At 38.5% G+C, this 49087-nt stretch carries 44 protein-coding genes and 1 tRNA gene (1 of these 45 running past the window's edge); 30 read left to right on the plus strand and 15 right to left on the minus strand.

What is annotated here, in order from left to right; genetic code table 11:
- The 10 genes from H4J62_RS03760 to H4J62_RS03805 form a co-directional block, all read left to right on the plus strand.
- On the plus strand, window positions 1-324 hold the final stretch of the coding sequence (locus H4J62_RS03760) for an efflux RND transporter permease subunit (protein ID WP_182213635.1). It extends 2766 nt beyond the left edge of the window; the window shows 324 of its 3090 coding nt (coding positions 2767-3090); the start codon falls outside the window, past its left edge; the stop codon is at window positions 322-324.
- A gap of 107 nt (window positions 325-431) precedes the next feature.
- Entirely contained in the window at window positions 432-809 is a 378-nt protein-coding gene (locus H4J62_RS03765) for a YacL family protein (protein ID WP_070375813.1), read from the plus strand.
- A gap of 166 nt (window positions 810-975) precedes the next feature.
- Complete coding sequence (locus H4J62_RS03770; RefSeq protein WP_182213634.1) at window positions 976-2103, plus strand: efflux RND transporter periplasmic adaptor subunit; 1128 nt, start codon at window positions 976-978, stop codon at window positions 2101-2103.
- A gap of 33 nt (window positions 2104-2136) precedes the next feature.
- Entirely contained in the window at window positions 2137-2844 is a 708-nt protein-coding gene (locus H4J62_RS03775; protein ID WP_182213632.1) for an ABC transporter ATP-binding protein, read from the plus strand.
- Complete coding sequence (locus H4J62_RS03780) at window positions 2841-4001, plus strand: ABC transporter permease (RefSeq protein ID WP_182213630.1); 1161 nt, start codon at window positions 2841-2843, stop codon at window positions 3999-4001. Before H4J62_RS03775 ends, H4J62_RS03780 begins: the two co-directional genes overlap by 4 nt.
- Window positions 3998-5239: an FtsX-like permease family protein gene (locus H4J62_RS03785; protein WP_182213628.1), complete on the plus strand. Its 1242-nt coding sequence runs from the start codon at window positions 3998-4000 to the stop codon at window positions 5237-5239. Before H4J62_RS03780 ends, H4J62_RS03785 begins: the two co-directional genes overlap by 4 nt.
- 191 nt (window positions 5240-5430) lie before the next feature.
- Complete coding sequence (locus H4J62_RS03790; RefSeq protein ID WP_182213626.1) at window positions 5431-5991, plus strand: hypothetical protein; 561 nt, start codon at window positions 5431-5433, stop codon at window positions 5989-5991.
- Between the two features lie 147 nt (window positions 5992-6138).
- A complete protein-coding gene (locus H4J62_RS03795; protein WP_182213624.1) occupies window positions 6139-6591 on the plus strand; it encodes a DUF2141 domain-containing protein in 453 nt (150 codons plus the stop codon).
- Between the two features lie 73 nt (window positions 6592-6664).
- A complete protein-coding gene (locus H4J62_RS03800; protein WP_182213623.1) occupies window positions 6665-7795 on the plus strand; it encodes a sensor histidine kinase in 1131 nt (376 codons plus the stop codon).
- Window positions 7788-8411 (plus strand): response regulator transcription factor, encoded by a 624-nt coding sequence (locus H4J62_RS03805; RefSeq protein ID WP_182213621.1) that lies wholly within the window; start codon window positions 7788-7790, stop codon window positions 8409-8411. The genes H4J62_RS03800 and H4J62_RS03805 overlap by 8 nt, the downstream gene beginning before the upstream one ends.
- 27 nt (window positions 8412-8438) lie before the next feature.
- Here the strand turns inward: H4J62_RS03805 and H4J62_RS03810 are convergent, their stop codons facing one another.
- A complete protein-coding gene (locus tag H4J62_RS03810; protein ID WP_182213620.1) occupies window positions 8439-9290 on the minus strand; it encodes an HDOD domain-containing protein in 852 nt (283 codons plus the stop codon).
- 203 nt (window positions 9291-9493) lie between these two features.
- Here H4J62_RS03810 and H4J62_RS03815 point away from each other — a divergent pair, with 203 nt between their 5' ends.
- Entirely contained in the window at window positions 9494-10597 is a 1104-nt protein-coding gene (locus tag H4J62_RS03815) for a YCF48-related protein (protein ID WP_182213618.1), read from the plus strand.
- A gap of 232 nt (window positions 10598-10829) precedes the next feature.
- On the opposite strand, the gene H4J62_RS03820 is transcribed toward H4J62_RS03815, so the two are convergent.
- Window positions 10830-11846, minus strand: a complete 1017-nt coding sequence (locus tag H4J62_RS03820; RefSeq protein WP_182213617.1) for a LacI family DNA-binding transcriptional regulator — start codon at window positions 11844-11846, stop codon at window positions 10830-10832.
- A gap of 219 nt (window positions 11847-12065) precedes the next feature.
- Here H4J62_RS03820 and pgi point away from each other — a divergent pair, with 219 nt between their 5' ends.
- From pgi to H4J62_RS03870, 10 genes are all read left to right on the plus strand, one after another.
- A complete protein-coding gene (gene pgi / locus H4J62_RS03825; RefSeq protein ID WP_182213615.1) occupies window positions 12066-13715 on the plus strand; it encodes a glucose-6-phosphate isomerase in 1650 nt (549 codons plus the stop codon).
- A 416-nt stretch (window positions 13716-14131) separates the two neighbouring features.
- A complete protein-coding gene (locus tag H4J62_RS03830) occupies window positions 14132-16681 on the plus strand; it encodes a TonB-dependent receptor (protein WP_182213613.1) in 2550 nt (849 codons plus the stop codon).
- Window positions 16682-16827: 146 nt separating this feature from the next.
- Window positions 16828-18399 carry a tryptophan halogenase family protein gene (locus H4J62_RS03835; RefSeq protein WP_070375820.1) on the plus strand — a complete coding sequence of 524 codons (1572 nt, stop codon included), beginning with the start codon at window positions 16828-16830 and terminating at the stop codon, window positions 18397-18399.
- A gap of 12 nt (window positions 18400-18411) precedes the next feature.
- Complete coding sequence (locus H4J62_RS03840) at window positions 18412-19965, plus strand: tryptophan halogenase family protein (RefSeq protein ID WP_083278020.1); 1554 nt, start codon at window positions 18412-18414, stop codon at window positions 19963-19965.
- A 39-nt stretch (window positions 19966-20004) separates the two neighbouring features.
- Window positions 20005-20706, plus strand: coding sequence for a SapC family protein (locus H4J62_RS03845; RefSeq protein ID WP_182213612.1), 702 nt, complete (start codon window positions 20005-20007; stop codon window positions 20704-20706).
- 90 nt (window positions 20707-20796) lie between these two features.
- The gene (locus tag H4J62_RS03850) at window positions 20797-23454 is read left to right on the plus strand and encodes a family 20 glycosylhydrolase (RefSeq protein WP_182213610.1); all 2658 of its coding nucleotides are present in this window, start codon (window positions 20797-20799) and stop codon (window positions 23452-23454) included.
- A gap of 219 nt (window positions 23455-23673) precedes the next feature.
- Window positions 23674-24567, plus strand: coding sequence for an N-acetylglucosamine kinase (gene nagK / locus H4J62_RS03855; protein WP_182213608.1), 894 nt, complete (start codon window positions 23674-23676; stop codon window positions 24565-24567).
- A gap of 44 nt (window positions 24568-24611) precedes the next feature.
- Window positions 24612-25745 (plus strand): N-acetylglucosamine-6-phosphate deacetylase, encoded by a 1134-nt coding sequence (nagA, locus tag H4J62_RS03860; RefSeq protein ID WP_182213607.1) that lies wholly within the window; start codon window positions 24612-24614, stop codon window positions 25743-25745.
- 64 nt (window positions 25746-25809) lie between these two features.
- Window positions 25810-27102: an N-acetylglucosamine MFS transporter NagP gene (gene nagP / locus H4J62_RS03865; RefSeq protein ID WP_182213865.1), complete on the plus strand. Its 1293-nt coding sequence runs from the start codon at window positions 25810-25812 to the stop codon at window positions 27100-27102.
- Between the two features lie 362 nt (window positions 27103-27464).
- Window positions 27465-27686, plus strand: a complete 222-nt coding sequence (locus tag H4J62_RS03870) for a TIGR02922 family protein (protein WP_070375825.1) — start codon at window positions 27465-27467, stop codon at window positions 27684-27686.
- 90 nt (window positions 27687-27776) lie between these two features.
- Here the strand turns inward: H4J62_RS03870 and ccmE are convergent, their stop codons facing one another.
- From ccmE to ccmA, 5 genes are read right to left on the minus strand one after another with little or no spacing between them, the layout of a single operon-like run.
- A complete protein-coding gene (gene ccmE, locus H4J62_RS03875) occupies window positions 27777-28292 on the minus strand; it encodes a cytochrome c maturation protein CcmE (protein WP_182218289.1) in 516 nt (171 codons plus the stop codon).
- Window positions 28289-28564, minus strand: a complete 276-nt coding sequence (ccmD, locus tag H4J62_RS03880) for a heme exporter protein CcmD (protein WP_182218286.1) — start codon at window positions 28562-28564, stop codon at window positions 28289-28291. The genes ccmE and ccmD overlap by 4 nt, the downstream gene beginning before the upstream one ends.
- Window positions 28564-29310 (minus strand): heme ABC transporter permease, encoded by a 747-nt coding sequence (locus H4J62_RS03885; protein WP_070375828.1) that lies wholly within the window; start codon window positions 29308-29310, stop codon window positions 28564-28566. Before H4J62_RS03885 ends, ccmD begins: the two co-directional genes overlap by 1 nt.
- Window positions 29310-30002, minus strand: coding sequence for a heme exporter protein CcmB (gene ccmB / locus H4J62_RS03890; RefSeq protein ID WP_070375829.1), 693 nt, complete (start codon window positions 30000-30002; stop codon window positions 29310-29312). The genes H4J62_RS03885 and ccmB overlap by 1 nt, the downstream gene beginning before the upstream one ends.
- A 10-nt stretch (window positions 30003-30012) precedes the next feature.
- Entirely contained in the window at window positions 30013-30687 is a 675-nt protein-coding gene (gene ccmA / locus H4J62_RS03895) for a cytochrome c biogenesis heme-transporting ATPase CcmA (RefSeq protein ID WP_404842433.1), read from the minus strand.
- A gap of 366 nt (window positions 30688-31053) precedes the next feature.
- Between ccmA and H4J62_RS03900 the strand changes: the two genes are divergently transcribed.
- The 5 genes from H4J62_RS03900 to hemH all read left to right on the plus strand — a co-directional run bounded on the left by H4J62_RS03900 (window position 31054) and on the right by hemH (window position 36534).
- Entirely contained in the window at window positions 31054-33069 is a 2016-nt protein-coding gene (locus H4J62_RS03900; RefSeq protein WP_182218292.1) for a heme lyase CcmF/NrfE family subunit, read from the plus strand.
- Window positions 33069-33635 carry a DsbE family thiol:disulfide interchange protein gene (locus tag H4J62_RS03905; RefSeq protein WP_182218284.1) on the plus strand — a complete coding sequence of 189 codons (567 nt, stop codon included), beginning with the start codon at window positions 33069-33071 and terminating at the stop codon, window positions 33633-33635. Before H4J62_RS03900 ends, H4J62_RS03905 begins: the two co-directional genes overlap by 1 nt.
- On the plus strand, window positions 33635-34108 hold the full coding sequence (locus H4J62_RS03910; RefSeq protein WP_404842434.1) for a cytochrome c-type biogenesis protein CcmH: 474 nt from the start codon (window positions 33635-33637) through the stop codon (window positions 34106-34108). Before H4J62_RS03905 ends, H4J62_RS03910 begins: the two co-directional genes overlap by 1 nt.
- 9 nt (window positions 34109-34117) lie before the next feature.
- A complete protein-coding gene (gene ccmI, locus H4J62_RS03915; RefSeq protein ID WP_182218282.1) occupies window positions 34118-35383 on the plus strand; it encodes a c-type cytochrome biogenesis protein CcmI in 1266 nt (421 codons plus the stop codon).
- Between the two features lie 122 nt (window positions 35384-35505).
- Window positions 35506-36534: a ferrochelatase gene (gene hemH / locus H4J62_RS03920; protein WP_182218280.1), complete on the plus strand. Its 1029-nt coding sequence runs from the start codon at window positions 35506-35508 to the stop codon at window positions 36532-36534.
- 423 nt (window positions 36535-36957) lie between these two features.
- On the opposite strand, the gene H4J62_RS03925 is transcribed toward hemH, so the two are convergent.
- From H4J62_RS03925 to pepA, 4 genes are all read right to left on the minus strand, one after another.
- The gene (locus H4J62_RS03925) at window positions 36958-37167 is read right to left on the minus strand and encodes a cold-shock protein (RefSeq protein ID WP_070375833.1); all 210 of its coding nucleotides are present in this window, start codon (window positions 37165-37167) and stop codon (window positions 36958-36960) included.
- Between the two features lie 373 nt (window positions 37168-37540).
- Window positions 37541-40423 carry a valine--tRNA ligase gene (locus H4J62_RS03930; protein ID WP_182218278.1) on the minus strand — a complete coding sequence of 961 codons (2883 nt, stop codon included), beginning with the start codon at window positions 40421-40423 and terminating at the stop codon, window positions 37541-37543.
- Between the two features lie 21 nt (window positions 40424-40444).
- Window positions 40445-40915: a DNA polymerase III subunit chi gene (locus H4J62_RS03935; protein ID WP_182172566.1), complete on the minus strand. Its 471-nt coding sequence runs from the start codon at window positions 40913-40915 to the stop codon at window positions 40445-40447.
- A gap of 37 nt (window positions 40916-40952) precedes the next feature.
- Window positions 40953-42461: a leucyl aminopeptidase gene (gene pepA, locus H4J62_RS03940; protein ID WP_182218272.1), complete on the minus strand. Its 1509-nt coding sequence runs from the start codon at window positions 42459-42461 to the stop codon at window positions 40953-40955.
- Between the two features lie 241 nt (window positions 42462-42702).
- On the opposite strand from pepA, the gene lptF reads away from it, so the two are divergent.
- Together lptF and lptG are read left to right on the plus strand one after the other, a co-directional pair.
- Window positions 42703-43848, plus strand: a complete 1146-nt coding sequence (lptF, locus tag H4J62_RS03945) for an LPS export ABC transporter permease LptF (RefSeq protein WP_182218270.1) — start codon at window positions 42703-42705, stop codon at window positions 43846-43848.
- On the plus strand, window positions 43848-44915 hold the full coding sequence (lptG, locus tag H4J62_RS03950) for an LPS export ABC transporter permease LptG (protein WP_220467880.1): 1068 nt from the start codon (window positions 43848-43850) through the stop codon (window positions 44913-44915). The genes lptF and lptG overlap by 1 nt, the downstream gene beginning before the upstream one ends.
- A 100-nt stretch (window positions 44916-45015) precedes the next feature.
- Here lptG and H4J62_RS03955 read toward each other — a convergent pair whose 3' ends face one another.
- Together H4J62_RS03955 and H4J62_RS03960 are read right to left on the minus strand one after the other, a co-directional pair.
- Window positions 45016-45516 (minus strand): RDD family protein, encoded by a 501-nt coding sequence (locus H4J62_RS03955; protein ID WP_182218268.1) that lies wholly within the window; start codon window positions 45514-45516, stop codon window positions 45016-45018.
- Window positions 45517-45702: 186 nt separating this feature from the next.
- Window positions 45703-46464 carry an ice-binding family protein gene (locus H4J62_RS03960; RefSeq protein ID WP_182218267.1) on the minus strand — a complete coding sequence of 254 codons (762 nt, stop codon included), beginning with the start codon at window positions 46462-46464 and terminating at the stop codon, window positions 45703-45705.
- 443 nt (window positions 46465-46907) lie between these two features.
- Here H4J62_RS03960 and H4J62_RS03965 point away from each other — a divergent pair.
- Window positions 46908-46992 (plus strand) — tRNA-Leu (locus H4J62_RS03965).
- A 125-nt stretch (window positions 46993-47117) separates the two neighbouring features.
- Window positions 47118-47396 carry a peptidylprolyl isomerase PpiC gene (gene ppiC, locus H4J62_RS03970; protein WP_070375841.1) on the plus strand — a complete coding sequence of 93 codons (279 nt, stop codon included), beginning with the start codon at window positions 47118-47120 and terminating at the stop codon, window positions 47394-47396.
- Window positions 47397-47651: 255 nt separating this feature from the next.
- On the opposite strand, the gene H4J62_RS03975 is transcribed toward ppiC, so the two are convergent.
- A complete protein-coding gene (locus tag H4J62_RS03975) occupies window positions 47652-48266 on the minus strand; it encodes a hypothetical protein (protein ID WP_182218265.1) in 615 nt (204 codons plus the stop codon).
- Window positions 48267-48344: 78 nt separating this feature from the next.
- Window positions 48345-49034 (minus strand): hypothetical protein, encoded by a 690-nt coding sequence (locus H4J62_RS03980; RefSeq protein WP_182218264.1) that lies wholly within the window; start codon window positions 49032-49034, stop codon window positions 48345-48347.
- Window positions 49035-49087: the final 53 nt, after the last annotated feature.

Below are 49087 nucleotides of genomic sequence, written 5' to 3' on the forward strand. Positions count from 1 at the left end.
GTCCTCATCGATCAAATCAACAAGTTAAAAGTAGACGCTGAGAATATAATGACGCCGATTATCGACGCTTGTGTTAGCCGTATTCGGCCAATATTTATGACAGTTGCAACAACTATTATTGGTATGGTGCCGTTAGCATTAGCATCAAGTGATAGCCAAGCTTACCCGATGGCGGTTGCCATTATTGGAGGTTTGTTGTTTTCAACCTTTACCAGTTTGTTTTTGGTACCGTTTTGTTATTTGATGCTGGTTAAATTGGGCGAACGGTCAAGCAAGCGTTTTTCTATCGCCAAAGCCTTTGCCGATAAAAAAATTCCATTATAGTTTATCACTCGTATCGTTTCATCGAGGGGGATAAGAGTAAATGTTAACTCCCCCTTGTGCGATAAATATTCTATAATAAAGATATCAAAAAATTTCCGAGTTATCCCATGGAATACGAATTTATAAACGACCCTACTACTCGCTATGCAAAAGCAAAGTTCTCTTTTGAACATGAAGTTTTTGGCCCTTGGCTTGAAGTTGAAGTAGGTAACGATCCACAAAAATTAACCGCGTTGTTAACGCTCATCGATAAAGCCGAGCACGCAAGTGCACAAGAGCAGGAAATTGTTGGCAGTGAGTACACGGTTAGAATCATTGAAAAAGATGTTTCGATTGCCGCTAACGCGAGCTTAAATGGTATTGAAGCTTTACCTGAAGCACTCAGTGCTGATGATATAGACTTTGACGATCAAGAGTCAGCAAGTTGTGGGCTAGAAGACTTTCGCGAATTATTATTGTCTTGGGCAAGATTCACCACACGTTAACTCACTCGGTTAACCTCAAGTTATTCATTCATTATTGATAGATGAATAACGTTTTCATCCTATTTACGCTTTTATTATTTATAGCTTTTCTGATAACAATGACTTTTGGCACTGTTGTCTGACGCCACTTTTTTTTATTCTTTTACAAACTTTGTAGGAGAATAAAATGCCGATAACACGTAAAACCCCTTTCGAACTTTCTGAGCTGACTATTGATAGATCTCCGCAAACTAAAGCTGCGGGACTATCAGGTAACTATACTAGTATCTTGATTGTTACGTTACTCAGCACAAGTTTATATTTTGTCGGTCAGACACTGTTTTTTCCAACAAGTGCTGCTGAAATTATTAATCACCTTGAAACTGATAACAAACGAGTAAATGAGTCAGTTAACGTCGATATTAAACAACATTTCCCTACCACCCATGATGTAAATACAGCAGAACCCATAAATAACAGCGTACTTGATGCGAGCGGCCATGTGGTTGCGAGGCGCATAGCCACAGTATCTTCTCGTGTAACGGGTAAGCTAAACCGCTTAAATATTGAGGAAGGACAAACGGTAAGTAAATCAGAAATACTCGCCGAACTTGATGATAAGCAAGCATCGATTTCATACCAACTTGCTTTAACGGAATTATCGGCAAAGCAAGCGGGTTTTGACGAGTTCACTTTACTTTTCAAACAGCAAAATCAGCGATTTAAGCGTGATCAGACGCTGGCCAGCAAAAAGCTGATCAGTGAGCAATTACTTGAAGACAGTGCCTTTAAAAATGCACAACTCGCCATCCAAATACGTCATAAAAAAGCCATGGTTGACTCCGCAAAGCAACGAGTTGAATTGGCGCAGTATCAGTTAAATCAGCATAAAATTCGCGCGCCATTTGATGGTGTCGTGATCAGTAAAAATGCCCAAGTGGGTGAGCTTATTTCAGCGGGATCTTCTGGTGGTGGTTTTATTCGTACCGGTGTCGGCACTATTGTTGATATGAGCTCGTTAGAAATTGAAGTTGAAGTAGGTGAGAGCTATATCAATCGCGTTTATCCTGGACAAAAAGTATTCGCTAGATTAGATGCATATCCGCAGTGGAGTATTAGCAGTGAAGTCGTTGCTGTTATACCTACCGCAGATCGTCAAAAAGCGAGCATTAAAGTCAGGGTGAAATTGTTAACAGCAGATCCTCGGATTTTACCTGATATGGGGGTGAAGGTTAGCTTTATGAAAAACGATCAACGCTCGTTAGATGTTTTCCCTAGTAGCTCAAATAACCACGTAGATATAGCCGCACTTTAATGAAAGCCTCTCTGCAGATTTTAGGAAAAAATGATGAAAAATAGCTATAACATTACATTAAAAAATATTAACAAAAGTTACCAGAAAGGTAAAAACACGGTAGTCGTTCACCACGATTTTAACTTAACGATTAAATCAGGTGAGTTTGTCGCATTAATGGGACCATCAGGTTTAGGAAAAAGCACCTTATTGCATTTAATGGGCGGCCTTGATCAACCGACATCAGGTGAAGTGATTATTGGTACACAGCGTATTGATCATTTAAAGCAATCGGCATTAACCCAATGGCGCGCTGAAAACATTGGCTTTGTTTTTCAGTCACATCATTTATTACCGGTGTTAAGCGCGCAGGGTAATGTTGAACTGCCACTCGCGTTAACCTCGTTAAATAAAAAGCAACGACAAGAGCATGCTAGTTATGCGCTAGAGCTCGTTGGCATGAGTGAGCGTGCTAGTCATTTCCCCAAAGAGTTATCTGGTGGGCAAGAGCAGCGAGTTGCTATTGCACGCGCTATTGTCAGTGACCCACATATATTATTATGTGATGAGCCAACGGGAAATTTAGACCGAAAAACAGCCAATGAAATTCTGGCATTACTTGACCAACTTAATCGCGATTTTGGTAAAACCATTGTTATGGTTACACATGATAAAAAAGCAGCTGACTACGCAAGTAGAGTGATTAATTTAGAGTCTTATATTGGCGAAGAGCATAACTGTCATATGAGGGAAAGCAGATGAACCTACTGATATTAGTTTGGCGGAACAGCTTTCGTAAAAAAGTACGTTTTTGGTTAACCTGTACTTCTGTCATGGTGGCTTTTTTCTTATTGACGACCTTGTCTGGAGTGGATCAGGCGCTTACGGCTAATGTAAGCAGTAGTAATCAATACCGTTTAATGACCAGTCATAAAATATCAATGACACAATCTCTCCCCATTAACACTCAACAAAAGATTGCGGCATTACCGGGCGTAAAACAAGTGAGTTATGCATCTTGGTTTGGTGGGTACTTTCAAAATGAAAAAAATCAACTACCCGTAACTGCGGTTGACCACCATCATTATTTCAATTTATTTGATGAATATATAATCCCTAGTGAGCAACTAGCGCAATGGAAAAAAACGCGCACAGGTATTGTTATTGGTCAGGGACTTGCTGATAAATATGGTTGGAAAATCGGTGATACCGTGCCATTAAGCTCTTCTATTTGGATGAATAAAAGTGGTTCATTTAATTGGTCGTTTACCGTTTCTGCCATTTACCAAACAGCTCAGCATTCATCTGCTGATAATAAAGTGTTTTTCCAACATGCTTATTTTGATAAAGGCCGTGCTTATGCTAATAATTCTTTGGGGTGGTTATCGACTGAAATAACTGAAAATGTCAACGTAGATGACGTTATTGTTGCTATCGATTTATTGTTCTCACATACCAACAATCCAACCCGTACCACGACTGAACAGGTTTTTATTAAAGAACAAGCACAACAGTTTGTTGATATGGCTATGGTCATTAACCTTGTGGTTATTGCGGTATTCTCTACTTTATTACTGATTGTTTGCAATACCATGATCCAAACTATTCGTGAGCGTAATAATGAAAGCGCAATGATGAAAGCTTTAGGGTTTTCAGCGACACGTTTAATTCAAGGTGTTTACCTAGAGGCTTTGTTATTAATTGGCTTAGGCGCTTTGGCGGGCAGCATTCTTGCCTCTTTATCTCTAGCATTGGTCGGCCAGAGTTTTAATGATTTTTTACCGGGTATATCGATTGCGCCAAGTCATTATATAACCGTATTTGCCTGGGTAAATACTGCTGCCGCTTTTTGCACTGTATTTCCGGCGGTAGCGATTAAACAACTTGTTATCAGCAAAACGTTAGGAGACAAGGCATGAATATTTCATTAAAGGCGCAGCATTCATGGTTTATCAATATAAAACAAGCACAAGCGTTAACGGTTATTAATTTTAAAAGTTTCCCGCAGCGTATTATTGCTTCTATGGTGAGTATATTAAGCATTGCTTGTGTTGCTGGCGTTATTTTAAGTGTTCTGGCAATGACTGAGGGAATGATGAAAACACTGGAACGTACTGGTTTAGATAATACCGTATTAGTGATGCGCGCGGGAGCCTCTTCAGAATTGCAAAGTGTGATGTTTCCAGTAGAAGTTAATATTTTAGCGAATAATCAAAAAATTATTAAAGATGAACAAGGGCTGGCGCAAGTATCGGCTGAAATGTTTGTTAATGCTGAAGTGACTTATATTTCTAATCTAGATACCGTAGATCAAGAAATAGAAACGAAAAGTTTAGCGTTGCGAGGTATCAGCAAATCGACTCAACAATTTCGCCCTAATTTTCGTTTAGTCAAAGGTGAAATGTTCGCTACGGGTGTGCGTCAGCTAATTGTTGGTCAGGCAATAACGCGTAGAATGCCAGAGTTAATTGTTGGCAAAGTTATCACCTTAGGTGGAGCAGCGTGGACAGTCAGCGGGATTTTTTCTGATGGTAATAGTGTTTTTGAATCAGAATTGTGGGCTGATATTGGCATGGTACAGAGTGATTATCGTCGAGGAAATACGCTACAGTCTATCCGCTTAGCATTAAAAGATATTAGCGATTTACCACAATTAGAAAAAGAGTGGCAGGACGACCCTAGGTTAAACATTCGAGTGTTAACAGAAAAACAATTCTTTGCTGATCAAGCCAGTAACTTAACACGCTTAATTCGTTGGTTAGGTTTTCCTATTGCTATTATTATGGCGTTAGGCGCAATAGTGGCTGCACTTAATACCATGTATGCCGCCATAGCAAGTCGCTCTAAGGAAATAGCTACGCATAAAGCGATAGGTTTTAGTCCTTTTGCAATTTCAATGTCGATTCTTTGTGAAGCCTTGCTCATTGCTTTTGTTGGTGGGGTGTTAGGCATACTACCTTTATATTTTGTCTTTGATGGCTGGACGGCTGCCACGCAAAATGCCAGTAATTTGAGTCAAATGATGTTCAATTTTGATATTACGGTTTTGTTGATGATTAAAACAATGTCGTTAGCGTTATTGATTGGTTTATCAGGCGGGATATTACCAGCAATAAAGGCGATGCGTTTACCTGTTACCGAAGCTTTACGTGACTAATCCCCCCTTAGGCACACATTAGTGGTGTTGATGATTAATGTGCTTTGTATCGGTGCTGATACCTTCTTCTTCGGCCAAAAGTCATTTTTTTTATAAGCAAATCATGACTTTTGGCACCTTTTTTTTAGCTTTTGAAACGTTATTATTTAAAATAAGTAAATAGTTAATCACTCAACGACAAGGCAGCCCGTATGTTAAATAAACTCAGTGCTTTATTACAATTTCTCCCGCTTTCACTTTTTTCAATGATTGGTTTTTGGCAAACCGAAACATCCAATGAAAGCTGGTTATTGGCTTTTAAAATAGCTGCATTGGTGGGAATTTGTCAGTTAGTGTTAATCAGTAAACTTAAAATAGTGATGAGCCGTTTAATACTATCAGCGAATATTTATTTGATTTTAGGTGGTTTAGCGGCATTTTTTCAACAATGGTGGTATTTATCGTTTTATAGCATGTTGCAAGAGTCGGCCATTTTTATTGTGATGATTGTTGTTGGTATTACCACCATGCTCTTTTCAAATCATGGTTTTGTTGGGATCAATAAAACACAGATTAAAGAAACTAAAGATCGGATAAACATTAATAAAAAATCAGCTTACTTATTTATCGCCGTACTGATATCGCTCGTTCTATCTTGGTTGTTTAAAGGTAATATCGCACTCTCTGTTATCGCACCTATTGTGATTCTCGCACTCTTTCAACGTTACCTTGTTCATCTTCATAACCAACAATATTCTTATAATGTCCTTTAACCTTTAGGTGCCAGAAGTCATGTTTTACTGCTGTGAAAATGATGACTTTTGGCACCTGTTTAACAAAAGCTTTAGCTTTACACTGATCATGAATTAATAAACAAATTTACTTATCCTCTTTCAATTTATATAAATAAAGGAATCATTATGATTTTTAAAAAATTAATCTCTTTGTCAGTAACCAGTTTAGCGCTTTCTGTAATAAGTGCATTATCGATGATTTTATTATTAAGCCAGCATGCCGTTGCCGCTGACTTAACGGTCAATATCAGTGATATTGAGCAAGGGAAAGGCCACCTTTTAATCGCTTTATATGCCTCAGAAGAAGATTATAAGACAGATAAAGCTAGTTTTTATGCAAAAGTTAAAGCTCAAAATGGCAAGGAAATCGCTATTTTTGAAAATGTACCTGATGGCGACTATGCGATAAAAATGTATCAAGACGAAAACGACAATAACAAAATGGATTTTAATATGATGGGGATCCCAAAAGAAGGCTATGGCTTTAGTAATAATGTCGGCATGTTTGGTGCGCCGAAATATAAAGAAGCTAAATTTATGGTGAAAGAAAACACAGCAATTACGATTGATTTGTTTTAAAATCATATGATTATGAAGTTTTAAATGTGCATGTTAACGGTTTAGACTGCACATTTTATCTAGGTATTTATTTATGTTGAAGTCACCATTACCAGAGCACTTACGCAAAGACTGGCTACTACATTTTTCTGGCTTTATTACTTGGTCAGTTATTTGCTATTTGTCTTTAGTCAATCTTGATTTTGGTCAGACGTTTGTATTGAAATTGTTGGCATTTATTATTTTTTATCTTTCATTTGCATGGATTATTTTTTCTGATAAAAGGGCAGAGTCGAAGATAAATAAACGACTACTGGTGGTTGAAGTAGTTACGGTATTATTGTTAATTTCATCAGATACTTATAATGTTGCCGCTATTTTGTTAGTGTTGATTGCGACGCAGTTACCATCAATGTTTACCCGAAAAAAAGCATTGTTGTTGATGTTTTTTATTACAGTCGCTCATTTTACTATTGTTTATGATGGCAGTTTTATTTCTGGATTTTTTCAGGTCATTATCTATTTTATGCTACAAGTTTTTGGTTTCTCTGCCATAGAAACAATCTTGCGTGAAGCAAAAGCTAAAGAAGAGTTAGCGGCTATTAATCAAGAGTTGTTAGCAACACGATTTATGCTGAAAGCTTCATCGAAAAAGCAAGAAAGATTACGAATATCTCGAGACTTACATGATGCTATTGGTCATCAGCTAACGGCGTTGTCTTTGAATTTAGAGGTCGCTAAACATAAAGTTTCCGAAGAATTTAAACCCTTACTGCAAGAAAACTTACAACTGGCTAAAACACTGCTAAGCAACGTTCGACAAGTGGTAAAAGAAATGCGTGAAGAAGAACAAATAGATCTTGTTTCGTCGCTTGAAAACCTCATTAATCAATTGCCTAATTGTCAGTTAACTGTGAAATCATCCATTGATATTAATTCACTGCAACTAAAGCAACAGCTGATGTTTTGTTTACAAGAAGGTGTGAGTAATGCGCTTCGACATGGCAAAGCGAACCTATTTACTTTAGCCTGTGAAAAAATGGGCAGTAGCTTAGTCATTAACTTGTCTGACAATGGCACGGTTACCAACAAGAATAACGAAAACTTTGGCAGTGGTTTAGCTGGCATGAATGAACGATTGATTGATTTTTCTGGCAAGGTAGATCTTATTGTAAATGACAGTGGTTTCACCTTAAAAATACAAGTAGAGGATTGTTATGATTAATGTTGCGCTTGTTGATGACCAACAGTTAGTTCGACAGGGAATTGCAGGGCTACTTTCGTTAAGTGACGATATAAGTATTATTTGGCAGGCCGAAAACGGCGAACACGCTCAACAAATGTTGGCCAGTGAACCAACGCCTGATGTGTTGTTACTCGACATTAGAATGCCAAAAGTGAATGGTATTGAGTTAGTTAAAATTCTAAGAAGCCAAGGCAGTACCTTGCCTATTTTAATGTTAACAACTTTTGATGATAGCGAACTGTTTATGCAAAGCTTACAAGCAGGTGCTAATGGTTTTTTACTTAAAGATGTTTCCTTAGATAAACTCGTTAATGGCGTTAAAACACTGGCCAATGGTGGTTTTGTGGCTGAGCCCGTGGTGATGAAACAATTAAATAAAGGCTTGAATGAATCTAAAGTTATTGAAGCCTTGTCTGAAAAAGAACAACAGATTTTAAAGTTGGTGGCGGGTGGTTTCTCTAATAAAGAAATTGCTAGTAGTATTTTTCTTGCTGAGGGCACAATTAAAAATCATGTATCAACAATATTATCAAAACTTAATACCCGAGACAGAACACGGGCGGTATTGATTGCACTTAACCAAGGGCTTATTTGACAAACTTATTTAAGGTAGCTTCAAGGGTTAATCAGCTTTTACATCGAATGACTCGCTGTCTTCAAGATAATCTTGATAGTTGTCTTCATCAATGTCGAGTAAGGTGAAAATCATTTCTTGTACATAAGGCCAGTCAGCAGAGTCTCGACAGTGCTTATGATTGTGTACTAGGTTTTCTGCCAGTTTTAATATTGCATAGTAAACTTCTTGACCACGTGGATTATTCATTTTGAGAAAATCACGGTCGTGATGTATTAAAATTAATTCGCAAATATCTTTAGGTAATCGCCAAGAAGAGGCAACGTAATAGCCAATGGTTGCGTGGTTTACACCATAAGCCTGGTCTTCAGTGATGGGGAGTGTTTTATCTGGGGTGCTGTAAGCAAGTTGGTAAGTATCGCTGTAGTCACTATACTTCATTGCCATAATCGGAATGCCGCAATCATGAAATAAACCAAGAGAAAAGAGCTTATCTTTTGAGGTTTTTTCTTTAATCGTTTTGCCAATATGAACACAAGTGTTGGCAATATGTGTGGCACTGTCCCAAAACTCTTCTAAAGCGATACTACAATCTTGTTGGTCAAAACTACGTTTAATCAAGGTGTTGGTTACTAATGAGTTTATTCCCTGCAAACCGATATAACGTACTGATTTGTGAATGTCAGATATTGAGCGCGACAATCCATAAAGGGGCGAGTTAATGGTTTTCAGAATAATTGAAGCGACACCGACATCTTGTGAAATAATATCGGCTAACGCATTTACGTCTGGCTCGTCTTCGGCCATTATTTTTTGTAGTTTAATTAATAAACTTGGCTGAGCCGGAATAGAAAATCCACGGCGTATATCAGCGAGTACTTTATCATCAACTTCTAGCATAAGAATTTACTGTTTTATTAATCAATTAAGTATTATGACGGCTATTTTTATTATTCTACTATCGCTGAAGTTGGCGGTATTTACAACTTAATGACTGACAATTTTGTTGCTTTGCCTCTTTGTCAGTGTTTGATGTTTATCACTTGTTAAATATTTGAAAATATTGAATAGTAGCGCTATGTTCACTTAAAATAATAATTATCATGCTATCAATTCTTTCAATATTACCAGAAGTTAAAGTAAGCACTCGCTTAATTCGTATCTTAAAATCTCTTAGTATCACGACTGTCTTTTACTCGGTAATTGCCAGTAGCACTACTATCGTTGATTTGCCGTCTTGGCAACATACGGTGCTGCCAGGTTCACCTTCTTTGCGCGGAAGTGCTGTTATCGATAATTCATTGTGGGTTAGTGGTAGTAATAAGACTGTTTTTGTTAGTCAAGATGGAGGTAAAACTTGGTTGGATAAATCAGTAGATAGCCCTATAAAAACAGGTTTTCGTGATATTGCCTTATTCGATAAGCATACCGCTATTGTTATGGGGGTTGGCAGTGGAGAACAATCTGTACTTTACAAAACCATTGATGGTGGCGATAGCTGGCAGTTACTTTATCAAAATGAAGATAAAGATGGCTTTTTTGACTCCATCGCTTTTTGGGATGGTGATAATGGTTTGTTGATGGGAGATCCTGTCGATGGCTTTTATGTTATAAAAAAAACCAGTGATGGTGGCAAAACGTGGCGCCGTATCGAGCAGAGTAATATCCCGAAATTTGTTGAAAAAGAAGCCGCTTTTGCGGCCAGTGGTAATACCTTAATTGTTGGTGACAAAGGTAAAGCTTGGCTTACTACGGGTGGATTTTCAGCATCAGTTTATAGCAGCGTCGATTTTGGTGAAACATGGCAACGTGATCGTGTGCCACTGTACTCTAAAACACAAACCGCCGGTGGTTATGGTTTAGCATTAAATGCCAAGCAACAACTTTTTGTTGTTGGCGGAGACTATGAACAGCGTCCTGCAAGTTACCCTAATATGGCAACTTTTACCGATAACCAATGGCAGTCAGTCAATGCTGGGCAATATGGCTTGCGCTCAGCAATGAGTTGTCAGGGAAATATTTGTCTTGCTACAGGAAAAACCAGTAGTGATATTTCGCTTAACGCAGGAAAAACGTGGCAAGTACTAGCAAACCCACAAGGTAAAAAAGACGATAAAGGCTTCTATACCCTTGCGAGCGATAAGATGATGTTTTTGGCGGCAGGCGCGGAGGGTAAAGTTGGCGTTTATTCATTTAGACAAAAGTAATATTTCATACTTGCTTATCAACATAGGCTGCAAGTGATAATCAAACTAAACTTTATCGTTAAAGCGTTACGCTAGTCGATAAAGTTTAGTGTTTTCTGACAATTAACTCTGTTTAGCGGTTGAATCACGGACAATCAACCTTGGTGTGTAATGATGAACACTGTCCGTTGAAAGGCCGGTTTGTTGTGGGTTATATATTGCGCTAAGATTTAACTCAATGAGCAATTATCAATTAGCTATGTTTACCGGTTGAATCACGGACAATCAATCTTGGTGTGTAATGATGAACACTATTTTGAGGGGTTTGTTTACGCGATTTTGCAATCAATAAGTTGGCTGCATCTTCAGCGATTTTTTGGTTCGGCTGATTTGCTGTCGTTAAACGTGGCCATGTTTGGCGAGAGAAGGGCGAGTTTTCAAAACCAGCAATAGAAAGTTGATCAGGTATTGATATCCCCATTAACCGAGCGGCAAACAAAGCACCCGCCGCAATTTCATCGTTACATGAGAAAATAGCAGTTGGGCGAATATCTTCAGACATTAATTGCTTTGCGCCAAGTACGCCAGATTCAAAAGAATACTCGCCATTAATAATTAACCGCTCATCAAGTGCAATGCCATTGTCAGACAAGGCTTGTTTATAACCTCTTAAACGTTCAACAGTTGACATATGTGCTGCTTCACCGGCAATAAAACCAATGTGTTTGTGGCCTAAATCAATGAGGTGTTGAGTAATACTTACCGAAGCCGCATGGTCATTTACCATAATGCAGGGGGCTAATTCATCGGGTGCTACATCGCCAGACATTATCCGAACAACATCAACATTTAGGTCGATAATTTTTTGGACAAATTCAGGCATTTCAGAAAAAGGTGGAGTGAGCACTAAACCAGCGACTCGTGTCTTTCTAACCATGTCGGCAATTTCATCAAGTACATGTACTGATTTTGCTTGGCAAGGATGAATAAGTAATTCAAAACCTTGTTGTTTACAAGCCGCTAAAATACCATTTTGCATATCAATGACATAATATGCGTTAGGGTTATCATAGATAAAAGCAATGCTGTATGCCTTAGTACCCGCTAAGTTTCGTGCCGCTAAGTTGGGCTGATAATGTAAATCATTTACGGCTTCCATGACTTTATCTCGAGTCAATTGTCGTACAGATGATTCATTGTTCATTACTCTTGAAACGGTTTTTATCGAAACACCCGCTTGTTTGGCAACATCGTTTATTGTAGCTTTCATCGGTTAAAACAGCCTTGTGTATTATTCTTGTTATGTAACCCTACTGCAGCGCAACAGAATATTGTTTCTTTGGCACGGCGGCAACTACTTATTTTAAAATAACTCAAACCTTTATACTAATCTATAGAAATAAAGGATAAAAATTCAAATTGACAGCGCTGTCATTATCAAATATGGTACAACATTGAAGGGTTAAATTAATGCACTATAGGAATATTTATGTCAAGTCGTCAAACACTCAGTAGTTGGAAAAAGCTGACTCAGCTTGCTCAACAGAAACAATCTCAGCACATGAATGATCTGTTTGCTCAAGACAGTGAACGCTTTGACAAGTTTTCTATAGAGTTACCTAGATTACTGTTAGATTATTCAAAGAACCTCATTGATACTGAAACAATGGATACACTGTTCAATCTGGCTAGTGAATGTAAAGTCGTTGAATGGCGCGAAAAAATGTTTATTGGTGCAAAAATCAATAAAACAGAAGACCGTGCTGTTCTTCACACAGCTTTACGCCGTAAAAGCAAAGAGCCTCTCATTGTTGATGGTGAGAATGTCACCACCAGCGTTCAAGTACAGTTACAGAAAATGGAAGCTTTTGTTAATCATGTTCGTGAAGGTAAGTGGTTAGGTTATTCAGGAAAGCGTATTACTGATGTGGTTAATATTGGTGTTGGTGGTTCCAACCTTGGTCCACAGATGGTCACCGAGGCGTTAAAACACTACAGTGATAAAAGCATTAATGTTCATTATGTTTCTAATGTAGATGGCGCGCAAATCGTAGAAATACTTCGTCCGCTTGACCCAGAAAGAGTGCTATTTATTGTTTCCAGTAAAACCTTTACCACGACCGAAACTATGACAAATGCTAAAACAGCAATAAGGTGGCTTACCGCATCGTCGTTTGATGATAATGCGGTCGGTAAACACTTTGTTGCAGTAACAGCGAATAAAGAAAATGCCATGGGGTTTGGCATTAAAGAAGAAAACATCTTCGGGATGTGGGATTGGGTCGGAGGGCGCTTCTCATTATGGTCAGCAATCGGTTTAGCAATAGCGTTAGATCTGGGCTTTGATAAATTTATAGAATTGCTTGATGGCGCTAATGAAATGGACGAACACTTTCAAAGTGCACCACTAGAAAAAAATATGCCGGCAATAATGGCTTTACTCAGCGTTTGGAATACCACTTTTCTAGGAGCTAGATCTCAAGCGATCCTTCCTTACGATCAAACCTTACATATGCTCTCTGCTTATTTACAACAAGCTGAAATGGAGAGTAATGGTAAATCTGTTTCGTGGAATGGCGATGAAGTTGACTATGCCACCGTACCTTCTATATGGGGTGAACTGGGTATTAATGGTCAACATGCCTTTTATCAGTACCTGCATCAAAGTAATAATGTTGTACCAGCTGATTTTATTGGTTCGGTTGCCAGTGTTACGCCGGTGTCTGGTCATCACGAAACGTTAATGTCGAACTTTTTTGCACAGACACAAGCATTAATGACCGGCGTCAATGAAAAGCAAGTTCGTGCTGATTTAAAAGCAAAAGGACGGACAGCTGATTACATCGATAAGGTGGCTCCTCATAAAGTGCACAAAGGGAATCGTCCAACCAACACTATTCTTTTAAAACGTATAGATCCTAAGACGTTAGGCAACTTAATTGCACTCTATGAACATAAAATATTTGTGCAGGGTATTGTGCTGCAAATATGCTCTTTTGACCAATGGGGCGTTGAATTAGGTAAGGGCTTAGCAGAAAGTATTCATAAAGAGCTCCAAAGCGGTAATGTTTCGCCGAGTCATGATTGCTCTACGCTTAACTTGATGAACTATTATAATAAAGCTTTAATTTTACTTTAAAACGCTGATAAATTGTCAGCGTTTCTATTTTTGAAACAATGAAAATTAATAAAATTACCTTTTTAGACTTCATTAATGACATTAAATTATAGTATTCACTAAAGTAATTCTTTATTCATTAAACGTTACTTTAAATGAATAAAGCAGTGCTAAAAACGTATAATAATTGCTTGTGTGTACGAAAATAATACAGGGTGTTTACAAAAAAACTAAAATAAAACTCTATTGTTTACAGTTCGTTGCATTAAAGGTGCTGATTAAATCGTAATCAAGTGTAGCCAGATGGTCATTTATTGTGTAATGTTTTACCCGACCTATGACAACGCTGTCATGAATTAAAAAGACAGCGCTGTCTTTGGTAGGGTTATAAAAACATAACTATTATATTTAAAAAAAACGTGTGTAAGGGAAAGTCGATGTCAATTCAAAAATTTAAAAAAGGCATGTTAGCGAGTTCAATCGCTCTAGTGCTAGCGGGCGGTGCTACACCATTCGCAATGGCTGCTGAAGAAGTTAAAGCTGCCGAGCAAGAAACTGAAGTAATTGAAGTTCGCGGTATTCGTGGTTCTTTGAAACAAGCATTAAATCAAAAGAGATTTTCTAACGCGGTTGTTGATTCAATTTCTGCAGAAGATATTGGTAAATTTCCCGATAGAAACATTGCAGAGTCACTACAAAGAATACCTGGCGTAACGATTGCCAGAAGTTTTGCTGGTGAAGGTGGTGATGTTTCTATCCGCGGTACTAACTCAGAATTAACCCAAATCAGTATGAATGGTAACTATGTTGCTTCAACAGGATGGTTTTCACAAGCAGCAGCAAAGCGTTCTTTTGATATGGATTTATTACCACCAGAACTTGTCGCTGGTGTTGATGTTTATAAATCGCCAACAGCAAGCCTTGATGAAGGTGGTGTTGGTGGTACTGTCGTTGTGCGCACTCGTAAGCCTTTAGAACTAGACTCTAACACCTTGTTTTTATCTGCTGAATACCAAGATAACAGCCTTTCTGACGAAAATGGTCAAGGCTTAACGGGCATGTATAGCTGGAAAAACGATCAAGAAAACTTTGGTGTTTTAGCGAGTTTATCTACGCTAGAAACTGTTGGGCGTGCGCACAAAGCAGAAAACTATATGGATGATGGTTGGGCGGGTGCAGGTATTTCAGAATTCGCGCAAACTCGTGAACGTGATGCGGTTGATCTAACTGTTCAGTATTCACCCTCTGAAGATTTATCAATGAATGTGCATTACTTTCAAGTTGATCTTGATTCTGCTAACAGTAACCAAAACTATTTAATTATTGCGGGTACAGATCCAACCGGCTTTAATGACCAAGTTACTGGAGCGACTAAATTCTCTCCGACTAATGGTTTTGCGCTAAATGGTAACTATTCTGGTGCACCACTTGATGATCAGAATACCCGTAATGCTGAAATGGATACCGAAGTCATCGCATTTGAAGTTGATTATACGGCTGATACCTATTCAATCAATGCCAAAGTTGGTTCTACTGAAGCAACAGGTGGTGACGGTGGTAACTACAATGCTGGTTGGGTTTCAAGTAACAGTAATACCTCTATTGATTTCGATATGAGCGGCGATAATGCGATGTTGCTTTCTCCTAATGGTACAGATCCAAGTAACCATTCTGAATACATTTTAAGTAGTGGTGCTGTTACTGCTGGCTATCGTAAAGACGAAGAGACTTTCGCACAGTTTGATGTTGATTTTAACGTTGAGTGGGGCCCAATTTCTAACTTTAAAACCGGTGTTAAGTTACGAGATCATCAATTTACAAGTTACTCAGATGCATGGACGTTTGATGATAGCTTGACTACAGGTATCACTAAAGCCACATTTGCGGATGGTCATTTTAATCACTCTGGTGCAGGGTTACTTTCGGGTACTCCAACAAACATTGCGCGTGCAGATGGTGCACAATTAAGAGCGCATTATGATGCTCACAAAACGGGTTCATCATTAAACACAAACAGTTACGGTGTTATTAAAGAAGATATTTTTGCTTTATACGGACAAGCTGATTTTAGTGGCGATAATTATCGCGGTAATTTCGGTTTACGCTATGTGGCTACTGATACCTCTGCTGATTATTACGGTTATGTAGATACCGCTACAATCGTTACAGAAGACAGTGATTACTCAGATTGGTTACCTAGTTTTAACTTAGCACTAAATCTTCATGAAGATGTCATATTACGTTTGTCTGCTGCTAAAGTAATGAGTCGTCCTAATTATTCGTTCTTAAATCCAGCGGCTAGCGTTAACGAGACTACTCGAAGCATTGCTCGTGGTAGTATTGCGCTTGACCCATATCGTGCCAACCAATATGACATTGGTTTAGAATGGTACTTTAACGAAGAATCTTTATTATCAGCAACCTTGTTCTCTAAAGATATTCGTTCTTTTATTATTAACGGTGCTAACGAGTCTACTGTTGATGTCAATGGGGTAGATTATATTCTACGTGAACCCGGTCAAGGTTTAGGTGGTGAACTTCAAGGTATAGAAGGTCAATACCAACAGCAAATGGGTGAGTTTGGCTGGTCAGCTAACATTACTTATACTGAAGGCTTTGGTTTACAGAATTTAGGCGCTGATGGCGGGGGTATTGTTGAAAGACCATTACCAGGGATGTCTAAACTTAGTTATAACTTAAGTGCCTACTATGAAACTGACCTTATTTCAGCTCGAGTTGCTTACACCTACCGTGACGAATTTATCGCTCCGTCTACCGGTATCGGTGGTAACACTGCGTGGGATGCCCATGGTTTTTTTGACGCGAATGTTACTTGGCATGCCACTGAAAACTTAGATGTAAGTGTTGAAGGTTCTAACTTATTCGAAGAAACGACTACTCAACGATTTGGTGAGGGTTTCACCGCTATGCGTTTAGCGGCAGATAATGGTCGCAACGTATTCTTAAAAGTATCTTACCGCTTATAACGGGTAATTTGTTTCGATGAGAGGATAGGTTTTACTTCCTTTCATCGTTATTCTAGGCTTAGTATATATTTTTCCTAAATATCTATTGAGCCTCAATTTTATACATGAACTCCTTTCAACCCTTCATTACATGATGAGCTTTCACAATGACTACAGTTAATAATGATATTTTAATTATTGGCGGCGGAACCGCTGGTTGGTTAAGTGCTGCTATTTTGGCTAAAAGCTTAAATTGCAAAGCAGAAAATGGCATAAAGGTCACTGTCGTTGAATCACCAGATATTCCTATTATTGGTGTTGGAGAGGGGACATGGCCTAATTTAAGAGCTACATTACATAAAATAGGCGTGAGTGAAACTGACTTTATTCGTGAGTGTGATGCAACCTTCAAGCAAGGAGCTGAATTTATAAATTGGGCTACAACACCTAAACAGAATGAAAAATCAAGTTATTACCATCCACTTGGCACGGTAAGTCACTCTTCTTATGACTTTAATTTAGCTCCCTATTGGTTGTTAAAAAATAAAACGACTAGATTACCTTATGACCAAGCAGTAGCTTCTCAGGCAAGAATTTGTGACCAAGGTTTAGCGCCTAAGCAAATCGTTATGCCCGAATACAGTGCTGCTCAAGAATACGCATACCATTTAAATGCCAATAAATTTTCTAACTTTTTAAAAAAACATTGTATTGATAATTTAGGGGTGAAATTTGTTAGTGCTAATGTGACGAACATCGTCTTGGATGAAAATGACTTTATCACACATGTTGAAACAGATCATTGTGAAGAAAAGCAAATATCCGCAGATTTTTTTATCGATTGTAGTGGCTCTAAAGGGCTTATTATTAAGCAAACTTATAATATTGAATGGCATGATATTAGCGATGTTCTTTTTAATGATACGGCTTTTGCTGTTCAAGTTCCTTATGCAGATAAAAAGCAACCAATCAAAACACACACCTTATCGACAGCACAAGAAGCTGGATGGATTTGGGATATTGGCCTACAAGAAAGGCGCGGCGTAGGTCATGTTTTTAGTAGCAAATATATTAGTGATGAAAAAGCTAAACAACAGCTCATCGACTATATTGGCGAAGATTATACCGACGATCTGGTTATTCGAAAAATTCCAATAAAGCTCGGCTACCACCAGAAATTTTGGCATAAAAATAGTGTTGCCATTGGCATGTCTGCAGGTTTTGTTGAACCACTAGAAGCCTCCGCTATTTATTTGTTTGATGCGGCAGCTACCATGATTGCAGCGCAATTTCCTCGTGACAAAAAGCAAATGCTTTATGCGGAGCAACAGTTTAATCAAAACTTTAAAATTCGTATGGAACGAACGGTTGAATTTATTAAGTTACATTATTGCATTTCAGCGCGCAGAGATTCGCAATATTGGATTGATAATTGTGAGCCAACCACAATACCAAATAAGTTAAAGCAAAGACTCGAATTCTGGAAAAATCAACCACCGACAAAGTTCGACTTTGACCATGCATGGGAACCCTTTAACTTAGACAGTTATTTGTATGTATTGTATGGCATGCATTATCAAACAGATTTATCAGGCAATCTTTCGGCTTATCCAGATGTTAAAAAAGCTGAAAAATTATTTTCTAATGTTGATCGACAAAGTGAATTATTGAAAAATCAATTACCCAAACAACGCGATCTCATTGAAAAAGTAAAAGAATTTGGATTTAACAAAGTATAAAGGTGTTATTGAATGGATGATGGAATGATTAATCAAGTTGTTATTGTTGGGGGAGGCACTGCTGGCTGGCTAACAGCGGCTAAACTTGCAAAGCATCTTGGCTCGAATAAGTCAGATGCAGTGCAGGTTACTCTTATTGAATCACCTGATATTCCAACCGTGGGCGTCGGTGAAGGTACGTGGCCAACCATGCGAAAAACATTGGCTGATTTAGATATCGAAGAACATGACTTTATTAATTATTGTAATGCCTCTTTTAAGCAGGCAACAAAATTTGTTAATTGGCGAACGCCTGCTAAAAATGGTCAAGACTCTGTTTATTATCACTTGTTTAGTTCTGTTGCCCATGCAGATGAATTTAATCTCAGTCCTTATTGGTCTTTGTCAGATCAGCAAATAGATTACGCTAATTTTGTTAGCCCTCAGGCGCTTATTTGTGAAGGTGGTTTAGCACCAAAAACAATAGCTAATAGAGGTTACGATGGTTTATTAAATTATGCTTATCATTTAGATGCAGGCAAATTTGCTGATTTTTTAAAAAAGATAAGCTGCGAACGTTTCGGTGTTAAGCATTTAGCGGCAAATGTATTATCCGCAAATTTGAATGCTTTAGGTGAAATATCCTCTATTGAGACAAAAGAGTTAGGGCGTATTGAAGGTGATTTTTTCGTAGATTGTACGGGGGGGCGCTGCTTATTGTTAGGTGAAGCTTTAGGGGTCGGGTTTACGCCAATTAATGACGTTTTATTTACCGATAATGCGATAGCGATACAAGTACCTTATCAAAATGAAGAGGATGCTATAAGTAGTTCTACTATTTCAACAGCACATTCTGCGGGTTGGACATGGGACATAGGGTTGTCAAATAGGCGTGGTACTGGCTATGTTTATTGTTCTGATTTTGTCAGTCATGATCAAGCAGAGCAAACATTACGTGATTATATTGGTCCACAAGCAGAACAACTGTCAGCGCGAAGGTTAAAAATCTCATCAGGGTATAGAAACAAATTTTGGGAAAAAAACTGTGTGGCAGTAGGCATGTCTGCCGCTTTTGTTGAGCCCTTAGAGGCTTCAGCTATTTTTCTTATTGAGGCTTCAGCCAATATGCTGTGTGAATTATTTCCTCGTAATAAGCGACAATTACCTGCAGTTGAAAAAACATTTAATGACTCATTTCACTACCGTTGGAAAAGGACGATAGACTTTATTAAGTTACATTATTTTTTATCTCAACGACAAGAAAGTTTTTGGTTAGAAAATAAGTCTCTAAATTCCGTACCAGAAAGTTTATTAGAACAACTCGATAATTGGAAACATCGTCCGGTGAGTAAATATGATTTTCAAAATACCTTTGAACCTTTTATTCAAGACAGCTACCAATATGTTTTGCACGGCATGGGCTACGTACAAGCATTAGAATATAACGCTTCAACGTTTAATGAACATCGTATGCTTGAAAGCATTTTAAAGAAAAATGCTAAATTAAAACAACAGCTACAAAATAATCTGCCAACCAATAGAGACTTACTGAATAAGGTAAGGGCTTTTGGTTTTCAAAAAATATAAAAATATAAAAATATAAAATAAATATTACTGGAGAAATACATGGCTAACTTATCGCCACTCAATAAAAGTCAGCATCAAGCACTGAAAGTAAAAGTAGACCCTAGTTATGCACATAGTGCTAATAGCCATGTTACCCCTATTTCCGTTTTTGAATTGCCGCAAGTTCAGGCGGAATATCCTATTGTTTTTATTAAGGATGCAGAAACAGGACGTTTCCACTTAGTTGCGTTACTTGGCTTAAAGCCGCAGGAAAATTTGTTTCATAAAAAAGAGGGCTGGAATGCTTTATATGTTCCTCAGCATTTGACTAACTTCCCTTTTGTATTATCGTCGTCTGTTGAACAACCTAATAATTTTGTTGTGGGTATTGATTTAGACAGTCAAACGGTATCAGAGAGCGATGGCGAAGCATTGTTTACTGATACGGGTGAGCAAACAAAGTATTTAGTACAAGTCACAGAAAATCTTGCTCGAGCTAATTCACAGCTTAATGCAACGCAACTTTTTATCAATACAATGGTAGATAAAAGTTTACTCTCTTCTCAATCATTAACGATTAAACCTATTAACGCTAAAGAGTTCACGGTAACGGGGTTATATTCCATCGATGAAGAAGCCTTTAAAGATTTAAATGATTCAGACTACCAAGAATTAAAAGACAAAGGGTTTCTTGCTGCGATATATAGTTGTTTGTTTTCTACCCAGCGGATCGCGAAGTTAATTAGCCTTAGCGAAAACTAAACATCAATATCGACTAATTACAATGGAGCCTGAACCCCGAAGAAGTTTTGGCATTCTATTGATTAACCTAAACTTGTGAGTAAGAAAAACATGAACAGACAACTCATTGTCTTATTTTTGGTAACGAGCATAAATTTATTCGGCTGTGAAAAATCACCAACTCATTCCGCTACGACCAATGACAAGACCCAGCAAGATGTATTACTTAAACGCTTAGTTAAAGCGACTCAAACTGATATTGACAAGATTGCTGAAACGCTCAATGTTAAGTATAAAGTATTGACCAATATACCCAGTGATAAGTGTGATATAAATATCGCCGACGGTAATTGCTTTGAAGTTGAGCTAAGTTTCACCGCGACTCAATCTATAACTAGTAATGATTGGCATATTCACTTTAGCCAAATTGCGCCTATTCAATCCTTTGAAAGTGATGAATTTTTTGTTGTTCATATTAATGGCGATTTACATAAAATATTGTTGAATGATAAGTTTAAAGGCTTTACTGCAGGTGAAACCAAAACCTTATTGTTTAGAGCTATGTTTTGGTCGTTGTCTGAAACAGATGCTTTACCTAACTATATTGTCAGTTCAAATAATTTACAGCCACGCGTTATAGCCAGTACCAAGCCATATTCAAACAGTGAAACAGGATTAGAAGTACTCCCTTATGTGGTGCCGTTCACTGATGTTGAAAAGCAGTTTAAACGCACCGCCCAAGATTCTACTCAGTGGCTTGATGCGGCAAGTTTATATCAAAGAAATACTCAATTAGGTGAGCAAAAGCTCGATGTGAGCAAGGTGATTATACCTACGCCGAAGTCGGTTATTTATAGTAAGAATAATGCTCAGCTTAGTCTTACTTCTGGTATTCATCTTGATTATGGCAATGTCGACAAAGATGATGTTATCGTAGCCATTACTCGCTTAGACACCTTAGGTATTGCTAATAATACTCAAGGCAAGCCTGTCACGTTAAGGCTGCTTGAAGACAACAGCAAAATGATTGGCAGTTACCAATTAGACATCACCACAACAGATATTAAGATCACAGGTGTTGACGGCGCTGGTGTTTTTAATGGCTTGCAATCACTATCAAGCTTAATCACCTTAGGTTCAACGCAAGTACCTGTGTTAACGGTTAATGATGAACCTCATTATGAGTTTCGCGGTTTGTTAATTGATGTTGCGCGTAACTTTCACGATAAGACGTTTATTTTAACCCTGCTTGATCAAATGGCAGCTTATAAACTTAATAAGCTACATTTACACTTAGGTGATGATGAAGGCTGGCGATTAGAAATCCCCTCGCTCCCCGAGTTAACCGAAGTGAGTAGCAGGCGCTGTTTTGATTTAAACGATAAAAATTGTTTATTACCACAACTGGGCGCGGGTATTGACCCTAAAAGTGAAGTCAATGGCTATTATTCTGTGGCTGACTATCAAGAGATATTACAAGCAGCAACGGCTCGCCATATTCAAGTGATCCCCTCTTTAGATATGCCAGGGCATTCACGTGCTGCAATTAAAGCGATGGCAGCGCGTACCAAGAAATACGCCATAGCTGAGCAAGATGACAAAGCAAAACAGTTTATCCTCCATGATGCTAATGACCCAACGGTCTATTCATCCGTGCAATTTTACAATGATAATACCATCAACGTTTGTTTAGAGTCTTCTTACGATTTTGTGACTGAAGTGATGACTCAAGTTAAGAAAATTCATGCTGATGGTGGTCAACCGTTAACGCGTTATCACATTGGCGCAGATGAAACTGCGGGCGCTTGGATAGAGTCTCAAGCCTGTAAAGACTTTATTGCCAATAACGATAAAGGTGTTAAAAAAATGAGTGAACTTGGTGCTTATTTTATTGAGCGTGTTGCTGGTATTTTATCAGCATTAGACATAGAAACCGCAGGTTGGAGCGATGGTATGGAGCATACCCGCAAAGAGAATATGCCGGCTATTGTTCAGTCGAACGCTTGGGATACGTTAGCGTGGGGAGGTCATAACAAAACCCATCAATTAGTCAATAGAGATTGGCAAGTTGTGCTGTCATCACCTGATGTACTTTATTTTGATTTCCCTTATGAAGCTGATCCCAAAGAACATGGTTATTATTGGGCCTCTCGCCACACTAACACCGAAAAAGTCTTTCAATTCATACCCGACAATTTACCTATTCATGCGGAGTTTTGGTTGGACCGTCAAGACAATCCTTATCAAGCCGATGATAGCCAAACCCCGATGAAGTTAGGTAATCGTTTCCTCGGTATCCAAGGGCAGTTATGGAGTGAAAATACTCGTACTGACCATACGGCGCAATATAAATTATTTCCACGACTGTTTGCTTTAGCCGAGCGTGCATGGCACTTAGCTGATTGGGCAGTTCCTTATAATTATCAGGGGGCTAAATACAGTCAGGCAACTAAATTTTTTACTGCAGAGAAAAAAGCCCTGCGCGATCAACAGTGGCAATTATTTGCGAATACTATCGGTCAAAAAGCCTTAATTAAATTAGAAAATGATAACATTTTTTATCGATTACCTACCGTAGGTGCCATCGTAAAAGAAGGGAAACTTTATGCCAATATTGCTTTTCCTGGTATCGCTATTGAGTATCAAGTATCGGCGGGCAATTGGACTCGTTACCAAGGGCCAGTAGCTATCGAGGGCACAGTAAACGTTCGCAGCATTAGCTTTGATGGACAACGTAAAGGTCGGGCAGTAACGATTAATAACCACTAATTTATGGTTTACGCTCTTGGCGGGCTAGTTAATAAAGCCCGCTTAATCAGACTATTCATTATTTATTTTGTAATAGAAAAATAAAAAAAGCATTTTTATTAAAAAAACAAATGACAACGCTGTCATTTGTCGTTAAGATAAAATCAGATTACATTTTAGACACTGGCTGTTTATTAAGCATTGTGATTAAAATAATAAATATAGAGACATGAGGTCAACATGCTGAGCAGCAGCGGCAACAACGAAATATTCTTAGGCATAGATGGCGGTGGCAGCAAATGCAAAGCTATCCTAATGTCGAATGATAATAAAATATTAGGTACTGGCATTGCGGGGCCTGCTAACCCGTTGCACGGTTATGAACAAGCTATAAATTCAATTGCTGAGTCGGCTAAATTAGCACTTAAAAATGCCGGAATTGATGAAAGTGAGCTCGGTAATATAATTGCCGGTGTTGGTCTTGCTGGGGTGAATTTACCGGTTTTATTTGAGCAAATGTCAAACTGGCAGCATCCGTTTAAAAAGATGTATCTTGCCACTGATTTACTTATTGCTTGTCTTGGAGCTCACGATGGTAAAGACGGTGCAGTGATGATAACGGGGACTGGTTCATGTGGCTTTTCATATGTTGATGGCCATCCTTATATTGTTGGCGCTCATGGTTTTCCTCATGGGGATAAAGGTAGCGGTGCATGGTTTGGGTTACAGGCAGCAAAACAATCTTTGTTATCACTTGATGGTCTCATTCCTCATTCATCCATTAATGACAAAGTATTAGCGTTATTAAATGTCAAAGATGATGTTGAATTAGTCGAAGTGATTGCTGGTAAGCCAGCCGCTTTTTATGCCCGTATGGCTAATTTGGTTTTTGACTCTGCAGAAGAAGGTGACAAAATTGCGTTAGATATTGTTGCACAAGGCGCTGAATATATTAGCCATGTGGCCAGGCAGTTATTAAAGCAAAATCCACCTGCCATTGCATTAATTGGTGGCTTAACACCAAGAATAAAGCCTTGGTTAGATAAAGATATTAAACGACAACTGATCGAGCCAAAGCATCCACCAGAAGTTGGTTCAGTAATTTACGCTAAACAACAACTTGCTTTACAGTAAAGCCTAGCCAATTAATTGATAGAATTTAAGGAACAAGCATTGCTATGACTATATTTCGTCTTTACGTTAAAAAATTATTTGATGGGCAAAATTTTATTGACCATCAAGTGTTAACGATCACCGATGGAAAAATCACAGCATTTGATAATAATATCTCTGACGTTGATGATGTGCTTGATGGTTTAGTGGTCCCAGGCTTTATTGATCTACAGGTCAACGGAGGTGGAGGTGCACTATTTAACGACTCACCATCATTAAAAAACATTAAAACTATCATGGCCGCTCATGCCAAGTTTGGTACTACAGCGATGTTACCTACCCTTATAACCGATAAAATATCAGTGATGCAACAGGCTGCAGAAGCAATGGCAGAAGCAATGGCAGAAAAAACACCTGGTATTATTGGTATTCACTTTGAAGGCCCACATTTATCTGTTGCTAAAAAAGGTGCACATATCGAAGAGCACATTCGCGCCATTTCACCACAAGAGTGGCAAGTGCTTGAACGTAAAGATATTGGGCAAATACTGGTGACACTTGCCCCTGAAACGGTAAATGTTGATGACATTGCTCGCATGGTTTCGTTGGGTATTAAGGTGTGTTTAGGCCACACCAATGCTGATTTTAACACCGCACAAAAAGCGTTAGAAGCGGGTGCTGACGGATTTACTCATTTGTATAATGCTATGTCGGCAATACAGGGCAGAGAGCCGGGTGTAACGGGTTGTGCTTTGCTCAATGATCAAGCAAGTTGTGGCTTAATTGTTGATGGTCATCATGTTAATTACGAGAGCTGTAAATTAGCGCTGAAAACTAAACCAGTAGGAAGGGTTTTCTTAGTAACTGATGCAATGCCACCGGTAGGTACAAGCGATGTTGAGTTTACTTTAGTTGGTAAAAAAGTGCGGCTTAAAAATGGCAAGTTAACGTCAACAACAGGGGAGTTGGCAGGGTCGGTGCTGAATATGGCGCAAGCAGTAGCTAATACTCATTTAGGCCTGAGGTTACCTTTAGATGAAGCGCTTAGAATGGCCTCAAAATACCCAGCCAATTATATTAAGCAAAGTGATATTCGTGGCAGTTTAACAATAGGTAGTCAAGCTGACTTTGTTGAGCTTAACGATAATTTTACCGTGAAATCGACATGGATCTCTGGGCAAGCTATTTATAGAAACTAACTAACTTAACCTATCATAAAACAATAATAACAAGATAAATATTGAGGAATATATGGAACAGATAATAACAAGTGATAAACCAAAAAGTAATGCACTGCCTATGGCAATTGTCGCGGTACTCTTTTTTATACTAGGCTTTGCGACATGGCTTAATGGGTCATTAATGCCCTACCTTAAACAAATACTCCAGCTGACACCATTTCAAGCATCACTAATATTATTCTCTTTTTACATTGCCGTTACTTTTACTGCACTGCCGTCGGCGACGATTATTCGTAAAGTAGGCTATAAAAATGGTATGGCCTTGGGAATGGCCACCATGATGGTAGCTGGCTTATTATTTATTCCTGCTGCTCAAACCCAAATTTTTGCTTTGTTTTTGTTTGCTCAGTTAGTGATGGGCTCGGGTATTACTTTATTACAAACAGCTGTTAATCCTTATGTTGTCCGTTTAGGGCCTGAAGAATCTGCTGCAGCACGTATTAGTGTTATGGGAATTTTAAACAAAGGTGCCGGTGTTATTGCGCCTTTAGTCTTTACCGCCTTAATTTTGAGTGGCTTTGAAGGTCATTCAACCGAAGTACTAACCCAAGCCAGTATTGATGAGATGGCTAACTCGTTGGTACTTCCTTATTTAGGTATGGCGATTTTCATTGGTTTACTCGGTTTTGCTGTGAAAAAGTCATCACTTCCAGAATTACCCAGTGAAGATGAGGAAGAAGGAGCAAATAGCAAAGGACATATTAAAGAAGCATTATCTCACCCCAATCTAGCATTAGGTGTATTAACTATCTTTTTCTACGTTGCGGTTGAAGTAATAGCCGGCGACACAATAGGTACGTTTGCCTTGTCTCTAGGCGTTGAAAATTACAGCATAATGACCTCATACACTATGATATGTATGGTGGTAGGTTATATATTAGGTATCTTTTTAATTCCTCGTTTTATTTCTCAACAAAAAGCCTTAACTGTTTCAGCCCTGCTGGGGTTGCTGCTAAGTTTAGGTGTGGTCTTTGGTGACAATAATTCATACGCTATCGCTAATATAATTCTTGTTCCTTTTGGAGGAGCAGAACTACCTGATACCTTGATGCTTATTGCATTGCTTGGTTTAGCTAATGCGATTGTTTGGCCTGCTGTTTTCCCATTAGCACTCTCTGGTATGGGGAAATTAACCAGCGTGGGCTCGGCATTATTAGTTATGGGTATTTCAGGAGGGGCATTTGGTCCACTATTTTGGGGCTTGGCAAGCGGTTCATCACTCGGTCAACAAGGGGGTTATATTGTGATGTTACCTTGTTATTTATTTATTCTATTTTATGCGCTTAAGGGCCATAAAATGAAAAGTTGGAAATAATATAGATTCTCTGGACAGTTTCTAAATATTTTAAAAAATTTATCCACATGGATATCCGATCTCACTAGTTGAGGATGCGTTAAACGATCTAATTTGATCGACCCTGGGTTTTATACTCAGGGTTTTTTTTTACTTAAAATTTACAGCAAGATACAACAATTGCTTAAAGATAACTCCGAGTTAACTTAGTATTAACTTAACTTATTGATTTAATTGTATAATTAGCTTTGTATTTTTTGCTGTGTTACTTTGTTTGGATACAAGGTTTACTGATTTTTTATTTTTAGCCATTGCTGAACAATAAAGTTTATAAGTGACTTTAACTTGATAAATTTATAACTCAACAATAATAAGAGTGAATAATGCAAATCTACCAAGAAAAGATAGTAACCTTGATTTATTACAGTGATGACTCTCTAGAACTTTTACATAAGATTGAATCATTTTTACAATCTGCAGAAGGGCGTGTGGTTATTCCTGAAAGCTTTAAGAAAGGTAAGTCGATTATTGCTGTTTGTGAAGGTGAGATTAACATTCTTAATAAAATCGGTGATCGTATTATTTCGGCTTATGATGTTGCTTAGCTAAACGATTAATCGTTTAAATTTTACAATAAAAAACGCTACACCAAGATAAATATAATATTTATCTTGGTGTAGCGTTTTTGTTTTTTACTAGTAGGTTTTCTTTTCTAACTGTTCTTTACTGTAACTGGGTTTTTGATGCTTTTCACCCATGTCATCAGCTAATTCTTTCGGTATGTAGTTCTCGTCATGTTTAGCTAATACTTCAGAGGCTTCAATAAAATTGCCATTAACTAACATACCATTTGCGACTATACCTTGGCCTTCACGAAATAAATCAGGCAGTATGCCGTCATAATGTACTTTAATGACAGGGTCAGAATCATGAAAAACTATTGGCATTCTCATATCTACAAGTTCAAAAGTCACGTCTAAACTTGATGGGTCACGCTTAACACTTCCAGGTACCACTAAACCACCAATGCGAAGACGTTGGCCGTCAATAGGTTTTATGCCGGTATCATCTTTACCCTGATATATTTCAGAGGGTTTATAGAAAAGATCTATATTTTGACTTAATGCATAAAGCACAAATCCAGCAACGACACTTAGGCCGACTAAAATAGATATAACGATGGTTAAACGTTTCTTACGACGTGGATTCATGAAACAACCTTATTAGAGTTTTTGGGTAAATTTTTTAAAACTGCGGTCTTGCTATCAGTTTGCTCTGCTTGCGCTGAATTTTGTTGAGCCGCTTTGCGTAACTTCTTCTCGCGCTGTAAACGAAGTGCTATTTTTTGTTTAACTTTTTTATGGTTGCTAAGACTGCTATAAATTAACGCGGCTAATAAAAAAGCACTAACGCCATAAGATAACCAAACAAAAAAAGCATAACCGCCCATATCAAAAAAGGCTGAAATACTATCAAACTGCATTATTTAATGCCCTCTGCGGTGATCAATTCACGTACCCAAGGACGCATACTATTACGTGCTAATATTTCGGTACGAAAACGGATAGAAATAACAAATGTTACCAACATGGCGATACCTAAAAAGCAGATAACAAATGGCCAGAACATATCCATACTCATTGAGGGAGCACTCATTTTACTTACGGTTGCTCCTTGATGAAGGGTATTCCACCATTCGACAGAATACTTAATAATAGGAATATTGACAACGCCAACGAGTGATAGAATGCCTGCGGCTTTACCTGCAAGGTTTTTATCCTCAAAGGCATTGTGTAAAGCAATAACACCTAGATAGAGAAAAAGTAGCACTAATTCAGACGTTAAGCGCGCATCCCATATCCACCAAGTTCCCCACATAGGTTTACCCCAAGCGGCGCCGGTAAATAATGCTATAGCGGTAATAACAGCTCCCACGGGTGCCATGGCTGCTGCCGATGCATCAGCCAGCCTGAACTGCCAGACTAAACTACAAAAAGCCGCTGATGCCATAGCTAAATATATACTCATTGATAATATAGCTGTTGGCACATGGATATAAAAAATTCTAAAACTGTCACCTTGTTGATAATCAGCTGGCGCAAAAACTAACGCCCAGATAATGCCAATAGTGAGTAAAGTGATCGTAATCTTTGCAATCCAAGGTAATAGTTTACCGACAAAGCGATACGACACTTCAGGATTTGCATAAGGATGTAGCCATTTCCACATTAGTTAGTACTCACTTTTAATGCTGCACTAACAGCAAAGGGGGCTAAGGTTAAGGAGCCAAAAAACAATGCGGCAATTATAGCAAGTTGTCCGCTGTAAGGTAAGTTCATTGCCGCAGTATCTATGGCACTAGTCGCAAAAATCAATATTGGAATATAAAGCGGTAAGACTAATAAACTGAGTAAGACCCCACCTTTTTTAATACCGACAGTTAATGCAACACCAATAGCACCTAATAAACTGAGCACAGGGGTGCCGAGTAATAATGTTAGCATTAATGCCCCATAGCTATTTTCATTTAAATGTAATAATACGGCAAGTAACGGTGCAATAAAAATAAGGGGTAAGCCAGTAACCAACCAATGCGCAATAATTTTAGCCAGTACTAATATAAATATGGGATGAGGACTCAGCATCATTTGTTCTAAAGAACCATCTTCGTGATCAGATTTAAATAAGCGGTCGAGTGATAATAATGTCGCAAGTAAAGCCGCAACCCAAATAATACCAGGTGCAATACGCGCTAAAGTTGTCGACTCAGGACCAATACCAAGTGGGAATAAAGTCACGACAATGATAAAAAATAACAGTGGATTAATAATATCGTCGCGATGACGAAAAGCAATTGTAAGATCTCTTTTGATGATTAAGCTAAAAGCGGACGTATATGATAAATTATGAACGGTTGTCATGTTATTATCTCTAATAAAATCGGTAATCTAAAGTGATTTTTTTCACCTTATCTTCAGGATATGATAAGTCTTGGTGTGTGGTCAATATAACACAGCCACCACGCTGAGCATGTGCGAGAAACAATTGCTCTAATGTATTGACACCACGCTTATCGATGGCGGTGAAAGGTTCGTCTAATATCCAAATAGGCGCGGTACTTTGCCATAAACGTGCAAGTGCAATACGGCGATGCTGCCCGGCACTTAAATGTGAAGCAAGGGCATCTTCAAAACCTAACAAGTTTACTTTTTCTAACGTTTCTTCTGCTGTTGAAATGTCATTGCCATGCAAGGCAAGATTAAATACTAGGTTCTCTTGAGCGGTCATTTCACCTTTTACACCCGGTAAATGTCCTAAATAGAGTAAGTTTTGATGAAAGGCATCTCCATGGTCAACAATATTTTCTTGTTGGAATAACACGCTACCGTCATAGGGTTGAGATAAACCCGCTAAAATACGTAATAAGCTAGTTTTACCTGATCCATTTGGGCCTTCCACCTGTATAATATCACCGCTAGATACTGAAAAATTAAGTGCTTCAAATAATATTCTATCTTCACGAATACACGTTAATTCGTTAGCACAGAGCAATACTTGCTTATTCGTTCGTTCGTTCGGTGGTTGAATATTTTGAGAGTTTGCCAAAAGAATCACTTTTTGAATAATTTAAATACCAAATTTATGGAACAAATATTAACGTATTTTGCTACATAAAGAGTTGATTTAGATCGTAATACCAAGTTGAGTATTATCATACTATATCGGTCGGTAAAGGCTAGCCCTAGCAATGAGAAAATTAATCATTTATTTTCGTATTACATTAATGAAATTACTCACCATATAGTGCTAGAATTACCAAAATTTTTAGTTTGAATTGTTTTTCTTTAACTTGCTATTTACCGTTAATTGAACAACAAACTCACTAAAACGCCATATTAATGGTGTCTTTAATTGATAATTTTTGTATTCAGTAAATACGCTGAATCGGAGAAAGTAATGATCCCTGAAGTAATGCTCCCTGAGTTAGGACATTTCGCCCTTATAATTGGTTTAGCTTTTGCAATATGTTTAAGTATTATTCCATTAGTAGGATTGGCAAGTCATCAAGAGCGATTAGTCGGCTATGCTAAACCCTTAACCTTTGGCATGTTTGCCTTTACAGCCATTAGTCTTATTATTCTCGGTTGGAGCTTTGTCGTTGACGATTTTTCGGTCAAATATATTGCAGGTCATTCAAATTCTCATTTACCTTATTATTTTAAAATAAGTGCAGTATGGGGGGGGCATGAAGGTTCGCTGTTATTGTGGGTTTTCTCACTAACCGCTTGGACTGCCGCTGTTGCTAAATTCAGTAAAGGCATCGACGAAGCCTTTATTGCTAGGGTATTAGCTGTCTTGGGTATGGTAGCCGTTGGCTTTATGCTGTTTACGCTATTAACTTCTAACCCCTTTGAACGCTTATGGCCAATGGTCCCCACAGAAGGTCGCGATTTAAACCCATTACTGCAAGACATTGGCTTAATTATTCACCCGCCGATGCTTTATTTAGGTTACGTCGGTTTCTCTGTTGCTTTTGCTTTTGCTGTTGCTGCGTTAATGTGCGGCAAGTTAGATGCTGCTTGGGCTCGATGGGCAAGACCTTGGACTGTTGCCGCATGGATATTTTTAACTTTAGGTATCGCTTTAGGTAGTTGGTGGGCTTACTACGAACTTGGCTGGGGCGGATGGTGGTTTTGGGATCCCGTAGAAAATGCTTCCTTTATGCCATGGTTGGTTGGTACAGCACTTATTCATTCATTAGCCGTGACTGAAAAACGTGGTACGTTCAGGAATTGGACCGTGTTATTAGCAATATTTGCCTTTAGTTTAAGCCTATTGGGTACTTTCTTAGTACGTTCAGGTGTTATCACTTCTGTACATTCATTTGCCGCAGATCCTGGTCGTGGTTTATTTATTTTATTATTACTGGCGATTGCGGTCGGTGGTTCATTAACACTTTATGCCTTTAGAGCAAGTACAGTACAAACGTTTAGTCGTTTTGCCTTGTATTCTCGTGAAACGGCACTGCTTATTTGTAACATTATCTTAGTTGTGGCAACGGTTACTGTTTTATTGGGCACCTTATATCCGTTGTTGGTTGATTCTATGGGCTTAGGAAAAATTTCTGTTGGGCCTCCGTATTTCAATGCGGTGTTTGTGCCGATCATGAGTTTGCTTTTTGTTGTCATGGGAATTGGTCCGTTAATTCGCTGGAAAAAAGCTAAGCAAGGTGAATTGCGCAAACAAATGATGAGTCCACTAGTGATCAGCGTTATTGTTGGTCTTGCTTTCCCATTTTTATACGGTGGTGAATTTGTGCCCTTGGTTAGTATGGGTATAGGTTTAGCCTGTTGGGTTTTTCTGGTCGTTCTTAAAGAATTAACGAATCAAATAAACTCGGGTAATGACAAAGGGAAATTTTCTAAGCTGACATTAAGCCAGTGGGGCATGACCTGTGCTCACATGGGGATAGCGATCACTATCGTTGGTGTAACGATAGTCTCTGTTTATGAAAGTGAAACTAACGTAAAAATGCACATTAATGAAAAAGTTCAAATTTCTGATACCGATTATGAAATCGCTTTTAAAGGTATTAAGCAAGTAAAAGGTGCTAACTACAGTGCCGAACAAGGTCAGATAGAAGTGTACAATAATGGTGATTTTGTTACGCTTTTGAAACCTGAACGTCGCACATACTTAGTACAGACCATGGGAATGACTGAAGCGGGTATTGACCCAGGTTTATTCCGTGATATTTATGTGGCATTAGGTGATCCCTTAGAAGGAAATGCTTGGGCAGTTCGTGTTCATTACAAACCCTTTGTTCGTTGGATATGGTTGGGTGCAATATTTATGTCGTTTGGTGGGTTTTTAGCGATATTAGACAAGCGCTACCGTCGTAAAAAAGTCAGTAAGACCACCAATAAAAAGTCAATAAACACAGCTAGCGCTGATGAACTAGCAACAAATAATCAGGGAAATGCGTAATGGGTAAGTTAATTCGTTTAATTCCACTGATATTGTTTATTGCTTTAGGGGCTATTTTATTTCGCGGTTTATCGCTTAATCCGACTGAACTACCTTCTGCGTTGATTGGCAAAAAATTCCCTGAGTTCAGTTTACACTCGGTATTAAACGCTGATCGAACTGTTACGACAGCTGACTTTAAACCGGGTATAAAACTGGTGAATGTTTGGGGAACTTGGTGTCCATCGTGTCGTTATGAGCACGAATACTTGAACGAATTGTCTAAAACAAATCGTTTTACTATTTATGGTTTAAATTATGATGATCAACGTGTTGATGCGGCAAAATGGTTAACCGAGTTAGGTAATCCTTATCAATTCTCGGCCTTTGACGAAGAGGGAAAATTAAGTGTTAATTTAGGTGTATACGCAGCACCAGAAACTTTTGTGGTGGACCACAGTAATATTATTCGCAAACGTTATGCGGGTCCATTAACTCCACAAGTTTGGCAAAACGAATTTGAGCCACTTATCACTCAAATAGAAGCAGAATTTTTAGCTTCGTCAACGATCAAAGGAAGCCAGTAATGATGTTCAATAAATTGTTAGTTGCTGTATTTTTAACGACTGTTACCTTGCTGAGTTCATTTGTTCTAGCCAGCCCGGTTGATACTTATGTCTTTAAAGATAAGGTCACCGAAATTCGTTTTAATGCCCTTAATAAAGAATTACGTTGCCCTAAATGTCAGAATCAAAATTTGGCTGATTCTAATTCACCTATTGCCGCAGATCTTCGCCGTGAAGTTTATGACATGCTTCAACAAGGTAAGGCCGATATGGAAATTGTTGATTTTATGGTGTCACGCTACGGTGAGTTTGTTTTATATCGCCCTAGGGTCTCTAGCTTAACTTATCTTTTATGGTACGGCCCTGCAGGGCTATTATTTATTGGTGTGATAGTCGTCGTTATTATTCTTCGTCGAAAGCCAGTTAAAAATGCCCAACAACCATTAAGCAATGATCAAAAAAATAAGCTTGATCAAATTCTAAAGCATAAATAAGGCTGTCTCATGGAATTAATCTTTATCATTATTGTCTTTTTATTGCTGGTTTTAGCAGTAGTGTGGGCACCATTTATTAAACAACACCAAAACAACATCTCGATTGATGATACTCAGCGTGACGAAACTAATGTGCGCTTATATCACGAACATAAAGCTGAGATAGAAAAAGACTTTCAGCAAAATAATATTGATGATGAAAATTACCAATATTTATTAACAGAGCTCGATAATACTTTATTGCAAGATATGGAAAATCAAGATCTTGCAGATAAAACGCCACAAGACACTAAAGTATTAGCTATGGCTTGGCCTGTTGGCTTGTCTGTTTTTATTTTAGCTTTTAGTTTTTATCTATATGCTGAAATAGGCACTTATGAAAAATTGACAACAATGACGCCTCAAGAACCAATGCAGCAATCGGCTAATGCGGAACAACAAACTATTAATGAATTAAAACGCTTAATGGATGTCACTAAAACCGAACCAGACAACTCAGATGCTTGGTACGCTTTAGGTCAATCTTTAGTCACCGTCGGTGAATTTGACAGTGCAGTAAAAGCTTATGACCAAGTCTTACGCATTGAAGGCCCGCAAGCCGATGTGTTTGGTGCTAAAGCCCAAGCGATTTACTATAAGAACGAACAACAAATTGATGCAAGGGTGCAAGGATTTATTGATCAGGCTTTAACGATAGACCCGAGTGATCCTTCCACAAATATATTACTCGGTATGCATAGTTTTACTGCTGGTAAGTATCAAGTGGCTATTTCTCATTGGCAACGTGTTGTTGATTCAGATAAAAAGAATGTCAATAAGCAAGCATTGCTTGAAGTTATTGATGAAGCGAAAAAGCGTATAGCCCAACCCAATATGACCGACGATGCTAACAGTCAAATCGAACCAAGTATTGCTGGTCCCAAGCTAACGGTTAACGTTACATTAAGCGATGAAATACAAACCTTGCTGTCAGTGGGTGATGATAAAACGGTTTTCATTTATGCTATATCTGCAGATACTTCTCGGGGGCGTATGCCTCTTGCCGCCGTTAAATTAGTCGCGAGTGATTTACCCATAACCATAGTACTTAATGATGCAAGTGCAATGACGCCACAAGCTAAGTTGAGTGATGTCGATGTGGTACACATTTATGCAGTCGTTTCTGCTTCAGGCGGCGCTGGTATTAAATCAGGTGATTTCAAAGCTGAACTTAACAATGTGCCAGTAACGACTACAGAGCAATTGAATTTAGTCATTAGTAATATCGTTCCATAATTTAAATATAGTATGGGTTTGAGCCTTTTAACACATCAGATGAACTGATTCTTGTTTGGTGTGTTAGGGTAAGCTTACCCGTTGTCTTTCTGTCGTCATTTAAAAAATAGAGTATCGAATTCATGCCTAAATTTAGTGGACGTTTTCACGGCCGTACCAAAGAAATACATAATAAAACGGCTAAAGTTGGTGTTTTACTCACCAATCTTGGCACACCTGAAGCGCCTACTGCATCAGCTTTGAGACGCTACTTAGGCGAGTTTTTATCTGATCCTCGGGTCGTTGAAATACCTCGACTTATTTGGTTAATGATCTTGCATGGCATTATTTTAAGGGTTCGGCCTAAAAAATCAGCAAAGCTCTATGAAAGTATTTGGACACCATCAGGCTCACCTTTATTAGTTATTAGCCAACAGCAAAAAGACGAAGTCGCTAAAGTTCTCACTGAGAAATATGGTGATGATGTCAGAGTTGAGTTGGCAATGCGTTATGGTAAGCCTACAATCGATGATGCTTTAGACAGATTACAACTTGCAGGAGTCAGTAAGATAATTACTTTACCTCTGTATCCTCAGTATGCAGGTCCAACGGTTGGTTCTACTTTCGATGCGGTCGTTAATAAAATTAAATCGTGGCGTTGGATCCCAAGTTTAAGTTTTATTAGTGGTTATCATGACAACCCTAAATACATAGCGGCCCTTGCGCAAAGTGTAAATAAGCATATTGCCGAACATGGTAAGCCGGATAAGTTAGTATTATCTTTTCATGGTATGCCTAAGTATTTCTTAGAGCAGGGTGACCCTTATTATTGTTGTTGTGCAAAGACAACGCGTTTATTAATGGAAGCGTTAGCCTTTACCGAGGATGATTTTGTGATGACCTTTCAGTCACGCTTTGGTAAAGCAGAGTGGTTACAACCTTATACCGATGTAACGCTTGTTGATCTTGCTGCTGATAATAAGCATGTCGCTATTATTAGCCCAGCATTTAGTGCTGATTGTTTAGAAACTTTAGAAGAGTTAGTGCACGAAAACCGAGATATGTTTATTGGTGCTGGTGGTGAAACGTATCATTATATTCCAGCTTTAAATACCGATGAAATGCATATTGATGCGATTGTAGATATCATTTCTGCAGAGATAACTCACTAACTAAAATAAGGCACCGTATTTTATAGCCTTGCTGATACCTTTCACGGGTGTTTCCGCTGCGCTATTTAATAACGGTGTCACTATTGTAAACCTCCCTTCATTAGCTCACTTCTTTTTATTAATTAACAAACACTATGGCTGCGCCAATAAGTTCTTTTAAAACGCGATTCATCGGCCCAGCCGTACAAATTAACTCATAGCAATAAGAACACATACTCTTGTTCAATCACTGATGCGTTTTTGATGATCTTTAGTAATGACTTTGTTAATGGCTTTGATAGCAACGGGGTGTTTGAAGGTATGTGGGTTCTTTAAAAAACGTGGTGGGTTGAATTTTAGTATAAAAAAAAGCGCAACAATTTTCATTGTTCCGCTTTTTTTATTCGGATCCTAAGATCCTTTAATAACTACAATAAGTCGTTATTAAGAAGCAATTACGTTTTCAGCTTCAGGACCTTTTTGTCCTTGCTTGATAGTAAAAGTAACAGCTTGGCCGTCAGTTAGTGTACGGAAACCGTCACCAGAGATAGCGCTGAAGTGAACAAAAACGTCAGGTCCGTTATCTTGCTCGATGAAACCGAATCCTTTAGATTCGTTAAAAAATTTTACTTTACCAGTTACTGAATCAGACATGTCAACATTTCCCGTAGGTCATTAATTAAAAAATAGTAATAAGTGGATTATCCACTATGAAATATACGGAGTAAATGCTCTCTACCTATAAAAGTACAGACAGAGAAAGGTTTCCAATAACACAAACTAGTAGCGTCTGAGGTTAATCAATAATCGACCTTGTTAAATTAAGGTAAATAGTTGAAATATCCTTCTCCCGAAACGCAAAAACTCAACGCGAAAGTATGTTAGCACAATATTTTCTTGAAATCCTATAAAAATCTTAAGATTTGATGACTTTTTTATGACATAAAAAAGCCAGCTAAGATGCTGGCTTTATTAGATATTTATGATTGAGAATCATTATTATTATCAATCATAAGATAAACAACGCTTACAACGCCGAAATTTGTACTATTTGTTCAGCAAGCTTGGCTAAGGCCGATTCGGTATCAGTTAACTTGGTCTTTTCTTTGTTGATAACTTCTTCAGGAGCTTTACCAACAAACTTTTCATTGCTTAATTTCCCACGGGTTCTCTCAGCGTCTTTCTCTAGTTTATCGACCGCTTTTGTTAAACGGGCTAGCTCAGCTTCTTTATCAATTAATCCCGCCATTGGGATTAATACTGATAAATCACCAACAACAGCAGTAGCAGACAGGGGTGCATTGTCCTTGTCTGTTAATACCGTAATACTTTCAAGTTTAGCTAAGGCACTTAAAAACTGTTGATTTTCATCTAAGCGACGTTGGTCGTTAGCATTAACATTTTTAAGTAGTACCGGTAATTCTTTACTGGGTGAAATATCCATTTCGCCGCGAATATTACGTATAGCAACAATAAACTGTTTAACCCACTCTAAATCACCAATAGCCGTCTGGTCACATTGGCTTTCATCAAACTGTGGAAAGCGCTGGACCATAATACTGGCGTTTTCATTACCTTTGTTATCAGCAACAAAGTTACTTAATGGCACAACACGTTGCCAAATTGTTTCAGTGATAAATGGCATAATAGGATGCATCAAGCGTAATAAGCTTTCGAGCACAGTCACTAAGGTATGACGAGTACCACGTTGCTGTGCTTCGCTACCTTTAAACAATACTGGTTTTGTTAACTCTAAGTACCAATCACAAAATTGGTTCCAGGTGAACTCGTATAGTGCTTGTGAAGCTAAATCGAAACGAAAGGCTTCAAAAGATTCATGGACAGTTTTTACGGTTTGCTGGAATTGACCTAATATCCAACGGTCAGCTAATGAAAACTCCATTTCACCTTGTTGACCATTAACGACTTTACCGCAGTCTTGCTCTTCGGTATTCATTAACACGTAACGACTCGCATTCCATAATTTATTACAGAAATTACGGTAACCGTCTAAGCGTTTCATGTCCCAGGTAATGTCACGGCCTGTTGATGCAACTGAGGTTAAGGTAAAGCGTAATGCGTCAGTACCATGAGCTTCAATACCTGCTGGGTATTCTTTCTTGGTTAGCTTAGCTATTTTTGCCGCCAATTTTGGCTGCATCATGTTGCCGGTGCGTTTTTCTAATAACTCATCAAGGGCAATGCCATCAATCATATCAAGAGGATCGACAACGTTGCCTTTTGATTTACTCATCTTATCGCCATTTTCATCGCGAATAAGACCGGTAACATAGACTTTTTTGAACGGTACTTGTGGTTGGCCATTTTCATCTTTAATGAAATGCATGGTCATCATGATCATGCGGGCAACCCAGAAGAAAATAATGTCAAAGCCGGTGACAAGCACATCAGTTGAATGGAATTTTTTAAGATCTTCCATATTGCTTGGCCAGCCTAAGGTAGAAAACGTCCATAATGCTGATGAAAACCAAGTGTCGAGTACATCATCGTCTTGCTTTAAAACAAAATCTGCCGCTAACGTGTATTTAGCACGCACTTCAGCTTCGGTTCTACCGACATAAACACCACCATCTTCATCGTACCAGGCTGGAATTCTATGTCCCCACCAAAGCTGACGAGAAATACACCAGTCTTGAATGTCACGCATCCAAGCGTTGTACATATTTTCATACTGTTTAGGCACAAATTCAATTTGACCCGTTGCTACCGCGTCAACGGCAGGGCCCACTAAAGGTGCGGTGCGAACATACCATTGGTCGGTTAATAAGGGTTCAATAATCACGCCTGAGCGATCACCATAGGGCGCGACCAAATCATGATCTTTTACTTCAACAAGTAAACCTAACTCATCAAATTTAGCGACAATGGCTTTGCGAGCAACAAAACGGTCCATTCCTGCAAATTCACTTGGTAATTCAGTGCTGTAGGCATCAGAATGCTCGCCGTTATTTTTATAAACTTCAGCGCTTGCTAAAATAGCAGCATTTTTATCTAAAATATTGATTAATGGCAAATTATGACGTTTACCGACTTCATTATCGTTAAAGTCATGTGCAGGTGTGATTTTCACACAACCTGAACCTTTGGTCATATCAGCATGGTCATCACCAACAATAGGGATTAAACGATTAACTAAAGGTAATAAAATATGTTTGCCGATCAGATCTTTATAACGGTCATCTTTAGGGTTTACCGCGACACCGGTATCACCTAAAACAGTTTCTGGTCGAGTTGTCGCTACCACTAAGTAGTCTTTACCTTCAGCGGTTTTAACGCCATCAGCCAAAGGATAGCGTAAGTACCACATGTGACCTTTTTTATCTTTGTTCTCAACTTCTAAATCAGAAATAGCGGTATGGAATTTTGGATCCCAGTTAACTAAGCGTTTACCACGATAAATTAAGTCGTCTTCAAATAAGCGAACAAAAACTTCTTGCACCGCTTCAGACATGCCATCATCCATAGTAAAACGTTCGCGAGACCAATCAATAGAGTTACCCAAACGGCGCATTTGCTTGCCAATCGTGCCTCCAGACTCGTCTTTCCATTCCCATACTTTATCAATAAAAGCTTCACGACCGTAATCGTGACGAGTTTTATCTTCTTCGGCAGCAATTTTACGTTCTACCACCATTTGTGTGGCAATACCCGCATGGTCCATTCCGGTTTGCCATAAAGTATTTTTACCTTGCATACGTTGATAACGAATTAAGGTATCCATAATAGTTTGTTGGAACGCGTGTCCCATATGCAAACTACCGGTAACGTTTGGTGGTGGTATAGCGATGCTATAGCCATCTCCTTCACCTGTTGGGCTAAAATAACCTTGCTCTTCCCAACTTTGATAAAGAGACTGTTCGATTTCTGAAGGATTGAATGTTTTTTCCATGGGGATGACTACTTAACTTGATTAAAGTGCATTAATTGACTGTGACGGTTGTGGCGCGGTTTGATTATCCACTTGAAATCCCCATTGACGATAGCCTTTATAGCGCTCTCGAGCTTGTTGTTTGAGGGTTTCATCACTGGGTACAAAGTCAATAATGTGTGAAAACTGATTAGCAAAGTGAGGCACTGTGCTGGTTAAATTTATTAAAATAGCGCGTCGGTTAGTGGGTGGTTGCCAACTAATTTCAACGGCAGCGCCATTTTTAGGGCCTTCGCCCGGTAAATTGTGAGGAACAAAACTGTCAGGTTCAAAGGCCCAAAGCAGTTCATCTAACTGGTGAGCTGTTTGCTGATCAGCGCAGTAAATAAACACCCGCTGATTTTGGCGATAAAAATTAGCAGCCTGCAAACAAGCATGAGCATGTGACTGTTCAGCCACCGCTTCATGCTTTGCATCTTCTTCAAGCAAATAAAACATTACTTGTGTTTGCATGTTTGCGTTGTTCCTTTTATTTCTTTTTAGTCTAGAGTTATTCGCTTTGCTCTGCGCCAGCACGATTCAATAAAAATTGAGTCAATAAGCTTACCGGACGACCAGTAGAGCCTTTATCTTTGCCACCGCTGCGCCAGGCCGTACCAGCAATATCAAGATGTGCCCAGTGGTACTTTTTAGTGAAACGCGCTAAGAAGCAGGCAGCCGTAATAGTACCTGCGCCTTTGCCACCTAAATTGGTAAAGTCAGCAAATGGGCTTTCTAATTGTTCTTGATATTCTTCCCATAACGGTAAACGCCATGCGCGGTCACCACTTTGTTCAGAAGCATTTAACAACTCATGTGCTAATGGGTTGTGCGTACTCAACAGGCCTGATGCATGTTTACCTAAGGCAACCACACAGGCACCGGTAAGGGTTGCTACATCGATAACAAGTTCAGGATCAAAGCGTTCAACATACGTCAGCGCGTCACATAAAACCAAGCGACCTTCTGCATCGGTATTTAATACTTCAACTGTTTGTCCTGACATCGTCGTTAAAATATCACCAGGGCGATAAGCATCGCCACCGGGCATATTTTCACAACCGGCTAAAACACCAATAACGTTAATCGGCAACTGTAATTCTGCTAGGGCGTGCATAGCACCTAAAACACCCGCTGCGCCACCCATGTCATATTTCATTTCATCCATGGCTTCGCCAGGCTTTAAAGAAATACCACCGGCATCAAAAGTCACACCTTTACCAACTAAAACTATCGGATTAACATCATCACCAGCACCATTATATTTAATAATACTCATAATTGATTCATTACGTGAAGCTCGGCCAACGGCAAGGTATGAATTCATACCCAATTCTTCCATTTCTTTCTCGCCAACTATTTCGGTGCTGATATTGTCGTAATCGTGCTCTAAAATTTTAGCTTGTTCAGCTAAATAAGCAGGATTACAGATATTTGGCGGCATATTAGCCACATTTTTACAGGTTGTTATACCTTCAGAGACAGCAAGCGCATGAGAAATAGCGCGTTCGCCCATCGGTAACTCTCTACGTGTTGGTACATTAAAAACCATTTTACGTAGAGGTCGGCGTGCTTCAACTTTACGCGTTTTTAATCCGTCAAAGCTGTATAAACAGTCTTGAGTCGCTTCAACGGCTTGGCGTACCTTCCAATAGGTATCGCGACCTTTAACATGAAGTTCTGATAAAAAGCACACAGCTTCCATCGAGCCCGTTTCATTTAACGTACTAATAGTTTTACTGATAATTTGTCGGTATTGACGTTCATCAAGTTCACGTTCTTTACCACAACCGACCAGTAAAACACGTTCGCTTAAGATATTAGGCACGTGATGAAGCAGTAACATTTGCCCTGATTTACCTTCTAAATCACCGCGACGCAATAAGTTACTGATATAGCCTTCACTAATTTCGTCAAGTTGTTCAGCAATCGCTGAAAGACGGCGAGGTTCAAAAACGCCAACGACAATACAGGCGCTACGTTGCTTTTCGGGACTACCACTTTTTACGTTGAACTCCATGAGCTCTCCTAATTCGTACAAAAACAAGCTGTTTTTAAATGAAATTTACGAGTAAACTTGTTTAAATCTATAAATAATCGTTATGCTTACTTTTAAAAGTATTCAGCTACAGGCTATAATTATAGCTTGGTGCAAGCGAATTCCCCTCAGAGCAAAAATTAATATTACTTATGAAAACGACAAGTTTACTTAAAAATAGAGCAGATGTCAGAAAAAAACGATGTTTTTATAGGGAATTCTTATGATTATCTTTCGTTATTTACTTAAAGAAGTCGCTAAAACTCAATTAGCGGTTTTCTTAGTGCTGATGACCATTTTTATTAGTAATAAATTTGTTCGTATTCTTGACGATGCTGCCGAAGGAGGGATCCCCGGACACTTGGTTATGGTCTTTATTGGTTTAAAGATACCTGACTTAGCGGGAATGATTTTACCCTTAAGTTTATTTCTCGGGGTTTTATTGGCTTACGGGCGTATTTATGCCGATAGCGAAATGACAGTATTGCATGCTTGTGGTGTCAGTGAATGGTACGTAGTGCGGGTTACACTGATTTTAAGTTTTGTGACAGCGATATTTACCGGAATTTTTACACTATACCTATCACCTATGGCCTCAGAATATGAGTATCAAGTTAAAGAACAATTAGCCGCAGACTCGGGGTTAAGTTCGCTTATTGCTGGTCGTTTTCAAACGACAGGTAATGAAAAAGCCGTCATTTTTATTCACGATAAAAATCGTAATGACAACACCTTTGAAAAAGTGTTTGTTGCGCAACTTCCTGATAAAAAAGCCACGGATAAAAGTATTATTAATGCCAGTTTAGTTTATGCACAAACCGGACAAGTGATTGAGGAAGAAAGTGGCTCACAGCGTTTAGTCTTGAGTGACGGTACACGTTATCAAAACGATACTAAGAGTAAAGAATTCAAAGAAGTCTTTTTTGATAAGTATTATATCCAAATACAAGATCAAAAAGTGGCGCACAAAAATAGAAAATTAAGGGCTATTCCCACCCAAGATTTGTTTGAGGAAGATACCGCTGCTTTTAGTGCGGAAAGTCATTGGCGCATTGCTTTTCCTATTGCGTGTTTGATCATGACATTAATTGCCGTACCTTTAAGTGTTGTTAATCCTAGGCAAGGTAAATTTGCTAAAATGTTACCGGCATTATTGCTGTTTCTAGGTTATTTCTTGATGCTGACAGCGGTGCGCTCTGGCGTTGAGTCGGGCACAATACCTAAAAACTTAGGTTTATGGCCAGTACACTTTTTTGTGCTGGTGCTCGGCGTAAGTCTGCTTATAAAGGATCGCAGTTTTGGGATGAAAATCAAAGCTAAGCTTCCGCTATTATTTCGCAATTTTACCCGCAAAGGAACATCATCATAATGCGTATATTAGACATGTACATTGGTCGAATTATTGCATCTACAACGCTATTAACGTTATCAGTTTTTGTCAGCCTAAGTGGTATCATTAAGTTTGTTGAAGAAATGAAAACCGTGGGCAAGGGTAACTATGATATTGCGCATGCTGCTTTATTTGTGCTTTATAAAATCCCACCCGATATTGAAATGTTTTTCCCGATGTCAGCACTAATTGGTGGTTTAATCGGTATGGGCATGCTGGCAACAAACAGTGAGCTTGTGGTTATGCAAGCGGCAGGTTTGTCGCGGGTAGACATTATAAAATCAGTGATGAAGTCAGCGACTGTTCTCGTTTTTATCAGCATGGCTGTTGGAGAGTGGTTAGCGCCGGTTGGTGAATTAGCCGCAAGACAGCTTAAAGCACAGGCGATATCAGGCGGAAGCTTAATTTCATCCGCTGATGGAACTTGGGCGAAAGATGGCGATTATTTTGTTCATATTGGTGAAGTAGAAGATAAAGGGAAATTAAACGATGTACAAATATACCGCTTTGATAAATCATTAAAACTATCAAGTTGGTTATCTGCAGATAGTGCTATTTATCAAAAAGATGCTTGGCAGTTACGTGATGTTGTCGATACCCATTTAAGTGAAAACAAAATGGTTACCGAGTCATCGCAGGTAAAAATGTGGACATCGAGTTTGACGCCTGAAAAACTTGGCGTCGTTATGGTTACTCCCGAAGCTTTATCATTACGGGGCTTATCTGAATACTTAAGTTATTTAGAAGAAAACAACCAAGACTCAAGTCGTTACGTTTTAGCTTTTTGGCGTAAAATCGTTCAACCACTAACCGTTGCGGTTATGCTGTTACTTGCCTTGTCTTTTGTTTTTGGACCTTTGCGTTCAGTATCGATGGGGGCAAGAATTATGATGGGAGTAGCAACAGGAATCTTGTTCTTTATTACAAACGAAGTGTTAGGGTCGTTAAGCTTAGTGTATCAGTTGCCTGCGGCTTTTGGCGCGTTAATGCCCAGCTTTATCTTTGTATCATTAGCGTTATATCTAATGAATAAACGGCCCAGTTAACTTTTACTTGCGCGCCTTTTAGTCGATAAATGTGATTAGAGGGCATGATAATCACATTTATCATGCCTCACTTTTATTGCCCCGTATTAGCAGGAGTACTCTACAAACGACCGCGGTTAGCGTCTAACGTTAAAACCACCACTTCTGTATCCGTTAACCTGTCTTGTAAGCTTAATTTGTTTTTACGATCAAAAATCACCGTAAAGTTACCTAAACCTAATAGCGTAGGCAGTAATCTTTTTAGGCCAGTAACCTTATTGATCAAAGTACCATCTTGGTTTTGAACACGTAAACGCCACGCTTTCATCCCTAAGGTTTGACCGGTTTTAGACCAAAACCAAATAAAGAAAAACGACACCCAAGCAAGCTTCCAAAACTCATTTGGCCACTTTAACCAAGCCGTATTGGCAATAGCATCAGAAAAGTGTTCGTACCCCTGTAAGCCGAATAAGCCAAAGTGAAAACCTAAGTACATCAATAGAAATGACATTGCGCCAGCAGTCATATATACCGCAATGGCAATTAAAAGATCATATACCCAGGAAGCTAAGCGGCGGCGAAAACCAGCACGGGGGAAATGTTGAGATGAAATGAAAGTCATAAGTCACGTGAATAATAAATTTTTAACAGTTTATCAAACACAATAGCTAAAGTATAAGAGAGATGATTATTTGTGTTTTTTATCGCTAAAATAGTATTAAAAAACGACATACAAAAATGATAGTAGCATTGAAACTTGCTACCTTTTATATGTCGTTAACGCTATTTGACTGTAGTCACTACGTTGTTATTGAGGAGCTTCTTCATATTGCTCAGTTGGCGCGTTAATCGTGTTTTTTTGCAATGTAACAGCCGTTTGTGCCAATAGTCTCCCGTTAACAGTGGTTCCAGTATTAACAGAAATCAAGGTTTTACTGAGCACGATACCTTCAAAGGATGCATAAGTGCCGAGTGCGGTATAACCTGCGACTTGCCAGAAAATATTTTTGGCTAAAGCGCCACCCGTTAAAGTAACGCGCTTGGCATTTGCCTGATTTAAATTACCTGATATTTGCATGATCCAAACATCATCCATAGTGCCATTAAAAGTAACATCTGTACTGATATTGACGTCTGAAGACCATTTGTAAACACCAGGTGCTAGTGTTAGGCCACCAATTTCACCCGCACCAAGTTCGGTATGATCAGCAGGAACTCTGCCTGCAGCATCATTGTAGGCAATGCCCATATCACTGACTGCTAATCCTAAAAGGTAAGGTGAATTTATTGAGCAGGGCAGTGGACCAGCAGAGTCAACCGTATACATAGCGCCAGTTACTTCATCACAGTTGAGTAAAAGCGCAGCGCCTGTAATTGGGCTAGTGCCGACATTACCGGTAACAGCAGACGGATAAACATCAGTAATTCCAGATTTACTCAATATGGTGAAAGTACCTGCTTCGCCAAGTTCAACCGCATAGGGGCCTGCGGCCATAACATTTCCAGCAAAAATACTTCCCATAATTAAGGGGATAAGTACTTTTTTAGAATTGTTTATTAAGGTTTTCATAATATTTCTCCATATGGAATTGTCAATTTACAGTAAGTAAATTGTTACTAAGCTTTTTCCATAGTTATGTTATATCACACAAGAATGATTTTAGATTGGCATCAAATGACTTGTTTATATATTGCCCCGTGTATTTTGATTAAAATTATTTAAATTTCGATACAATAGCCGATGAAGGCAAGGTTTTTCTTGAGTGTTGCGAGCTATACATAATCGCATTGTTGGAGGGGAACCGTCACCTAAGCATTAATTAAGCCTGTGTTTAATGCTCTAAACTTTCAAATCCCTCCAAATCGACCAAATAATAAACATACACACCAACGATTGATAAAAACTATTGCTTAATAAAGTTATTTTCGTATAATGCCGAACAGATTCATTAACGCACTGGCGTTATTGATAAACAGTTTGAATTTTTGGTAGTTACTACGAAAAATATTTAAGCCGCAGTGGTGGAATTGGTAGACACGCCGGATTCAAAATCCGGTTTCGAAAGAAGTGACGGTTCAAGTCCGTCCTGCGGTACCATAATATGAAAGCCCTGATTCGAAAGAGTCGGGGCTTTTTGTTTTCCGAAAGATAATATTCAAATAGATTAGTCATGATCCGCTATAATATGCGTGTTTATTAGACAGTATTAAAAAGGTTTCAATATGGCAGCAACAGCGCATGCACTTCACATCTTGGTTAAACATAAAGAAATTGCAGAAGATATTATTAAGCAGCTAGCTAAAGGAGCTAAGTTTCAAACATTAGCTAAAAAACATTCGTCATGTCCATCGGGTAAAAAAGGGGGCGATTTAGGCGAGTTTAAACGAGGTCAAATGGTACCTCAGTTTGATAAAGTGGCTTTTAGCGGTGCAATATTAGAGCCCCATCTTGTTAAAACTAAATTTGGTTGGCATGTAATTAAAGTGCTTTACCGGACTTAATTTACAACGAGTGATTTTTAATACCACTTCTTTTCAAAATCGCTGCCAAAGAAATTTTTGTTCAAGCCCGACGACTGTATCAAATTTAAAGCCCTGCTTTTCATTAGATGAAGCTATTTATGGAAATTTTGTCTGCAACATCAGCTAGGTCTAACAATGATCGCTGTTTTGATTATAACAGCAGGTTTACTCTATCTTTGCTATCGGTAATAAATAAGTAATGACCTTGATAATAAAATGGTTTATCAATGATGACTAAAACTTAATAGCTAAACCAACTGAAATACTTCCATCAAGCCACAGACCATCTTCTAACAAAGCGTGGCAGATGCTTTCTTGACAAAATAACTGATTATCTTCTTCTATATAACTTGCATAACCTCGAAGCTCTGTAACAAGAGCGATATTCTTTGATAGTTCGTAGCGTGTGCCAAAAGCCATAGTGAGGGAGGGGTAAATTTCGTCTTTACTGTCAGTTTCAAAATAAGTGGCACCGATACCTAGCGAGATGGTCGTCACATAATTTTGCTGTTTAAGCTGAGTAACTCCACTGAAATGCAAGTAGGTAATATCGAAGGAGTGCTCTTGTTGATCTGAACTACTGATAAAATCATGGCTAACAGTGTTAAGTAATATTTGTCCTTGGCCATTAGGTGAATCTTGCCAAGCGATTGCTAATCCATAATTTTTATCATCAGTGACAACCAGGTCTGTGCCGTTTTGGCTATTAATTAGATCAGAACTGAACATTTGCCCGATAAAGGGAGTTATTTCTATATCTCGAGCATGACTTGTAAAAGGTAATAACAATAAAACTGAATTAATAAGTAGGATGCAAATGAGATTTGCTGACTTTAATGACGTTCGCATTTTATGACCTTTTCAATACGGATAAAAACATAAAAGAGTAAAGCTATTATTAGCTGGGTTATTAGACTATTTCAAGCTTTACAATGTTTTTGTAAGCATAGTTGCTTGGTTATTTAATGCGCTCAGTAATTTTTCAAATAACTCAATACCTATGGTTTCACCAGTGTTACCGGTTTCTTTATCAACAATTTCTAATTCAAAACGAGGTAATGTTTTAGTGATTATTGGTGCGTTTTTATGACCTATTAAATTAAGTACTGGCGAATTTACTGTTATTTTAGCCACCTTTAATAAACGTGGCGTCGTTGTAACTTGTTGCTGATTTTTGACACTACTGTCTTTGAGGGTGAATTGATCTATATTTTTTTGCACGGTTAATAGTAGTTGTTTAAAGCTGTCACCATCTTCGCTGTAATAAATTGAAGCACTTAAACCATCGATGGTAATACTCTCGATAAGAATAATATCTTCTTTTAAGCTATCACGATCAACCACTAAATGAATGGCGGCAATACTTAGTGTTGATTTTTCATCGGTCGAAATATTTGATAACTGTGACGGGGCCAACACAAAATTGCTAATGGTTCCTGTTCCCTGATACCCATGGATTGTTACGTTTTCAACCGTTACTTTTTGTTGGCTTAGTTGCGAACCAATATTTTGAAGTTGATTTTTAATATGAAAATTTAAAGAGTCACTGGCTAAAAACCATAGCGCAGCACCACACGATAATAATAAAACAAAAATTATGGCTGCAAATTTGTTCAAGGTTTGATCCTAAGTTGTATAACAAATATTTATTATAACGTACTTTTATTATT

Origin of the sequence: Colwellia sp. BRX8-5 (genome assembly GCF_014077325.1) — a bacterium.
In the GTDB taxonomy this organism is placed as follows: Bacteria; Pseudomonadota; Gammaproteobacteria; order Enterobacterales; family Alteromonadaceae; genus Colwellia_A.

Coding starts and splice junctions, on each gene's coding strand:
- H4J62_RS03765 (WP_070375813.1), top strand. CDS start 432: ATGGAATACGAATTTATAAACGACCCTACTACTCGCTATGCAAAAGCA.
- H4J62_RS03770 (WP_182213634.1), top strand. CDS start 976: ATGCCGATAACACGTAAAACCCCTTTCGAACTTTCTGAGCTGACTATT.
- H4J62_RS03775 (WP_182213632.1), top strand. CDS start 2,137: ATGAAAAATAGCTATAACATTACATTAAAAAATATTAACAAAAGTTAC.
- H4J62_RS03780 (WP_182213630.1), top strand. CDS start 2,841: ATGAACCTACTGATATTAGTTTGGCGGAACAGCTTTCGTAAAAAAGTA.
- H4J62_RS03785 (WP_182213628.1), top strand. CDS start 3,998: ATGAATATTTCATTAAAGGCGCAGCATTCATGGTTTATCAATATAAAA.
- H4J62_RS03790 (WP_182213626.1), top strand. CDS start 5,431: ATGTTAAATAAACTCAGTGCTTTATTACAATTTCTCCCGCTTTCACTT.
- H4J62_RS03795 (WP_182213624.1), top strand. CDS start 6,139: ATGATTTTTAAAAAATTAATCTCTTTGTCAGTAACCAGTTTAGCGCTT.
- H4J62_RS03800 (WP_182213623.1), top strand. CDS start 6,665: ATGTTGAAGTCACCATTACCAGAGCACTTACGCAAAGACTGGCTACTA.
- H4J62_RS03805 (WP_182213621.1), top strand. CDS start 7,788: ATGATTAATGTTGCGCTTGTTGATGACCAACAGTTAGTTCGACAGGGA.
- H4J62_RS03810 (WP_182213620.1), bottom strand. CDS start 9,290: ATGCTAGAAGTTGATGATAAAGTACTCGCTGATATACGCCGTGGATTT.
- H4J62_RS03815 (WP_182213618.1), top strand. CDS start 9,494: ATGCTATCAATTCTTTCAATATTACCAGAAGTTAAAGTAAGCACTCGC.
- H4J62_RS03820 (WP_182213617.1), bottom strand. CDS start 11,846: ATGAAAGCTACAATAAACGATGTTGCCAAACAAGCGGGTGTTTCGATA.
- pgi (WP_182213615.1), top strand. CDS start 12,066: ATGTCAAGTCGTCAAACACTCAGTAGTTGGAAAAAGCTGACTCAGCTT.
- H4J62_RS03830 (WP_182213613.1), top strand. CDS start 14,132: ATGTCAATTCAAAAATTTAAAAAAGGCATGTTAGCGAGTTCAATCGCT.
- H4J62_RS03835 (WP_070375820.1), top strand. CDS start 16,828: ATGACTACAGTTAATAATGATATTTTAATTATTGGCGGCGGAACCGCT.
- H4J62_RS03840 (WP_083278020.1), top strand. CDS start 18,412: ATGGATGATGGAATGATTAATCAAGTTGTTATTGTTGGGGGAGGCACT.
- H4J62_RS03845 (WP_182213612.1), top strand. CDS start 20,005: ATGGCTAACTTATCGCCACTCAATAAAAGTCAGCATCAAGCACTGAAA.
- H4J62_RS03850 (WP_182213610.1), top strand. CDS start 20,797: ATGAACAGACAACTCATTGTCTTATTTTTGGTAACGAGCATAAATTTA.
- nagK (WP_182213608.1), top strand. CDS start 23,674: ATGCTGAGCAGCAGCGGCAACAACGAAATATTCTTAGGCATAGATGGC.
- nagA (WP_182213607.1), top strand. CDS start 24,612: ATGACTATATTTCGTCTTTACGTTAAAAAATTATTTGATGGGCAAAAT.
- H4J62_RS03870 (WP_070375825.1), top strand. CDS start 27,465: ATGCAAATCTACCAAGAAAAGATAGTAACCTTGATTTATTACAGTGAT.
- ccmE (WP_182218289.1), bottom strand. CDS start 28,292: ATGAATCCACGTCGTAAGAAACGTTTAACCATCGTTATATCTATTTTA.
- ccmD (WP_182218286.1), bottom strand. CDS start 28,564: ATGCAGTTTGATAGTATTTCAGCCTTTTTTGATATGGGCGGTTATGCT.
- H4J62_RS03885 (WP_070375828.1), bottom strand. CDS start 29,310: ATGTGGAAATGGCTACATCCTTATGCAAATCCTGAAGTGTCGTATCGC.
- ccmB (WP_070375829.1), bottom strand. CDS start 30,002: ATGACAACCGTTCATAATTTATCATATACGTCCGCTTTTAGCTTAATC.
- H4J62_RS03900 (WP_182218292.1), top strand. CDS start 31,054: ATGCTCCCTGAGTTAGGACATTTCGCCCTTATAATTGGTTTAGCTTTT.
- H4J62_RS03905 (WP_182218284.1), top strand. CDS start 33,069: ATGGGTAAGTTAATTCGTTTAATTCCACTGATATTGTTTATTGCTTTA.
- H4J62_RS03910 (WP_404842434.1), top strand. CDS start 33,635: ATGATGTTCAATAAATTGTTAGTTGCTGTATTTTTAACGACTGTTACC.
- ccmI (WP_182218282.1), top strand. CDS start 34,118: ATGGAATTAATCTTTATCATTATTGTCTTTTTATTGCTGGTTTTAGCA.
- hemH (WP_182218280.1), top strand. CDS start 35,506: ATGCCTAAATTTAGTGGACGTTTTCACGGCCGTACCAAAGAAATACAT.
- H4J62_RS03925 (WP_070375833.1), bottom strand. CDS start 37,167: ATGTCTGATTCAGTAACTGGTAAAGTAAAATTTTTTAACGAATCTAAA.
- H4J62_RS03930 (WP_182218278.1), bottom strand. CDS start 40,423: ATGGAAAAAACATTCAATCCTTCAGAAATCGAACAGTCTCTTTATCAA.
- H4J62_RS03935 (WP_182172566.1), bottom strand. CDS start 40,915: ATGCAAACACAAGTAATGTTTTATTTGCTTGAAGAAGATGCAAAGCAT.
- pepA (WP_182218272.1), bottom strand. CDS start 42,461: ATGGAGTTCAACGTAAAAAGTGGTAGTCCCGAAAAGCAACGTAGCGCC.
- lptF (WP_182218270.1), top strand. CDS start 42,703: ATGATTATCTTTCGTTATTTACTTAAAGAAGTCGCTAAAACTCAATTA.
- lptG (WP_220467880.1), top strand. CDS start 43,848: ATGCGTATATTAGACATGTACATTGGTCGAATTATTGCATCTACAACG.
- H4J62_RS03955 (WP_182218268.1), bottom strand. CDS start 45,516: ATGACTTTCATTTCATCTCAACATTTCCCCCGTGCTGGTTTTCGCCGC.
- H4J62_RS03960 (WP_182218267.1), bottom strand. CDS start 46,464: ATGAAAACCTTAATAAACAATTCTAAAAAAGTACTTATCCCCTTAATT.
- ppiC (WP_070375841.1), top strand. CDS start 47,118: ATGGCAGCAACAGCGCATGCACTTCACATCTTGGTTAAACATAAAGAA.
- H4J62_RS03975 (WP_182218265.1), bottom strand. CDS start 48,266: ATGCGAACGTCATTAAAGTCAGCAAATCTCATTTGCATCCTACTTATT.